The 41214-nt window shown below is 29.1% G+C and carries 34 protein-coding genes and 1 pseudogene; 28 read left to right on the top strand and 7 right to left on the bottom strand.

What is annotated here, in order from left to right:
- Nucleotides 1-35: 35 nt before the first annotated feature.
- Both Q0W06_RS12120 and Q0W06_RS12115 read right to left on the bottom strand, forming a co-directional pair.
- Nucleotides 36-1436: an alanine/glycine:cation symporter family protein gene (locus tag Q0W06_RS12120; RefSeq protein WP_297635810.1), complete on the bottom strand. Its 1401-nt coding sequence runs from the start codon at nt 1434-1436 to the stop codon at nt 36-38.
- Between the two features lie 210 nt (nt 1437-1646).
- Nucleotides 1647-4337, bottom strand: a complete 2691-nt coding sequence (locus Q0W06_RS12115; protein WP_297635807.1) for a transglycosylase domain-containing protein — start codon at nt 4335-4337, stop codon at nt 1647-1649.
- 98 nt (nt 4338-4435) lie between these two features.
- Between Q0W06_RS12115 and yunB the strand changes: the two genes are divergently transcribed.
- On the top strand, nt 4436-5119 hold the full coding sequence (yunB, locus tag Q0W06_RS12110) for a sporulation protein YunB (RefSeq protein WP_297635804.1): 684 nt from the start codon (nt 4436-4438) through the stop codon (nt 5117-5119).
- A gap of 101 nt (nt 5120-5220) precedes the next feature.
- Here the strand turns inward: yunB and hpt are convergent, their stop codons facing one another.
- On the bottom strand, nt 5221-5745 hold the full coding sequence (hpt, locus tag Q0W06_RS12105; RefSeq protein ID WP_297635801.1) for a hypoxanthine phosphoribosyltransferase: 525 nt from the start codon (nt 5743-5745) through the stop codon (nt 5221-5223).
- A gap of 164 nt (nt 5746-5909) precedes the next feature.
- On the opposite strand from hpt, the gene hflX reads away from it, so the two are divergent.
- The 4 genes from hflX (at nt 5910) to Q0W06_RS12085 (ending at nt 10717) form a co-directional block, all read left to right on the top strand.
- Nucleotides 5910-7703, top strand: a complete 1794-nt coding sequence (hflX, locus tag Q0W06_RS12100) for a GTPase HflX (RefSeq protein ID WP_297635798.1) — start codon at nt 5910-5912, stop codon at nt 7701-7703.
- Between the two features lie 126 nt (nt 7704-7829).
- Nucleotides 7830-9248 (top strand): PLP-dependent aminotransferase family protein, encoded by a 1419-nt coding sequence (locus tag Q0W06_RS12095; RefSeq protein WP_297635795.1) that lies wholly within the window; start codon nt 7830-7832, stop codon nt 9246-9248.
- Entirely contained in the window at nt 9223-9870 is a 648-nt protein-coding gene (locus Q0W06_RS12090) for a YigZ family protein (RefSeq protein ID WP_297635792.1), read from the top strand. Before Q0W06_RS12095 ends, Q0W06_RS12090 begins: the two co-directional genes overlap by 26 nt.
- A gap of 109 nt (nt 9871-9979) precedes the next feature.
- Nucleotides 9980-10717, top strand: coding sequence for a YebC/PmpR family DNA-binding transcriptional regulator (locus tag Q0W06_RS12085; RefSeq protein ID WP_297635789.1), 738 nt, complete (start codon nt 9980-9982; stop codon nt 10715-10717).
- Between the two features lie 101 nt (nt 10718-10818).
- Here the strand turns inward: Q0W06_RS12085 and Q0W06_RS12080 are convergent, their stop codons facing one another.
- The 4 genes and pseudogenes from Q0W06_RS12080 to Q0W06_RS19665 form a co-directional block, all read right to left on the bottom strand.
- Nucleotides 10819-12021, bottom strand: coding sequence for a multidrug effflux MFS transporter (locus Q0W06_RS12080; protein WP_297635786.1), 1203 nt, complete (start codon nt 12019-12021; stop codon nt 10819-10821).
- A gap of 408 nt (nt 12022-12429) precedes the next feature.
- On the bottom strand, nt 12430-13164 hold the full coding sequence (locus Q0W06_RS12075) for an amino acid ABC transporter ATP-binding protein (RefSeq protein ID WP_297635783.1): 735 nt from the start codon (nt 13162-13164) through the stop codon (nt 12430-12432).
- Between the two features lie 20 nt (nt 13165-13184).
- On the bottom strand, nt 13185-13832 hold the full coding sequence (locus tag Q0W06_RS19670) for an amino acid ABC transporter permease (protein WP_366516779.1): 648 nt from the start codon (nt 13830-13832) through the stop codon (nt 13185-13187).
- 141 nt (nt 13833-13973) lie between these two features.
- Nucleotides 13974-14528 (bottom strand): annotated as a pseudogene (locus tag Q0W06_RS19665) (transporter substrate-binding domain-containing protein); the annotation flags it as partial.
- A 304-nt stretch (nt 14529-14832) separates the two neighbouring features.
- Between Q0W06_RS19665 and Q0W06_RS12065 the strand changes: the two are divergent.
- The 23 genes from Q0W06_RS12065 to abc-f form a co-directional block, all read left to right on the top strand.
- Nucleotides 14833-15393 carry a hypothetical protein gene (locus Q0W06_RS12065; RefSeq protein ID WP_297635780.1) on the top strand — a complete coding sequence of 187 codons (561 nt, stop codon included), beginning with the start codon at nt 14833-14835 and terminating at the stop codon, nt 15391-15393.
- 157 nt (nt 15394-15550) lie between these two features.
- Nucleotides 15551-16150 (top strand): Holliday junction branch migration protein RuvA, encoded by a 600-nt coding sequence (gene ruvA / locus Q0W06_RS12060; RefSeq protein ID WP_297635777.1) that lies wholly within the window; start codon nt 15551-15553, stop codon nt 16148-16150.
- Nucleotides 16151-16160: 10 nt separating this feature from the next.
- Nucleotides 16161-17201, top strand: a complete 1041-nt coding sequence (gene ruvB, locus Q0W06_RS12055) for a Holliday junction branch migration DNA helicase RuvB (protein ID WP_297635773.1) — start codon at nt 16161-16163, stop codon at nt 17199-17201.
- Nucleotides 17202-17205: 4 nt separating this feature from the next.
- A complete protein-coding gene (queA, locus tag Q0W06_RS12050) occupies nt 17206-18231 on the top strand; it encodes a tRNA preQ1(34) S-adenosylmethionine ribosyltransferase-isomerase QueA (protein WP_297635769.1) in 1026 nt (341 codons plus the stop codon).
- A 16-nt stretch (nt 18232-18247) separates the two neighbouring features.
- A complete protein-coding gene (gene tgt, locus Q0W06_RS12045; RefSeq protein WP_297635766.1) occupies nt 18248-19384 on the top strand; it encodes a tRNA guanosine(34) transglycosylase Tgt in 1137 nt (378 codons plus the stop codon).
- Nucleotides 19385-19456: 72 nt separating this feature from the next.
- Nucleotides 19457-19729, top strand: a complete 273-nt coding sequence (gene yajC, locus Q0W06_RS12040; protein WP_297635763.1) for a preprotein translocase subunit YajC — start codon at nt 19457-19459, stop codon at nt 19727-19729.
- Nucleotides 19730-19972: 243 nt separating this feature from the next.
- Complete coding sequence (secD, locus tag Q0W06_RS12035) at nt 19973-21232, top strand: protein translocase subunit SecD (protein ID WP_297635761.1); 1260 nt, start codon at nt 19973-19975, stop codon at nt 21230-21232.
- Nucleotides 21225-22127 (top strand): protein translocase subunit SecF, encoded by a 903-nt coding sequence (gene secF / locus Q0W06_RS12030; RefSeq protein ID WP_297635759.1) that lies wholly within the window; start codon nt 21225-21227, stop codon nt 22125-22127. The genes secD and secF overlap by 8 nt, the downstream gene beginning before the upstream one ends.
- A gap of 115 nt (nt 22128-22242) precedes the next feature.
- Entirely contained in the window at nt 22243-23106 is an 864-nt protein-coding gene (locus tag Q0W06_RS12025) for a DHH family phosphoesterase (RefSeq protein ID WP_297635757.1), read from the top strand.
- A 19-nt stretch (nt 23107-23125) separates the two neighbouring features.
- The gene (locus Q0W06_RS12020) at nt 23126-23644 is read left to right on the top strand and encodes an adenine phosphoribosyltransferase (protein ID WP_297635755.1); all 519 of its coding nucleotides are present in this window, start codon (nt 23126-23128) and stop codon (nt 23642-23644) included.
- Nucleotides 23645-23768: 124 nt separating this feature from the next.
- On the top strand, nt 23769-25955 hold the full coding sequence (locus Q0W06_RS12015) for a bifunctional (p)ppGpp synthetase/guanosine-3',5'-bis(diphosphate) 3'-pyrophosphohydrolase (protein WP_297635753.1): 2187 nt from the start codon (nt 23769-23771) through the stop codon (nt 25953-25955).
- Between the two features lie 17 nt (nt 25956-25972).
- Complete coding sequence (gene dtd, locus Q0W06_RS12010; RefSeq protein ID WP_297635750.1) at nt 25973-26422, top strand: D-aminoacyl-tRNA deacylase; 450 nt, start codon at nt 25973-25975, stop codon at nt 26420-26422.
- Between the two features lie 13 nt (nt 26423-26435).
- Nucleotides 26436-27035, top strand: a complete 600-nt coding sequence (locus tag Q0W06_RS12005; RefSeq protein ID WP_297635748.1) for an MBL fold metallo-hydrolase — start codon at nt 26436-26438, stop codon at nt 27033-27035.
- A gap of 9 nt (nt 27036-27044) precedes the next feature.
- Nucleotides 27045-28475: a coproporphyrinogen III oxidase gene (locus tag Q0W06_RS12000; protein WP_297635746.1), complete on the top strand. Its 1431-nt coding sequence runs from the start codon at nt 27045-27047 to the stop codon at nt 28473-28475.
- Nucleotides 28476-28477: 2 nt separating this feature from the next.
- Nucleotides 28478-29734 carry a histidine--tRNA ligase gene (hisS, locus tag Q0W06_RS11995; protein ID WP_297635744.1) on the top strand — a complete coding sequence of 419 codons (1257 nt, stop codon included), beginning with the start codon at nt 28478-28480 and terminating at the stop codon, nt 29732-29734.
- Between the two features lie 27 nt (nt 29735-29761).
- Nucleotides 29762-31549, top strand: a complete 1788-nt coding sequence (aspS, locus tag Q0W06_RS11990; protein ID WP_297635741.1) for an aspartate--tRNA ligase — start codon at nt 29762-29764, stop codon at nt 31547-31549.
- A gap of 164 nt (nt 31550-31713) precedes the next feature.
- Nucleotides 31714-32361, top strand: coding sequence for a hypothetical protein (locus tag Q0W06_RS11985; RefSeq protein ID WP_297635739.1), 648 nt, complete (start codon nt 31714-31716; stop codon nt 32359-32361).
- A gap of 215 nt (nt 32362-32576) precedes the next feature.
- A complete protein-coding gene (locus tag Q0W06_RS11980; RefSeq protein ID WP_297635737.1) occupies nt 32577-33236 on the top strand; it encodes a PHP domain-containing protein in 660 nt (219 codons plus the stop codon).
- A 200-nt stretch (nt 33237-33436) separates the two neighbouring features.
- The gene (locus Q0W06_RS11975) at nt 33437-35977 is read left to right on the top strand and encodes an SH3 domain-containing protein (protein ID WP_297635735.1); all 2541 of its coding nucleotides are present in this window, start codon (nt 33437-33439) and stop codon (nt 35975-35977) included.
- A gap of 176 nt (nt 35978-36153) precedes the next feature.
- Entirely contained in the window at nt 36154-37449 is a 1296-nt protein-coding gene (locus Q0W06_RS11970; protein WP_297635733.1) for a homoserine dehydrogenase, read from the top strand.
- A 151-nt stretch (nt 37450-37600) separates the two neighbouring features.
- A complete protein-coding gene (locus Q0W06_RS11965; protein WP_297635731.1) occupies nt 37601-39265 on the top strand; it encodes a cell shape-determining protein in 1665 nt (554 codons plus the stop codon).
- A gap of 173 nt (nt 39266-39438) precedes the next feature.
- The gene (locus Q0W06_RS11960; RefSeq protein WP_297635728.1) at nt 39439-39582 is read left to right on the top strand and encodes a hypothetical protein; all 144 of its coding nucleotides are present in this window, start codon (nt 39439-39441) and stop codon (nt 39580-39582) included.
- Nucleotides 39583-39667: 85 nt separating this feature from the next.
- Nucleotides 39668-41214 (top strand): ribosomal protection-like ABC-F family protein (gene abc-f, locus Q0W06_RS11955; RefSeq protein WP_297635725.1); only part of this gene is annotated, 1547 nt, incomplete at its 3' end.

The following is a 41214-nucleotide window of genomic DNA, read 5'->3' as shown; positions in this document are numbered from 1 at the left end:
AGAGCTTTTCAAAAATGAAAAGCTCTTTTTATATTTTACCATTCAGAAATTTCTTCTAATTCTTCTATAGTTGATTTTTTAAATACAGGATCTTTTATTCCAGCCTTTTTTTGAGCAGAGTAGTCATTTAAAGCTTTAAATGCATATTTACCAAGCATAAATATGGCAATTAAATTTACAATGGCCATAAAGCCCATAAATACATCAGCTAAGGTCCATACTACAGAAACTTTAGATAAAGAACCAGTGAAAATCATAATAATTACTAAAATTCTGTAAATAAATAAGTATTTTTTATTTGACGTTAAGAATTGTATGTTAGATTCTCCATAATAGTAATTACCGATTATTGAACTAAATGCAAATAATAAGATACAAATAGCTATAAAGGTATTACCAAATGGTCCGATTTGAGAACTTAAAGCTCTTTGAGTAAGTTGAATTCCTTCCATATTTCCAGCCGTATAATCAACACCAGAAAGTAAGATGATAAAAGCAGTACAGCTACAAATGATTAAAGTATCTGTAAATACTCCAAGAGTTTGAATAAGACCTTGTTTTACAGGATGTGAAACAGTTGCTGTAGCAGCTGCGTTTGGAGCACTTCCCATTCCGGCTTCATTAGAGAAAAGACCTCTTTTTACTCCAACTAATATGATTCCACCTAAAGTTCCACCTGCAAATTGTTCAAAACCAAAAGCACTTTTGAAAATTAATGATATTGTAGCAGGAACTTCTTTAATGTTTATTAAAATAACAAATAATGAAATTAAAATATAAGCAATAGCCATGACAGGAACTAAGATTTCTGATACTTTAGCGATTCTTTGAACACCACCAAAGATAACAAAGATTGTTAATACAGATAAAATAAGAGCAATTAAAGTTTGATTAACATTAAAAGCTTCATTGAAAGAAGCGGTAATTGTATTTGCTTGTACAGCATTAAAAATTAAACCGAAAGAGATAGTAATTAGGATTGAGAATAAAACTCCCATCCATTTTTTATTAAGTCCCTTTTCCATGTAGTAAGCAGGACCGCCTTTAAAAGAACCATCAGAATTTTTCTCTTTAAAGATTTGAGCTAATGTAGATTCTACAAAACTAGAAGCAGAACCAAGTAAAGCAATAACCCACATCCAGAAAATAGCACCAGGACCACCTAGCGAAATTGCAATAGCTATTCCAGCTAAATTTCCAGTTCCAACTCTAGAAGCTGTACTGATACAAAATGCTTGGAAAGAAGAAATGGTACCCTTAGTTTTTTTAGAACCAATACCATCACCAAGTAATCTAAACATTTCTTTTATATATCTAAATTGTACAAATTTAGTCCTTATAGAAAAGTAAAGACCTAAAGCTAATAAAACAGCTATAAGTATATATGTCCAGATAAAATCATTAAAATTTGAAAGAAAAGTGTTTAAAGTATTCATAAAATATATCCCCCTATACAGTAATTTAATATTAATTATATAGTATTTTTGGAAAAATGCAATATTTAAAAAATAAAAATTCATATTCAAAAGAAAAATAAATATAGAACGAGAAAATGAAGTGTAAAATGCATAATTGTATAAACCTTATTGCAAAAATTGTACTATATTAAATAAAATAAAAAAACCACCTAAGAAGGTGGTTTGCTTTTAAGCTGCAATATTAGTTTTATTAGTATTTCGTGCAGTAGGTTCAACAGGTGGTTCTACTGGTGGATTTATCGGTGGAGTTGGTGGTTTTTCTTCAGGTTTTTCAGTAGTACCAGTATCCGTATTACCATTATTATTATTATTAGGTGGAGTAGTAGTATTGGTACTATTATTATTATTATTATTATTATTTGCAGCATTATTATCTGGAGTATCATTTAATTCTAAGTCATCATCAGCATCAGTCTCTTCTTCCTTTTCTGGTTCAACATAAACAGAAGTATCTTTCTTTGTTGGAAGGACATATTTACTGTCAAGTGCATTTGAATAAGGATATGCCTTTTTAATAAATACTTTTTTTACAATTAAACTAGGATGAGTCGAACCAGTTGCTAATAAATTGTTAGATGAGTTAACATCTGCTTCTACATGAGTTTCACAATATCCAGAAGGTTGAGTTCCACTAATAAACATTTCAGTATAAGATCTATTACCTCTAGGATCTCTTCTACATAAATCAGTAGGTAATTTTCCAGAATCAGCACAAACAGATACTTTAGTTATACCACTTGGCATTTGTATATTAGTTGTACTAAGTCCAACATTTGCAATTTTCATTATTTTTCCCCATAGATTTGCAGCAGTTTGGCCAGAGCCACCACCAACTATAGATCTTTGATCATCATATCCAACCCATACAGCACCACTGTAATGAGGAGTTAATCCTGCAAACCAGTAATCTTTACTTCCATTTTGACGACCAGTTGTAGTACCAGTTTTACCTGCTACTGGCATGTCACTAAATTTAGCATAACTTCCATTGTAGCTTATAGGTCCTTTAAGCATGTCATATAAAATATATGCAGCTTGAGGAGATAAAACTTTCTTAGCTTCTTTATTAGGTTCTAAAATAATATTACCATCTCTATCAAGAACTTTACTATATAAAGTAGGCTCTATAATCATTCCATTATTACCAAAAGCTCCATAAGCAGAAGCTACAGTAAATGGATTTCCACCATCAGGACCATTAGGATCAGCAGCGTTATTTTGGAATTGTCCTAAACCAAGAGTTGGTAAATTTTTAGATGAATCATTAAATTTAAGTCCAAATTTTTCACCATATTTTACACCAGTATCTATACCTGCCATATTAGCAGTAAGAGCAGAACCTATATTACTTGAATACTTTAAGGACTCACGTAATGGAATAAGACCTCTGTAAGTTCCAGGTGAATTTTTTAAAGAACTACCTTTTATAGGATAAATACTATCAATGGCTTTAGTTTGAGCATCATCAATTACAGTAGCAGCAGTTGCAACTTTTTGGTCAATTGCTGGTCCATATGATGTTAATGGTTTTACAGCAGAACCAACAGCACGCATAGCGCTATAAGCTCTATTAGTAGACTTTGCAGGTTGTTTTCCACGACCTCCAATTAAAGCTCTAACTTCACCAGTTTTGTAATCTTCGATAACAGCAGAAGCTTGAAGTTCTGGTGTTCCAAATTTATCTTTAGTATCAGTTCTACCAATATTGAAGTTACTATAATCATCTAAGATTTTTTGAGCACTATCTTGAAGAGCTGTATCTATAGTAGTATGGATTTCTAATCCACCTTTAGCAATTAGGTTATCAACCTCTTCATCAGTAGATTTATACTTAGCTTTTAAATCTCTTTTTACTTGTGATAAAGTTGCATCAAGAGCAGCTTCATATTTTATGTCATGAGTAGTTTCTTTTCTTTTAAAAACAAGTTTTCCAGAATCTAAATCTTTTAATGCTTTAGTATATTGCGCTTCAGTAATAAAGTTATGTTCTTTCATTTTCATAAGAACAGTTTTAGTTCTATCTATATAAACTTTTGGATCTCCTTGAACATAAGCATTATAATAATGTGTTGATTGAGTAACGCCAGCTAAATAAGCGGCTTCTATTAAAGTTAAATCCTTAGCTGATTTTCCGTTAAAGTAATAATTAGCACCAGCTTGAGCACCGTAAGATGTACCACCTACAGGAAAATTATTAAGGTAAGCAGTTAAAATTTCATCTTTAGAGATAGCTTTTTCAAGTTGAAGTGCAAGATACATTTCTTTTATTTTTCTATCTATTTTCTTTTCATTTGTAAGCATTGAATTTTTAATCAGCTGTTGAGTTAAAGTTGAAGCTCCTTGCATTCCTCCAGAACCTGTAATAATCGATTTCACATCATATACAATAGCTCCACCAATTCTTTTTATATCAATTCCTGAGTGACTATAAAATCTTTCATCTTCTATAGCAACTATAGCATTTTTAAGGTTTTCAGGAATTTCCTTTGAATCTAGAGGGAATCTTTGAGTTTCTCCTGAAACCACTCTACCTAAACTTTTATTTTTGTAATCAAAATATTCGGCAGGATCATTACCGTTTTTAATCTTTTCAATATTTAATTCTGGAGATGTTTTTATAACTGCAAAAACATAACCTAAACTAACGACACATACTGAAAGAAAAAGTAATAGTAATCCTAGTAGAGAATATTTTAGTATTTTTTTATTTGATTTTTTAGATTTATTCGATTTTTTTTGTTTTTTAGCCCCTTTTAAAATATCTTTATTTGAATCTGTCCTTTTAATAGTCTGAGCTGTTTTGCTTTTAGAACTATTTGGACGTGGATTTTTATTTTTTGAGATATTGTCCTTCGCCATCTTCCCCTCCTAAAAATTAGTATAAAATTAATATTCTTCATAATTATAACATAATTATAGTATTAGGAAAACAATACAAATCAAATAAAGAGGTTTATATGGAATATTACACCAATAAAAGAGGACGGAAACCCGGTAAAAGAAAAAAATTAAAATCATGGCTGTTTTTAGGGATTATCTTAGCAGTACTAACCAATGCTTTTATTGTTTTTTTTGATAAAAAAGTAATGCCAACAGTCTTAGAAGTTGCTAAGGCCACAATGAAAAACAAGGTTATAAGAGTTATAAATGAAATAAGTATAGAAGCATTTGATGAGTTGTTTAAGGAGGATGATGCAATTCATATAGAAAAGGATCCAGATGGAAATATAAATATGATAAATGCAAATACTATGAAATTAAATAAACTAAATGGAATAATTTCTACTAGATGTAATGAAGCTATTCAAAAGATGGGAACAGAAGGAATAAAGGTTCCAATGGGATGGGTAACAGACAGTAGTATTTATTATGAATTTGGACCAGATATTACAGTAAATGTTGATCCTATAGGAAATGTATCAACAAAGTTTTCGGCTAACTTTGAAAGTGAAGGAATAAATCAAACACGATATACAGTATATTTGCAAGTTGAAGCAAAGCTTAATATTCAAATTCCTTTATATATGGAAGGGATAACAGTAAATACAGAGGTGCCTTTAACAGATATTGTTGTTGTTGGGAAAATTCCTAATACATCAATAGACCTAGGAGGTTTAAATTCAGCGATAGGTAGTGACTAAAGATGAATAAAAAGTAAAAAGTGTAAATTAAAAAAATATAAAATTAAAACCTAGACAAATAGTATATTTGTCTAGGTTTATTAAACTAAAATTTATATATCCTAAGCTTCCCAGTTAAATACGTATGGTACGTTTCTATAGTAGTCACCATAGTTAAGTCCATATCCAACAACGAATAAATCGTCAATTGGGAAACAACAATAATCAGGTGAAATTTTTACTTGTCTTCTAGAAGGTTTATCTAAAAGTACACAAGTCTTAACTGAATTAGCACCTAATTTTTTTACGTGTTCTACAACAAAGTTCATAGTGATACCACTATCAACAATATCATCAACTATTAAAACATCATAGCCTTCAATATTATCAGGAATATCATTTACTATTTTAACTCTACCTGAACTTTCTTCACTATCACCATAACTTGATGTAGTCATAAATCCAATTTTAGCTTTAGTATCTATACATCTAACTAAATCAGCTGCAAAAACAAAGCTTCCTCTAAGTAGAGAAAGTACATAAAGATTTTTATCAGCAAAATCTTTAGTTATTAAAGCTCCAACTTCTTTAGTTCTTTCTTTTATTTGTTCTTCTGAAAATAGTACATTACGTTTTTTATTATCCATGTGAAAACCTCCAATTTTTAAAACCATTGTCCTTATTAAATAAAATACTTTATTATGCCTTAAAAATCAAGGGAAAAATTTAATAGTAATGTTTACAATAAAGAAGAGATAGAGTAAAATTAAAGCAATTCATAAAAAGATTAGATAGTTAAGAGGTGATAGAAGTGATACACGGAAATGTAGATGGAGTTAAAAATTCCATAATAAATGAGTTAGATTCTTTGTATAGTTTGAAAACACAAAAAACAGAATTTTGTTCTGTTGAAATTATAGAAAGAATTGCAAAGGTATCAACTAATATTGAAAGAGAAGTCAGTGTGGCTATTGATAGAAAAGGAAAAGTAACTTCAATTGCAATTGGAGATTCCACATCTGTAGAACTTCCTTTATTAGATATAAATGAAAAAAGATTAGCAGGAGTAAGAATAATTCATACACATCCAAATGGATATAGCAATCTTTCAGCTTTAGATCTAAGTGCACTTGTAAAATTAAAATTAGATGCAATTGTAGCAATTGGGATATCAAAAGGAGAAGTAATAGATTTTTCTTTTGCAAATTTAACATTATACAATAATAACTTAGTATATGAAGAAAAAAACAATCTTTCTTTAGATGGTTTATTAGCAATAGACGTGTTAGATAAAATAAGATATTCAGAAAATTTAATTAAAGAAAATGAAGTTGAAGAAGATTTACAAGAAAAAGCTATTTTAGTTGGTTCTGATACAAGAGAAAGTTTAGAAGAGTTAGAAGAATTAACAAAGGCTTGTGAAATACCAGTATTAAACAAAATGTTCCAAGCAAGAAATAAAATTGATGCAGCATTTTACATAGGAAGAGGAAAAGTTTTAGAAATAGCTCATTTAAGACAGGTGGAAAGAGCAAATCTAATAATTTTTGATGACGAACTATCAGGAGCTCAAGTAAGAAACTTAGAAAATGCAATTGGAGCAAAAGTTATTGATAGAACTACTCTTATTCTTGAAATATTTGCAAGAAGAGCAAAGAGTAAGGAAGCAAAAATTCAAGTAGAACTTGCACAGCTTAAATATAGAAAAAGTAGACTTATGGGACTTGGAACAATCCTTTCTAGAACTGGAGGAGGAATTGGAACAAGAGGACCTGGAGAAAAGAAACTAGAAACAGATAAAAGACATATTAATGAAACTATATATGATTTAAATGCAGAACTTAAAAAAATTAAGAAAACTAGAGAAGTTCAAAGAGAAAAGAGAAATAAAGAAAGTATTCCTAAGGTTTCTTTAGTAGGATATACAAATGCAGGAAAATCTACTCTTAGAAATACATTATGCAAAGTTGCGACTTCTAAGGAAAATAAAGTAAAAGAAGATGTTTTTGAAGCAGATATGCTTTTTGCAACATTAGATATAACAACAAGAGCTATAATATTAAAAAATAAGGGGCTTATAACATTAACTGATACAGTTGGATTTGTTAGAAAGTTACCACATGATTTAGTTGAAGCTTTTAAATCAACATTAGAAGAAGTAATCTATGCAGATCTTTTATGTCACGTAGTAGATGCATCGAGTGTTGAGTCTATTGAGCAAGTGAAAGCTGTTGAAGAAGTATTAAAAGAGTTAGATGCTTTAGGGAAAGAAACGATACTTGTTTTAAATAAGATAGATAAAGCTACAGAAGAGCAAATAGAAGCTTTAAGAGAAGAGTTTTCTAGTTATGATATAGTTGAGATTTCAGCAAAACAAGAACTGAATATAGAAGGACTAATTCATAAAATAGAAGAAAAGCTTCCATATAGCTTAAAGAAAGTAGAACTTATAATTCCTTATGAAAAAGGGGATATAGTATCAATGCTTCATAGAAGTTCTAGAATATTAAAAGAAGACTATGAGGATAGAGGAACGTTAATACAAGCTGAAGTAGATGAAGAAGTTTATAATAAAACTAAAGAGTTTTTAATAAAAGAATTATAAGAAAATAGAGTTTTAGGAGAAAATCCTAAGACTCTATTTTAAATAAAGCTAAATTTAAATATAAATATAAAAGCTAATCTAAAGGTGAGTTGTAAGATATTAATAAGTAAATAAGGGGCAGTCTTTATGTGGATAGATGATATTTGTTTTAAAGAAGAGGAAAGTAAATATATAGAGATTTATTTAAAGATAAAAGAAAATATAGAAAATGGGAATATAGAAGATGGACAGAGACTACCATCTATCAGAGGTTTAAGTTTAAAGTTAAATGTAAATAAAATAACAGTTATAAGTGCATATAATAAATTAAAGCAAGAGGGATATGCATATCAAAAAATAGGAAGCGGAACTTATGCTAAAAGAAAAGAAATTCCATTTAATTTTAGACGTGAATACTCTAAAACTTTTAAAATGATTCAAGGAAAAGATATTGATTTTGTAGATTTTACTGGCGAAACAACTAAAGAAATTTTCTTTCCAATAAAAGATTTTAAAGAAATAATAAATAAAGTTTTAGATAGAGATGGTGAAGAAGTTTTATTAACTCAAGATGCTTTAGGGTATGAGCCTTTACGAAAAACCATTAATAGTGTATTTTGGGGAAATAAAATTGATTATGAAAATATCCTTATTGTTTCTGGAGCACAACAAGGTATAGATATAGCATCAAAAGCCATGCTTAATATAAATGAGAACATTGTAGTGGAAAAGCCTACTTATGGTGGAGCTTTATCAGTTTTTAAATGGAAAAAAGCAAACATAATAGAGATACCTATGGAAAATGACGGGATAAATATAAAAGAGTTTGAAGATGTTCTTAAAAAACATAAAATAAGATTATTGTATGTTATGAGTTATTTTCAAAATCCAACAGGAAGTTCTTATAGTTTAGAAAAGAAAAAAAAGATTCTTGAATTAGCTAACAAATATGATTTCTATATAATAGAAGATGATTATTTATCAGAACTTATATATGAAAAAACTTTAGAATACATACCGTTTAAGAAGTTAGATAAAGATGATAGGGTAGTATATATAAAAAGTTTTTCAAAGATATTTTTACCTGGAATACGTTTAGGATATATAATAACTCCAGCTAAATTTAAAGAAAATTTTTCTAAAACAAAGTTTAATACAGATATATCTACATCAAGTCTTATGCAAAGAGCTTTAGAATATTATATTAAAAATTGTGGTTGGAAAAAGAATATAATAGAGTTATCAAAGGAGTATAAAAGAAGATATACTTTTTTAGAAAATGAGATAAATCTAAAATTAAGTGAATACGTAACTTATAGAAAACCAAAGGGAGGATTAAATTTCTATTTAGAATTAAAAAGTAATAAGATAACTTCTAGAGAATTATTTTTTAGACTTAGAGAAAAAAATGTCTTTATAACTCCAGGAGTATTATTTTTTAAGAATAAAGAAGAAGGGGACAGATCCTTTAGATTAGGTTTTTCACAGACGGATAGAGAGAAGATAGAGATAGGAATAGATATTATAAAGGAGGAGTTAGATGTCATATATAACTATAAGAGATAGAGGCGAAGACAGATTTGAAGAGAAAAAATCCGAATTTATAGGATATGCAAAGCGTGTTGAAACAGAAGAAGAAGCAAAAGCATTTGTTGCAGAAATAAAAGCTATGCATAAGCAAGCGAGACATAACTGTTTTGCATATGTAATTGGAGAGAAAAATAATATTCAAAGATATTCAGATGATGGGGAACCACAAGGAACAGCAGGAATTCCAATTTTAGAAGTAATGAAAAAAAGTGGAGTATGTGATTGTGCTATTGTAGTTACAAGATATTTTGGTGGGATTCTTTTAGGTGCAGGAGGACTTACTAGAGCATATATAAAGGGAGCTAGTATAGCTTTAAAAAGTGCTGGAATAGTAGAAAAAGTAAATGGACTTAAACTCTCTATAGAAACAGAATATGACCTTTTAGGTAAAATACAATATACATGTGGACAAAATGAATGGCATATAGAAGAAACAGAATATACTGATAAAGTTATTATACACATATATGCAGAAGAAAGTTTAAGAGAAAAGATGGAAGAGGAATTTACTCAAATAACTAATGGAAAAGCGAAAATAACCATAAGTGAAGACGGGGTATATTTTAAGGAAGAGGGCAGATTATATAAAAATATATAGATATATGAGATATATAAATAAAATATAAATTATTGGGTGGTTGAACAATAATTGCTACAATGATATAATTTTATAGGAAAAACTTTTATTTAAGACAGGAGGAATCGATATGTCAGGACATTCAAAATGGCATAATATCCAAGCCAAAAAAGGTAAAACGGATGCAAAAAGAGGAAAAATTTTCACAAAAATAGGTAAAGAAATAGTAATGGCTGTAAAGAATGGTGGTTCTAGTCCTGATTCAAATGCAAAACTTAGAGATGTAATTGCAAAAGCTAAGGCAGCAAACATGCCAAATGATACAATAAGTAGAGCTATAAAAAAAGCAGCAGGAGAATTAGCATCAATAAACTATGACCACATTGTATATGAAGGATATGGTCCATCTGGTGTTGCCGTAATAGTAGATACGTTAACAGATAATAAAAATAGATCAGCAGGTAATGTAAGAAGTGCTTTCACTAAAGGTGGAGGAAACATGGGAACACAAGGATGTGTTGGATTCATGTTCCAAGAAAAAGGTGAAATTGTTATAGAAAAAAATGATTTAGATGAAGAAGAAATCATGATGCTTGCATTAGATGCAGGAGCAGAAGATTTCCAATCTGAGGATGAAGTATTTGTAGTATACACTACTCCAGAAGACTTTGGAACAGTTAGAGAAAGTTTAGAAAAAGAAGAAATAGAATTCTTAGATGCTAGCGTTAAAATGATTCCTGATACAATGACAGAAATCAATGAAGACGATGCTAAGAAATTCCAAAAAATGTTAGACTTACTTGATGACGATGAAGATGTACAAGAAGTTTACCATAATGCTGAATTCCCAGAAGGATGGGAAGGCTAATTCTTTAGCTAATTTATAAAATACACTTTTATTATGATATATCCATAATAAAAGTGTATTTTTTATATAGAAAAATAAGGATTAGAGTTTAACTCTAATCCTTATTTTGATAATTTTACAAAATGAGTTTTAGTTACGATTAGCCAAAGGACTAAACTTATAACTGAAACTACAAGGTACATAAACCCAATATCAACTATTTTATTTCCAAAGTTAAATGTAATTACAAACATACCTATACTTCCCATAATTGTGCTAGCAAAGCTTATAAGAGAAGAGGCTGAACCTATATTATGATCTTGCTGTAATAACATAAGATTAGTTCCAGGTGGTCTAAGCATATTACCAAATAACATTGCTGGAATAAGAGTTAATATAAATGTATATTGATTTCTAAAACCAACTACTTGCAGAAGTATTCCGCTTATGATAACAATAATAAAACAAGTGGTTATTATTCCGTAATCTTTGAATTTTTTTGATAATTTAATATAAAGTAATGGACCAATAACTAAGAATAATCCTGTACAAGAATAAAATAAACTATATACTTGATCACTTAATTTAAAGCCGTTTATATATATGTATGAAGACATTGTTATATAAGCCATCATTGGCATACTATTAATTGAAAATACTACTAGTAATGATGAGAACCTTGGGTTCTTACCAACAGTAATTATGTTACTAAATACACTTAATAAGTTTCCAGTATTAAATTCTAGTAAAGTTTCTGTAAGCAGTAAACTTCCGATAACTGCAATAATACCAACTATAGTTAAAACGAGGAATATTCCATGCCATGAAGTAAATTCTAAAATAAAAGAACCAATAATTGGAGCGATAACAGGAGTCGTCATTGCTATAGATTGTACCGTTGCTAACATAGCAACTAATTTTTTACCTACAAAGACATCTTTCATCATTGCTGTAGAAACAGCAACAGCAGAACCACTTCCAATAGCTTGAAGAATTCTTGCAATTATTAAAAAATCAACTGTTTTAGCAAAAAAACATAAAAAGCTTCCGATAGTATATAAAATCATTCCGATGGAAAGTATTTTTCGCCTACCGTGTTTGTCACTTAAAGGACCCCAAAATAACATGCTTATTGCATAAAATAAAAAGAAGAATGTTATAGTAAGGTTCAAAATTTGTACATTTGTGTGAAATTCATTTATCATACTCGGTAGAGCAGGTAAATAAAGATCAGTTGACATAGGAACAAAAGCACTCAAAAATCCAACAAAAATAATAAAGCCTTTATTTTTAAGAATTTTTTGTTCCACTTTATAGTCATTCATTAAAAAACCTCCCTTAATTATAAAGTAAATTAAAACGTAATACTTATATAATAGAGAGTATTTTTAAAGTGTGCAAAGTTTTAAATAACATATATGTATATTAAAGGAAATGTAAATCTATTCATTTTAAAAAATAGCTAATATTTAATAATAATTACTATTATTAAATGAAAATATGGGAAATATTTCTTTTTAAAAAGTGATGAAATATTAAAAAAATAAAAAATAAAAGTATAAAATATAAAAAAAGTTTGAAAAATGAATAGAAATATATTATAATATAAATGAAATTTGAATAAAGTTTATACGCTGTTAAGAAATATGCGTAAAAATAGGGGATTATTAAAATAGGGTAAATAATATTTCGATAAGGTAAAGAGGATATCTAAAATAGATATCCTCTTTCGTTTATATAATGAATTTATTTAAAAATTGACGTGTTCTTTCATGACTTGGGTTTGTAAAAATTTTTTCAGGTGTAGAATCCTCTAAAATAAAACCATCATCCATAAAAATAATTCTATCTGCAACATCTTTTGCAAAAGATATTTCATGAGTTACTATAAGCATTGTTCTATGTTCTTTTGCTAAATTTTTTATAACAGATAGAACTTCAGAAACAAGTTCTGGATCAAGTGCAGAAGTTGGTTCATCAAAGAGAATGACATTTGGATTTAAAGCGATAGCTCTAGCAATAGAGACACGCTGTTTTTGTCCACCTGATAGAAATTTTGGATAAGTATCTTTTTTATCACTCATGCCTACTTTTTCTAAAGCATCCATTCCTATAGCTAAAGCTTCTTTTTTAGGTAACTTTTTTACTATGAGAAGAGCTTCTGTAACATTTTCTAAAACTGTCTTATTATTAAATAAGTTATAGTGTTGAAATACCATAGCAGATTCTGAGCGAAGATTTGAAATTTGCTTTTTTGATACATTAGATGAATCTATATGAGTATTTCCAATACTAATCTTTCCAAAGTCTGGTGTTTCTAAGAAGTTTAAGCATCTTAGAAATGTACTTTTTCCAGATCCAGAAGGACCTAGAATAACTAGGACTTCGCCTCTATCTACAGTTAAATTTATATCTTTTAAAATAGATACATCATTAAAATTTTTCTTTAAATTTTCAATTGTTATCATAATAAAAACCTCCTAGCTATTTAATAAGCTGATAACTTCTTTTCTAATTTTCTTTGTAAGAAATTAAAAATAAGTATTAAAATCCAATATAGTAATGCAACAATTATATAGCTTTCAAAAAACTTATAACTAGAAGCAGCAGCCATTTGAGCTGTAGCAAGTATATCTACTACACCTAAAGTAAAGGCTAAAGAGGATCCTTTTACAGTATCTACAAAAATATTCCCAAGAGGAGGGATGGCTATTCTAAAGGCTTGAGGAAGTATAATTCTATAAAGTCCTTGGAAAGAACTCATCCCTAGTGAAAGAGAAGCCTCCATTTGTCCTTTATCAATAGCTGAGATAGATGAACGTAGTATTTCAGCTATATAAGCAGAAGCATTAAATCCTAATCCTATTAAAGAAGCAGTATATGCATCCATTCCTTTTAACAATGGGAAAATTTGAGGTAATCCAAAATACAGTAGAAATAATTGAACTAATAGTGGTGTACCTCTAAAAAATGAAATATAAATTTCAGCTAATTGTTTTAAAACAGGGATTTTATAAAGCCTTATAAAAGTTAATAAAATACCAACTGCTAATCCTAAAAGCATACCTAAAATTGATAATGATAATGTAATATGTAATGCTTTTAAAAGTAAAGGAATTAATTTAAAAGAATACATAAAATCAAAACTAGTACTTTTCGATGAAGTTGTTACAGTATTTGATATATTACCATCATTATTTGGAACAGTGATATTAGTGTTAAACCATTTTTCAGAAATAGTAGTTAAAGTTCCATTTTGTTTTAACTTAGTAATAGCAGAATTAACCTTGTCCATTAAAGCTTGATTGCTTTTGGTGAAAGGATAAGCATTTTCAATGCTATCAATAGGAGCACCAGCAAGCTTAAGTGGTAAATCTTTTTCTTTTATAGTAGATAGAGCTGAAATTTTATCTATTACAACAGCATCGATTCTACCTAAGATTAGCTGATTAAAAGCAGCATCAGTATTAGGATAAGTAATGATATCTATCGATTTATGGATATCTTTGTCTCGTATAATTTGTTCATAATTACTTCCTAAATCCACACCAACTTTTTTCCCTTTTAAATCACTTAAGTCATGTATTGAGTTATTGTCTTTATTTACGATGATTTGAGCACCACTATATGTAGTGGATTGAGTGAAAGTATATTTATTTTCACGTTCTGGAGTTACAGTTATTTGATTTGCTAGAGTATCGACTTTTCCACTGTCTAGCATACCAAATAATCCACTAAATGATGCAGTTTTAAATTGAATGTTATAGTTTAGTTCTTTTCCAATGGCGTTCCAAACATCAATTTCAAAACCTTGGAGTTTATCCCCATCCATATAGGTAAAAGGATAGTATGTACCAGAAGTACCTACAGTAATTGTTCCTTCAAAATTATTTTTAGGTGCAGTAGCTTTATTCTTTAAAAAGAATCCCCCTATAGCTAAAGCCAAAATAATTAGAAGAAAGCCTAAAATTAAAAATTTTTTATTTTTCTTCATATGTTATCTCCTTGTAAAGTAAGTAAAGTATTAATGAATAAATTATAATAATTCCCATCAGTAAAGTCAACATTAAAATAATTAACAGTGTATAAGAAAGAAAAAAATGGGTATAATTCCTAATACAAGGAGAGTGATAAAGATGAATAAGAAAAGTAAAATCGTTATTTTAGGAACAACTTTAGCATTTATAGCAATTTTTGCAATAACATATAAGATAGTGGTAAACCAAAAAAATAGCAAAAGCTATAGTGAACCATCTGCATCAAGAGATGTAGCAAAGGAACTTAAAGAGGATTTGATGATTGCATTGTATAGTAGTGGAAAAGTAGAAAAAATCATGAATATAGATACTTTTAAAGAATCATATAGTGTAGATAAAAAAATTACAGAAGATATAGTGACAGAAACTTTGACAAAAGATGGGTATGTGTTAGCTGAAAAGACAGATGCTATCTTCAAATATGAAAAACAAAAAGTAAAAGAAAAAACTATAAAGAAATATACAATTGGTGAAAAAGATGGGTATTTAGCTATTTATAAAAATGAAAATGAAAAAATGACTATAATACGTGAGTATGAGACATCTTTAGAGATGATTAGATTAACACCTCAAGAAATGGAAAAAATAAAAAATAAAACATACTTCTCATCTGATAAGTTAGAAGATGTAGAAGAAGAAATGACTGGGTTAAGTTCGTAAAACCTCTTAAATACTTTATATATAAGGCTTAGCAGATAAAATTTGCTAAGCCTTAAGATTTATATGTATTGAAAGATTAAATGTTAAATGTTAAAGTATTAAGTAGATTAAGAATGAGAACATACTTTCATTTTGATGTTAAGGAGAGGATTTACATATGTACGAATATATAAAAGGAAAGTATATGGGGATAGTTAAAGACTATGTAATTATCGAGAATAATAATATAGGATATAAAATATTTACCTCAGGAATAAGTATGGCTGAAATGCCATCAATAAATGAAGAAATTATGGTATATTTAACTCAAATAGTAAGAGAAGATTTTATTGGGTTATATGGATTTATATCAAGAGATGAATTAAACATGTTTAACATGTTATTATCGATAAATGGAGTGGGCGCGAAAGCGGCACTGTCTTTATTGTCTATAAGCAAAATAAACAACTTAAAATATGCTATAATGACAGGAGACGATAAACATTTATGTAAGGCTCCGGGAATAGGTAAAAAGACAGCAGGAAGAATAATATTAGAACTTAGAGATAAACTTAAACCAGATGAATTCTTAAATGATGAAGGTCTTGAAATAGGAAGTAATGCAGAAGAAAACTATGAAAATGTCCAAGAAGTTTTAGGAGCATTACTTGCATTAGGATATTCAGAAAAAGAAGGAAATAATGCTTTAAAAGTTATTAATAAGGAAAATACTGTGGAAATTATGATAAAGGAAGCTTTAAAAGTTTTAATGGGATAGGGGGTTAGAAATGGAGAGAATTATAACACCAAATGAACTAAATGAAGATTATTCTAAAGAACTTAGCTTAAGACCAGAAAAAATATCAGAATATATAGGGCAAGATAAAGTAAAGGAACGTTTGAATATATTTATTAAAGCAGCTATGAAAAGAGGCGAAGCCTTAGATCATGTTCTTTTATATGGACCTCCAGGACTAGGGAAAACAACTCTTGCTAATATAATAGCTAAAGAAATGGGTGGGAATTTAAAGATAACATCAGGACCTGCTATAGAGAGAGCAGGGGATTTAGCGGCGATATTAACAACCCTTAGTGATAACGATGTTTTATTTATAGATGAAATTCATAGATTAAATAGAAATGTTGAAGAAATACTTTATCCAGCTATGGAAGACTATGCACTAGATATTGTTATTGGTAAAGGAGCAGCAGCAAAGTCTATAAGATTAGATTTAGCTAAATTTACTTTAATTGGAGCAACAACTAGAGTAGGAATGTTAACATCTCCTTTAAGAGATAGATTTGGTGTTCTTTGTGCAATGGAATATTATACAGAAGAACAATTAACAAATATTATAATAAGAAGTGCCATGGTTTTTGGTTCTAAAATAACAGAAGAGGGTGCTAGAGAAATTGCAGGAAGGTCTAGAGGAACACCTAGAATAGCAAATAGACTTCTAAAAAGGGTAAGAGATTACTCAGAAGTTGAGGGGGATAATATTATAAGCTATAAAGAAGCTAGAGGTGCATTAGCTTTATTGGAAGTTGATGACAAAGGTTTCGATAGAGTAGATAATAAAATCTTAGAAGCTATAACAGATAACTTTAAAGGTGGCCCAGTTGGAATAGAAACACTATCTTATTTTGTAGGAGAAGAGTTAGGGACTATAGAAGATGTTTATGAACCATATCTTCTTCAGCAAGGATATATAGTTAGAACACCAAGAGGAAGAATGGCAACTGAAAAAGCCTATAAACATTTAGGAAGAAAATTAGGAAATGAGAAAGCTGTAGGAGAACAAAAAAGCTTTTTTAAAGGTGAGGAGTAGAAGGATGAAAGTAAGTGATTTTAATTTTGATTTACCAGAGGAGCTAATAGCACAACATCCATTAGAGAAGAGAGATTCTTCAAGATTAATGGTTTTAGATAGAGAGACTGGAGAAATTGAACATAAAATTTTTAGTGATATAATAGAATACTTAAAAGCAGGAGATACTTTAATTTTAAATAATACAAGAGTAATGCCAGCGAGACTAATAGGTGAAAAAGAAGGGACAGGTGGAAAAATTGAGTTTCTTCTTTTAAAAAGACTAGAAGGTGACAAATGGGAATGCTTAGCTAAACCAGGTAAGACTGCAAGAGTAGGAAGAAAATTCACATTTGGAAATGGACAGTTAAAATGTGAAGTTGTAGAAGTTTTAGAAACTGGAAATAGAGTAATCCAATTTGAGTATGATGGAATCTTTGAAGAGGTTTTAGATTCTTTAGGAGAAATGCCACTTCCTCCATATATTCATGAAAGATTAGAAGATAAGGAAAGATACCAAACAGTTTATTCAAAAGAAAAGGGTTCAGCTGCAGCACCAACAGCAGGGTTACACTTTACAAAAGAATTGTTAGAAGAAATAAAAGAAAAAGGTGTAAATGTTGGATATTTAACATTACACGTTGGATTAGGAACATTTAGACCAGTAAAAGTTGATGATATAAATGAACATGTAATGCATTCAGAATTTTATCAATTATCAAAAGAAACAGCAGATTTAATAAATAACACTAAAGAAAAAGGTGGAAGAATAATTTCTGTTGGAACAACATCAACAAGAACTTTAGAAACTATTGGTGATGAAAATGGTAGAGTAAAAGAATCAAGTGGATGGACTGATATATTTATATATCCAGGATATAAATTTAAAATAGTAGATAATTTAATTACTAATTTTCATTTACCTGAATCAACACTTATAATGTTAGTTGCATCTTTAGCAGGTCAAGAGCATGTATTAAATGCATATAAAGAAGCTGTTAAAGATAAATATAGATTTTTCTCATTTGGAGATGCGATGTTTATAAAGTAGAAATGGAGTGAAGAATTTGAGCAAAAGATACACGTTACTAAAAAAAGATGGAAAAGCTAGAAGAGGAAGATTTGAAACACCTCATGGAACAGTTGAAACACCAGTATTTATGAATGTTGGTACATTAGCTGCTATAAAAGGTGCTGTTTCAAGTATGGATTTAAAAGAAATAGGATGTCAAGTTGAGTTATCTAATACATATCATTTACATTTAAGACCAAGTGATACAACTGTAGCTAAACTTGGAGGACTTCACCAATTTATGAATTGGGATAGACCGATTCTTACAGATTCAGGTGGATTCCAAGTTTTCTCATTAGCAAGTATGAGAAAAATAAAAGAAGAGGGAGTATATTTTAATTCGCATATAGATGGAAGAAAAATATTTATGGGCCCTGAAGAAAGTATGCAAATACAAAGTAATTTAGCATCAACTATAGCTATGGCGTTTGATGAGTGTATTCCAATACCATCTACGAGAGAATATGTTGAAAAGTCAGTAGATAGAACAACTAGATGGCTTAAAAGATGTAAAACAGAAATGGACAGATTAAACTCTTTAGATGATACTATAAATAAGGAACAAATGTTATTTGGTATAAATCAAGGAGCTACATTTAAAGATATAAGAATTGCTCATGCAGAAGAAATCAAAAAGTTAGATCTTGATGGTTATGCAATAGGTGGATTAGCTGTTGGTGAAACACATGAAGAAATGTATGAAACAATTGATGCTGTTGTACCACACTTACCAGAAGATAAACCAATATATCTAATGGGTGTTGGAACACCAGAAAATATTTTAGAAGCTGTTGATAGAGGAGTAGACTTCTTTGATTGTGTTTTACCAGCTAGAAATGGTAGACATGGGCAAGTATTTACTGCTAACGGTAAAATAAACTTAATGAATGCTAAATTTGAGCTTGACCAAAGACCAATAGATGAAGGTTGTCAGTGTCCAACTTGTAAAAATTATACTAGAGCATACATTAGACATCTATTTAAAGCAAAGGAAATGTTAGCTATGAGATTAACAGTTCTTCATAACTTATATTTCTATAATAAATTAATGGAAGAGATTAGAGAAGCCATTGATAATGATTGCTATAAAGAGTTTAAAGAAAGCAAATTAGAGGCATGGAAAAACAATTAATATTTGACAATATATAAATTAAAATGTAAAATATTTTTTAGCACATAATTAAATTTAGAAAGAGGCGTTGTTATGCACGGAATGTTATTAAATATAATCCCAATAGTAGTTATATTAGCTTTATTCGTTTTTATGATCATCATGCCAGAAAAAAAGAGAAAAAAGAGATATTCTGAAATGATGGATACACTTAAAGTTAACGATGAAGTTTGTACTAAAGGTGGAATGGTTGGAACTATAGTTCAAATGGACGATGAGTTCATAATAATAGAAACTACTGCTAAAACAAGAATAAAATTCATGAAAGCAGCTGTTAATAACAAAATTGATAGAACAAGTAAATAAAATTAATTTGGAAATGCTTAAATTTTATATTTAGGCATTTTTTTTTATATTAAGAAAAAATTATAAAATGTGCCATATTCTTTATAAATAAAAATTAATATGTTATAATATGAGATAGTTTTAAATAAAAAACCAAATAATTAAAGAAAATGTATAAGATTAAGAAAAAATATGATTTTATAGAATAATCTTATAATTAATTTGGGAAAATATTAATTATAAATATGATAAAGGGGGATGAAGATGAAGTCCAAAGGCAAAAGTACGGCTATTTTCATAATCTGCACTCTAGCAATTATTCTTTTTGCAATTGTTTGCTTTAGAGGCGTTGAAATAGGCGGATGGCAGGTTAAATCCTTTGACCAAACCATAACTAAAGGACTTGATTTACAAGGTGGAGTTTCTGTTCTTTTAGAAATTACTGAACCAAATGTAAGTCATGCAGATTTAGAAAAAACAAAAGACTTGATAGAACTTAGAGTTAATAAACTTGGAGTTGCAGAAACTGTTGTTACAACAGAAGGTAATAATAGAATAAGGGTAGATATTCCAGGGAAATATGATTCAGAGTCTATAGTAAAAACATTAAGCCAAACAGGAAATCTTACATTCGTAGGACCAGATGGAAAGGTATTATTAACAGGAAAAGATGTAGAAAAAGCATCTGCAGAAGTGGATCAACAAACAAATCAACCAATAGTAACATTAACATTCAATAAGGATGGTTCACAAAAATTTGCAGAAGCAACAAAAGAACTTATAGGACAAAAAATAGCTATAAAAATGGATAATGAAACATTAACAGATCCGACTGTTCAAAGTGAAATTGCAGGAGGAAGCGCACAAATTACTGGGCAATCAAACATTCAAGCAGCTCAGAACTTAGCTGGATTAATCAATTCAGGAGCACTTCCAGTTCCAATTAAAGAAGTGTCAGTACAAACAGTAGGAGCTCAGTTAGGTGCTTCAGCACTTCCAAATGCTATAAAAGCAGGAATTATTGGAGTAGGAATTGTATTCTTATTTATGATATTCTTCTATAGAGTTCCAGGGGTAATTGCAAGTATTGCATTATGTTTCTATATAACATTAGTTTTATTAGGTTTCGTAGAAATAGGTGTAACTCTTACTTTACCAGGAATAGCAGCACTGCTCTTGACCATAGGGATGGCCGCGGATGCGAATATTCTTATATTTGAAAGAACGAAAGAAGAACTTCGTAAAGGAATTACACCAAAGTCAGCCATAAAAAGAGGATATCAAAATGCAATGAGTTCGATTATTGATTCAAATATGACAACTATGATTGCAGCGTTAATTCTTTATTTCTTTGGTACTGGATCAGTAAAAGGATTTGCCATAACATTAATGATAGGTATAATCGTAAGTTTATTTACAGGATTAATTGTAACTAAATTCTTATTAGATTTAGCATATGATATGGGAATTCTAAGAAAGTTAAGTGCTTTTAGAGTTAAAAAGGAGGTAAAGAATAATGCTTAAGATTATTGAAAAATGGAAAATTTGGTTTTCTTTATCTCTAATTGTAATAGTAATTGGAATAGGCTTTATGATTTATAGAGGCGGTTTAAACTTCGGTATAGACTTCAAGGGTGGAACGCAAGTTGTCTTTAATTTAGGAGATAATTTTAGTAAAACAAAAGCAGATGAAATTATTAATGGATATGTAAATGATGCAACAACAAATACTATCGGTAATAATGAATTAGAAATAACATCAGCTAAAATCACACCAGATGAAGTAAATGAAATATTTACTAAGTTTAAAGAAGAGTTTAAAGTTGGAGACAATGCATTAGTCTCTCAAAACAGTATTGGAGCATCTATCGGAAGTGAAATGACGATGAGCTCTATAGAATCTTTAGCTATTGCATTTGTTTGTATGCTTATTTATATAGCTATAAGATTTGAATTTAAATTTGGGTTAGCGGCATTAGTGGCACTTTTCCATGATATGCTGATAACTGTTAGTATTTATGCTATCTTTAATATTACTGTTAACTCACCATTCATTGCAGCTATCTTAACAGTAGTTGGATATTCTATGAATGATAGTATAGTTATATTTGATAGAATAAGGGAAAATTCAAAGTTTATAAAGAGATCTTCTGTTAAGGATGTAGCAAATAGAAGTGTTAGTCAAACAATGACAAGATCAATAAATACATCTTTAACAACACTTATAACAATAGCATGTGTAAATATCTTTGTTCCAAGTGTTAGAGATTTCTCATTACCACTTTTAGTAGGAATCGCAGCAGGAGCATATTCATCAATCTTTATTGCTTCACCAATATGGGTTCTTTTAAAAGATAGATCAATAAGAAAAGGTAAAGTTAAGCCTAAGAAAAAGGATGACTTTGAAATATTACCATAGTGAAAAAATCTTCTAAACTTTGTTTAGAAGATTTTTTTTAAATAAATATTTGTAAAAGTTAAAGTTTTCACTTATAATATTATTGTTTTCTAATTTTGTGAAGGAGATAATTATCATGCGAAAGTTTTGGGAGAGCATATACTGCCCTAATTATATATCGGGATATAATCCCTTTATACTAAAAGATATGAATAAAGCTATAGAAAATGTTAGTGAAGCTATAAATAGCAGGAAAAAGATAGTTATTTATGGAATAAATACTGTAGATAGCATTTGTGCAATTGCTTCCTTAAGCTTAGTATTACAGTACTTAAATGCAGACGTAGAATATCTTATTCATGATAATGAAAATTTAGATAGTAAAATAGATTCAATTAACATAAAAGAAAAAGTTGATTTTTTAGGTGCTGAATTACTTATAACGTTAGGGATAGATATAATATCAGATGAAGTTGCTAGTCTTTGTAAGGACTTAAATATAGATATAGTAGTATTAGAAAATAAAGAAACAGATGAAAAAAAAGAATATATCTATATAAATCCAAATCAAAAAGGCTGCCAATATAGGTACAAGACATTACCATTGTCTTTGCTGAGTTTTAAGCTTATGCAAGCAATTGCAATATATTATAATATGAAGAGTATAAATAAATACTTAGACTTGATATTTTTAGGTACCAGATGGGAACTTTATCCTAAAATAATTTTTAAAGGGGAAAATGGAATTATTTTAAAGGAAGGCAAGGGGATTTTGGAGAATACTAAAAATATAGGATTACGTGCAATTATCGATTATAATAATATAGAGAATATTGAAGATGGAATAGATGAAATAATTAATTTTATTACACCTACCATTAGCACCGTTGGGATGATAAACAATGGGCGAATCATATTAGAGTTACTTACAACAATTGATTCTGATAGAGCAGCTCAAATAGTTAAATATTTACATAATATAAGTAAACAAAAAAATTAATATATGGAGGTATAAAGTTATGGATTTTAAAGAGAAGATAGGAATAGTAGAGAATTTTCCAAAAGAAGGTATAAGTTTTAAGGATATTACAACATTAATAGGTGATGGAGAAGGTCTAAGAGCTTCAGTAGATGCAATAGTAGAATATTTAAAAGATAAAAAAATTGATTTAGTAGTAGGACCTGAAGCAAGAGGATTTATATTTGGAGTGCCTGTTGCGTATGCATTAGGAGCTGGATTTGTACCAGTAAGAAAGCCAGGAAAATTACCAGGAGAAACTGTAAGTGTAGATTATGCTTTAGAATATGGAACTGATTCATTACAAATTCATAAAGGTGCAATTAAAAAAGGACAAAGAGTTGCAATAATTGATGACCTTTTAGCTACAGGGGGAACAATTGAAGCCGTAGCTAAGTTAGTAGAAATATCTGGTGGAGAAGTAATTTCTATGGATTTTGTTATTGAATTAACAGAGTTAAATGGGAAAGCTAAATTAGAGAAGTATGATGTAATGTCATTAGTTAAATATGATATCTAAAACATTGAAAATCTAAGTTTAATAATATATAATGGTAAGTAAGAACACGGCTGGTTTTATAAACCAGCCGTTGATTTTAGAGATTTCTAAATGAAAATTACTTTTAAGGGAGCGAAATTCTACTATGATGGAAACATTAATAAAAGAAATAAATAAAAATTGTCATAATGTAGATATAGATAAGGTAACCCAGGCATATGAACTTGCAGAAAAAGCTCATGAAGGCCAAATGAGAGTTTCCGGTGAACCATACATAACACATCCTATTGAGGTGGCGACTATATTAGCAGGACTAGGTATGGATACAGATACAATAGTTGCAGGACTACTTCACGATGTAATAGAAGATACTGAGTGTACTTATGATGAAATGAAAGGTATATTTGGCGAAGAAATTACAAATCTAGTAGATGGAGTCACAAAGCTTGGAAAAATAACATATAAAACAAAAGAAGAGCAGCAAGCTGATAATGTTAGAAAAATGCTTTTAGCAATGGCAAAAGATATAAGAGTTATTATTATTAAGTTAGCAGATAGACTTCATAATTTAAGAACACTTAAATATATGGCAAAAGAGAAAAGAAAAGTAAAAGCAAAAGAAACATTAGAAATTTATGCTCCATTAGCACATAGGTTAGGTATGTCTAAAATAAAATGGGAACTTGAGGATTTATCTTTTAGATATCTTCATGAAGAAGAATATTATGATTTAGTATCTAAGATTGCTGAAAAAAGAGTTGAAAGAGAACAATATATAGCATCTATAGTAGAGGATTTAGGAAGCAATTTAGAAGATGCAGGAATAGATGCGGATATAGATGGTAGACCAAAACATTTCTATTCTATATATAGAAAAATGGTTAAGAAAAATAAAAATATTGAACAAATCTTTGACTTAACAGCAATAAGGGTATTAGCAAATTCAGTAAAAGATTGTTATGGAGTTCTAGGAATAGTTCATACAATATATAAACCTATTCCAGGAAGATTTAAAGATTACATTGCAATGCCAAAACCTAATATGTATCAATCGTTACATACAACAGTAATTGGACCACAAGGGAAAACATTCGAAATTCAAATTAGAACTTTTGAAATGCATAAAGTTGCTGAGTATGGTATAGCAGCACACTGGAAGTATAAAGAAGGTGCTGAAGAAACTAAAGAAATGAATTTTGAAACTAAACTTGCATGGCTTAGAGATATGTTAGAGTGGCAAAAAGAAACATCAGATGCAGAAGAGTTTATGGAAGGCTTTAAAATAGACCTTTTCTCAGATGAAGTTTTTGTATTTACACCTAAAGGGGTTGTTATAAATCTTCCAAGTGGTTCTACACCAATAGATTTTGCATATAGAATACATACGGATATCGGAAATAAGTGTATAGGTGCTAAAGTTAATGGAAAGATTGTTGCTTTAGATTGTAAGCTGAAAACTGGTGAAATTGTTGAAATTATAACTTCACGTGTTGCAAATGGACCTAAGAGAGATTGGGTTAGCATAGCTAAAAGTAATCAAGCAAAAAGTAAAATAAGACAATGGTTTAAAAGAGCTAAAAGAGAAGAAAATATTTCTTATGGAAGAGAATTACTTGAAAAAGAATTTAAAAAAAGTAAAGTTGCATTTACTTTTGTTAATAAAGCAGTACAGAATGAAAAGATTCAAAAGAAATATAATGTTCATTCAACGGATGAACTATATGGAAATGTAGGAACAGGTATTATAAATGCACATTCTTTTGTTGAAAAAGTAAAAGAAGAACTAGGATTAAATGTAATAGAAAAAATAACTAAAGAAACAGAAGATAAGCAAGTAGAAGAACAATTAAATAAAGGAAATAAGAATGTTCCTAAAGAGAAAGATTATGGTGTTACAGTAAAGGGCTTAAATAATATAATGGTTAGATTTGCTAGATGTTGTAATCCAGTTCCAGGAGATGAGGTTTTAGGATATATAACTAAAGGTAGAGGAGTATCTATTCATAGAAAAGATTGCTCTAATCTTAAGGCTTTAATAGCAGAAGATCCAGAGAAGGTTTTAGAAGCTAGCTTTGGAGAGGATAAAAAGTCTGCATATATAGCAGAAGTTCAAATAAAAGCAGATGATAGATTAGGTATACTATCAGATTTAATGACAATTATAAATGAAGCAGGATTAATGCTAACATCATTAAATGCAAATTCCGCTAAAGGAAATGTTGCAATTGTAAATTTAAAAGTTAAAATTAAATCTATAGATCAATTAAAAGAAATAATAAAGAAAATAAGACATATTTCTGGAGTTATAGATGTCTATAGAATGAATAGTTAAAGAAGAGAGTTGATAAAATGAGGGCAGTAGTTCAAAGAGTTTTAGAATCTAGTGTAGAAGTAGATTCTAAAATAATTGGAAGTATAAATAAAGGGCTAAATGTTTTAGTTGCCTTAAAAGAAGATGATACCATTGAAGATTTAAAATATATAAGAGATAAAGTTTTAAACTTAAGAGTTTTTGAAGATGATAAAGAGAGAATGAATTTATCATTAAAAGATATTGGAGGGGAAATACTTATAATATCACAATTTACTCTTTATGGAGATTGTAGAAAAGGAAGACGTCCTAATTTTATGAAATCTATGGAACCTAAAAAAGCAAAAGAATTATATGAGGAATTCTTAGAAATGATGAAAGAAGAAGGGTTAAAGGTGCAAAGTGGAGAATTTGGTGCTGATATGAAAGTAAATATTCAAAATGATGGACCAGTAACTATACTTTTAGAAAGTTCTAAGGAGTTTTAAGGAGGATATATTTATGTTAGTAAAAACTATCGTAACAGGAATGTATGAAGAAAATTGCTATTTATTAATAAATGAAAAAACAAACTCTTGCGCAATAGTAGATCCAGGAGATGAATTTTCTAAAATAGAAAAAGAGATAGAAGAGTTAAAAGTAACTCCTAAATTTATTCTTTTAACACACGCTCATTTTGATCATGTAGGAGCTGTTAAAGAACTACAAGATAAATATAAAATACCTTTTTATATGAATGAAAATGAAGACGCTTATGTTAAAAACGATAATACTGTATTTGGTAACTTAGAAAAAGCAGATAAATTCCTTTGTGATGGAGATGTTATAAATTTAGATGATATAGAGATTAAAGTTATTCATACTCCAGGACATACAAAAGGTGGAGTATGCTATCTAGGAGATAGAAAATTGATTTCAGGTGATACTTTATTTCAAGGTTCTGTTGGAAGAGCAGATTTCCCAGGTGGAGATATGAATGAATTAATTAAAAGCATAAACTTAAAACTATTAAATATTGGTGATGATGTAGAAGTATACCCAGGACATGGACCAAAAACAACAATAGGATTTGAAAAGAAAATGAATCCATTTTTAAATTAAGGAGAAATTATGAATATAAATTTAAACCAGTTAAAATACAGAATAGATGTATATAACATGTTTAATATTTATTTTCCATTAGACGAAATAAAATTTGTAGATAAAGTAACGGAAGCTGATTATATAGTAAATATAAATGAAGATGAAGTTGTTTTTAAAAATAAAGATTTCATCTTTAAGGAAAAAATTTATGATGATATAAAAATAAGTTTGAAAAAATGTATTTTTATTAGTCTTAAAACTTTAACAGGAAAAGAATATCCTTGGGGAATTTTAGTTGGAATTAGACCTTCTAAAATAGCTTTGAAGTTTTTAAACGAGGGAAAAAGGGAAGAAGAAATTATAGAAATATTAAAAAGAGAAAAATTGATGAGAGAAGATAAATCTAAACTATGTATAGATGTAGCAAAGTCTGAAGCTTCTTTTGTTAATAAAGACTCTAAAAAGATATCTATATATGTAGGAATGGCATTTTGTCCTACAAGATGTGTCTACTGTTCATTTGCATCTAATCCTATAGGTGCAAATAAGAACTTAGTAGAACCTTATTTAAAAGCTTTAAAAAGGGAAATAAAAGAGATTAAGAAATATATAAATATGAGAAACTTAAAAATTCAAACGGTATATTTTGGTGGAGGAACACCAACAGCTGTATCAAATGATGAGTTTAGAAGTTTAATGGAAGATATTTATAAAGCCTTTATAGAAAATAGAGATATAGAAGAATTCACAGTGGAGTGTGGGAGACCAGATTCTATAACTAGAGATAAGCTTATGGCTATGAAAAAATATAATGTAGATAGAATAAGCGTAAATCCTCAAACTATGAATGATAAAACATTAGCATTAATAGGAAGAGGTCATGACTCACAAAGTGTTATAGATGTATTTAAAGAAGCTAGAGAGATAGGTTTTAAAGATATTAATATGGATTTAATCCTAGGTTTACCAGGAGAAGGTCTAGAACAGGTTAAACATACAGTTGGGGAAATAAAAAAATTAAAGCCAGATAGTGTAACTATACATGGATTATCTTTAAAAAGAGGCTCAACACTACATGAAAACTTTATATTAAAAAAAGGTCTTAGAATGCAAGAACAAGATGAGATTTTAGATATGTTTTTAGAAGTTGAAAATTTAGCTAAAGAATTAGAAATAAAACCATATTATATGTATAGACAAAAAAATATGGTTGGAAATATGGAAAACTTGGGGTATTCTAAGAAGGGAAAAGAATGTATATATAACATTCAAATGATAGAAGAAAAGCAAACTATCATAGCACTAGGAGCAGATGGAGTTTCTAAGATTATAGATTTAAAAAATAATAAGATAGAAAGATTTCCAAATGTAAAAGGTGTTATGGAGTATATAAAAAGATTAGATGAAATGGTTGAAAGAAAAATAAAGGTTCTTGATACTGTTTATAAGGAGGGCTAATAGTGGAAATACAAGCACCAAAGGGTACTAAAGATATGCTTCCTGAACAAGCATATAAATGGCACTATGTTGAAAATATATTTAGAGAAATATCTAAAAATTTTGGTATTAAGGAAATAAGAACACCTGTATTTGAACACACTGAATTATTTTTAAGAGGTGTTGGAGAAACTACAGATATAGTTCAAAAAGAGATGTACACTTTTAAAGATAAAGGTGATAGAAGCATCACATTAAAGCCAGAAGGAACTGCACCAGCAGTTAGAGCTTTTATTGAAAGCAGATTATTCAATGAAGCTCAACCAACAAAGTTATACTATATAACACCATGTTTTAGATATGAAAAAGCACAAAAAGGTAGATATAGACAATTCCATCAATTTGGAGTTGAAATGTTTGGTTCTAAAGAGCCTTCTATGGATGCAGAAGTTATGGCTTTAGCTATGGGAGTTCTTAAAAAAGTTGGATTAAGAAGTTTAAAGTTAAACATGAACAACTTAGGATGTCCAGAATGTAGACCTAAATACAATGAAGCATTAAAGAAATTCTTAGAAGAAAATTATGATTCTCTTTGCGATACTTGTAAAACAAGATTTGAAAAAAATCCTATGAGAATATTAGATTGTAAAGAAAAATCATGTAAAGAAATAACTAAAAATGCACCTATAATCTTAGATTATACTTGTGAAAGCTGTAATGACCATTTTGAAAATGTAAAGAAATATTTAGATGTTTTAAATATTCCTTATGCAGTTGATCCAGGAATTGTTAGAGGATTAGATTACTACACAAAAACTATATTTGAAATCTTAAATGATGATTATACAGTTTGTGGTGGTGGAAGATATGATAAGCTAATTGAAGAAATTGGTGGACCAGAAATGCCAGCTGTAGGGTTTGGAATGGGAATAGAAAGACTTATTGCTACAATAGAAGATGAAAATATAGAAGTGCCAAAAGAAGATTATATAGAATTATATATTTCTGCTAGAGGTGATGAAGGAAAAATGTATGCATTTAAATTAGCTCATGAATTAAGAGAACTTGGAGTTAATGCAGAAATAAATCATGCAGGAAGAAGCTTTAAAGCTGAAATGAAATTTGCAAATAAGATTGGAGCTTTATTTAACCTTGTTATTGGTGATGATGAATTAAGTACTAAAAGTGCTAAAATCAAAAGAATGAGCGATAGGCAAGAGTTTGAAATAAACTTAGACAATCTTGAAGAAATAAAAGATATAATAAAAAGCCAAAAATAATTTAATATAGATATGGAGGAACGTCACATGGCAGAAGCGCTAAATGGACTAAAAAGAACAATGATGTGTGGTGAACCTAGAGAAGAACATAAGGGTAAAAAAGTAACTCTTATGGGATGGGTTCAAAGAAATAGAAAGCTTGGAGGCTTACAATTTATTGATTTAAGAGATAGAACAGGTATTATGCAAGTAGTATTTGGTGATGATGTCCCTGAAGATATATTTGAAAAAGCAAAAGGGGTTAGAAGTGAATACTGTATCGCTGTAACTGGTGAAATAGTTTTAAGATCAGCTCCTAATAAAGATTTAAAAACAGGAATGGTAGAGCTTAAATGTGAGGATATAAAAATTCTTTCAGAATCAGAAACTCCACCAATATATATAAAAGAAGACTTAGATGCAGCAGAAAATATAAGACTTAAATATAGATATTTAGACCTTAGAAGACCAGATATGCAAAATATCTTTATGATAAGAAATAGAGCATCTAAAGCAATTAGAGATTATTTAGATAATCATGGATTCTTAGAAGTTGAAACACCAATGCTTACTAAGAGTACTCCAGAAGGTGCAAGAGACTATTTAGTTCCTTCAAGAAACTATCCAGGTATGTTTTATGCATTACCACAATCACCTCAAATATTTAAACAATTATTAATGGTGTCAGGATTTGATAGATACTATCAAATAGTTAAATGTTTCAGAGATGAAGATTTAAGAGCAAATAGACAACCTGAATTTACACAAGTAGACTTAGAAATGAGTTTTGTAGAGCAAGAAGATATTATAGCTTTAAATGAAGGATTAATCTCTCATGTATTTAAAACTGTATTAGGACACGAAGTAAAACTTCCAATTAAAAGAATGACTTTTGCTGAAGCTATGGATAGCTATGGTTCAGATAAACCAGATTTAAGATTTGGAATGAAAATTCAAAACTTAACAGAAGCTGTTAAAGATGTTGAATTTAAAGTATTCTCTGACGCTATAGCAAATGGTGGTTCTGTAAGATGCCTTGTAGTAGAAGGTGGAGCAGAAATGGGAAGAAAAGATATAGATAGATTAGGTGAGTTTGTTAAAACTTACAAAGCTAAAGGATTAGCTTGGATTAAGAACAAAGAAGATGGAATCCAATCACCAATAGCTAAATTCTTCAAAGATGAAGAAATGGAAAAACTTTTAAATGCTTGTTCAGCAAATAAAGGTGATTTAGTTCTAATAGTAGGAGACAAGGACTCTGTAGTTTTACAAAGTTTAGGTGCTTTAAGATTAGAATTAGCTAAAAAGTTAGACTTAATAAAAGATAAAACTGAATTTAACTTTACTTGGATTACTGAATTCCCATTATTTGAGTACAGTGAAGAAGAAGAAAGATATACTGCATGTCACCACCCATTCACAGCACCAATGGATGAAGATTTAGATATGATAGAAACTGAACCAGGAAAAGTAAGATCTAAAGCATATGACTTAGTTCTTAATGGTGAAGAGTTAGGTGGAGGTTCTATAAGAATTCATGATGCTAAATTACAACAAAGAATGTTTAAGGCACTTGGATTTACAGAAGAATCAGCACAAGAAAGATTTGGATTCTTAATAGATGCATTTAAGTTTGGTCCACCACCACATGGAGGATTAGCTTTTGGATTAGATAGAATGATAATGTTCTTAGCTGGAACAGAAAACATTAAAGATGTTATTGCATTCCCTAAAAACCAAAATGCATATTGTTATTTAAGTGAAGCACCAAACGTTGCTGATGCGAAACAATTAGAAGAACTTGGAATAGCTATAAATGTAAAAAAAGAAGATTAATAAATCAGGCACTCTATTATTAGAGTGCCTTTTATATTTTAAAAAGAATAAAGGTCAGAAAAGGTTCAAAGTAGACAGGTATAAATTACCTGAATTAAAAATGAATAAAAATACACTCCTTAAGAGACAATAATTTTTGTATTGATTTATAAGGAGGAATAAGAATGAACAAAAAAATCAAAAGAAGTTTAGTATCATTATTATTATTTTTAGGAGTGTTTGGAGCTACAGCTTTTGCAAACCCACTAAAAGAAACGAGTTTTGTAGGAGAGGTTGTAAAAATTCAAAAATGTGAAGAAACAAAGGAAACAAAACTTTTAGTATGTGGATATTTAAAAGGATGCGAAATAACAAAAACTCAAATGATTATTGTATGTAATAAAGATACAGATGTAAAGGATACTTGCAATAAGAAGATTAAAGATTTAGAAGTAAAAGAAGGGGATATGATTTGTGTAACATTAGATAAGAAAATGACTAAATCTATTCCACCACAAGCAGTTGCTAAAAAATTATTTGTAAGTAAAGGTGCAGAAAATAAATGTAAAAAAGAAGATTCAGTAAAGAAGGAAGCACCAGTAAAGAAAGAAGATTCAAAAAGTAAAGAAACATTAAATGGTGAAAATGAAGTGAAAAAAGAAACTCCAAAAAGTAAAAAAACATCAAAAGATGAAAGTGGAGTAAAAAAAGAAGGTTTAAAAAGTAAAGAAACATCAAAAGATGAAGGTGAAGTAAAAAAAGAAGCAGAAAAAACTACTGAAACTAAAGTAGAAAAGAAAGAAAAAACTGAAGAGAAGTCTAAATTAAAATAAAAGGGGGGCATTAGCCTCTCTTTTCAATTTATAAAAATATAAATTGAAAATTAATTAAAAGTATTATTGGCGGAGAATTTAAAATATGTATTATTAATATTTTAAATTCTTATTTTAGACTATAAATATATTCTGTATAGAATCTAGGATTTTCTATAACAAAATATAAAAAGGCGAATAAAATAGTATTAAAGAAATTTAAAAGGATAAGGAAGATGAAAATTGATTTACACATTCATTCTACAGCTTCTGATGGTAGACTTACACCAAGGGAAGTTGTAAAGTTAGCAAAAGAAAATAATATTAAATGTATTGCAATAACAGACCATAATACAATGGAAGGTGTTAAAGAGGCACAAATAGAAGGAAAAAAGCTTGGAGTTAGAGTTATAGCAGGAGTTGAATTATCTACAAGATACAAAGGAAAGCAAATTCATCTTTTAGGATATTTTAGAAAAGGATATAATGAAGTGTTAGTAAAGGAAATATTGTCAAGAGTAAGAAGACAAAAAGTAGATGAAATAGAAGAAGTGTATAAAGGAAAATTAAATATAAAAAAAGGTGATAAAAGATTAGATGTAAAAGATGGGATAGCTTTATTGAAAAGTTTAGGAGCTAAAATATTTATAGCACATCCAGTAAAAATATTAGAGGAAGACTTAAAGGAAATAGTTAAATTAGGGATTGATGGAATAGAGGCAATTCATCCTAGACATACAGATGAAAAAATAAAATATTTTATAAATTTTGCCATAAAAAATAAAATAAAATATTCAGCAGGAAGTGATTTTCACAAAAAAAATTCTAAAAATCCTAAACATGGAACTATAGGAGAATTTTACTTGGAAGTTTCAAAATTAAGAGAAGTTCTTTAAGATAAAAATGGAATGAGTGAGAAAGATTTCTTTTCTAAACTATTAACAAAATATTACTATATTATAAAGGTTACAAAAAAATTAAAATAAAATCTTTAAGATTACATTAAAATGGTATATTATAGAATAATAAGAGTTAAAGGTTACAAAAGAATAAAAAATTAAAATAAAGAGAAATTTTTAAATTGGAGAGATTACGAATGAAAAACAAAAAAGCAGTTGCTTTAGTATTAGCTGCATCAACAAGTGCAACTTTAGTAATGGCTAAAAGTGCAATTACTGCACATGCTGATACCCTAAGTAAAGGTAATACTAAATCAAAAAACATGAAAACTTATATGAACAAAGGAAAAGTTGTAAATGTTACATCAGGTTTAAGAGTTAGGCAGGGAGCTTCTATAAACAATAGAGTAATTGGCTATTTAAAAAATGGAAATGAATTCAATATAATTTCTAAAGAAGGTAATTGGTATAAGATTGAATTTAACGGTTCATATGGATACGTATATGGTGAATATGTTACTCAACTTAATAAACCTTCTAAAACTTGGAATAATGGAGAATCTATTGGAACTGGTACAGTTATAAATATACAAACAAACTTAAGATTTAGAAGCGGACCTTCAACTAACAATGAAGTGTTAGGATATTTCATAAATGGACAAGCTATAAATGTTATTGGACAAACTAATGGATGGTATCAAGTAAACTATGATGGACAAATAGGATATGTTGATGGACAATATATAAACTATAAGCCAGTAGTTACTAATGCACCAAACAACAATGTAGTAAAAAAATCAGAAGTTGGTGGAGTTGTACATGTACGTACTAACTTAAGAGTAAGAACATCAGCAACTACAAAGAGTAATGTTATTGGAACATTATATGAAGGAAATAAAGTTCATATAATTGGAAGAGATAATGATTGGTATAAAATTGATTTAGGAAATGGAACTAGTGGATATGTTTGTGTTGATTATATTCAAACATTAACGAATACAGCTACAATACCAACAGTAGATGGTAATATGGCTAATTCAAATGTAAATAAGCCTGTAAATAATACAGCAAAAGAAGTAACTAGCACAGTACAAAACACTACAGTACAAAATAAAACAACAGCTAAAGTTAATCCTACAAGTTCTACAGAAATAGTAAATAATAAAGTAGTAAATAACACAGCAAATAACAAAGTAACAAATAGTACAGTTAAGCAAACAACAAATAATACAGTTAAACAAGCAGCAAATAATACAGTAGTGCCAGAAAATACATTTGGTGAAGTTACTGTTCCTGTAGGATTAAGAATAAGAAGTGGAGCAACAGTTAATAGTTCCATTGTAGGTGCATTACAAGATGGTGCAGGATTTAAAATAGTTGCAAAAGTTGGAGATTGGTATAAAATTTCTGCAAATGGTGTAACAGGATATGTATTTGGAGATTATGTTAAATTAGTAAAATCTCTACCTCAAAGTACAGTGAAAACTAATAATAAGACAAATACATCAAAAGAAAATAATACTGTTAAAAATACAAATACAGTAAAAGCTAATAATACTAGTGCAAATACATCAGTAAAGACAAATACAACTACTGCTACAACATCAAATAAAGCTGCAGTACAACAAAATAATAATAGCAATAGTCAAAAGAATACTACTGCTAGTACTCCACAGATTACAACTGAAAATGCAGTAGGACAAGTTGCAAACATAAGTGCAAACTTAAGAGTAAGAACAGCACCTAATACTAATTGTTCTGTAATTGGATACCTTTTAAACGGGCAAAATGTTAATATTACAGGAAAGCAAGGTAACTGGTATAGAATCAAATTAGATAATGGAAATACAGGATATGTATATTCATCATATATCAATATTGTAAATGGTGTTAAACCAAGTGATGTTCATACTGCAATAAAGAATGATCAAAATAATGGAGTAATTACTTACTCAAATAAATTTGGACAAGTAATCAACATTAATTCATCATTAAGAATAAGAAGTGCAGCTGATACTAACTCTTCAGTAGTTGGATATCTTTTAAATGGACAAGGAGTTAAAGTTTTAGCAAAGACCGGAAATTGGTATAAGATTAATAATAACGGACAAATTGGTTATGTATACGGACAATATATAAAATTTACTAATAAGTTAGTAAACGCAAATTTATCTGTAAATACTAATAATGCTACAAATACTTCAAATAACTCAAATAGTAATTCAAACAATAAAACGGCAACTACAAATAATAATAATAGTAATACTTCAAGTGTATCAACAAACAATGCAACATTTGAAACAGTATTCTCTATATTAAAAGAAGAAGTTGGAGCACCTTATGTATGGGGAGGCTCAGGACAATATGTAACAACTTCACTTTTACAACAATTATCAAATGAGTTCCCAGGAGAAGCAAATGCAGGAGACTATAATGTACCAGCACAATATGTTAATCATGGATACAGAGGATTTGATTGTTCAGGACTTATGGATTGGGCATTTAGTCAAGTTGGTATAAATATAGGAAGAACAACATATCAGCAAGCAACTGCTGGTAGAGCTGTATCATTAAATGATGTTAGACCTGGAGATTTATTATTCTTTAAAGGTGATGTACATGTAGGAATGTATATTGGTAATGGACAATGGATTGTATCTCCACATTCACATGCTTATGTTAGAATATGCAATGTGCCATGGAGCTTAATCGGTTCGGCAAGAAGAGTTTTAAATTAAGATTAAAATTAATAGGAAATGTCAATCTCATAAGAGATTGGCATTTTTTTTATACAAAATTATTAAAATGTATAAAAATAAAAGTTTATCCCTTATAATATGGAAAAAATATCCAAAAGGATGTATAATGAGATTATAAATTTAGGGTAAAAATCATATGAGAGGGGAGATACAAAATGAAAAAAGTTAAAATTGCACTTCTTGGACTTGGAAATGTAGGCAGGGGTGTATGGATGATTCTAAATTCTAACAGAGATGAGATAGTTAAACGTTCAGGATATGATATAGAAGTTGCAAAGGTATTAGTTAGAGATAAAGAAAAAGATAGAGGAGTTCATATCAATAAGGACTTACTAACTACAAATTTTAATGAAATATTAGAAGATGAATCTATAAAAATAGTTATTGAAGTTATGGGTGGAGTTTCTCCAGCAAAAGATTATTTAATAAAATGTATAGAAAGAAAAAAACATATAGTAACAGCAAATAAAATGCTTATTGCAACAGAGGGAGATGAACTCTTTAAAAAAGCAGATGAAATGGGAACAATGTTTCAATATGAAGCTTCTGTAGCAGGAGGTATTCCTATAATACAAGGAATAAATGAAAGCCTTACAGCAAATAAAGTAGAAGAAATGTATGGAATCATAAATGGAACTACAAATTACATTTTAACTAAAATGGAAGTTGAAGGCTTAGATTTTAACACGGCATTAAAAGAAGCACAAGAAAAAGGGTATGCAGAAGAAGATCCAACATCAGACATTGAAGGATATGATGCAAAATATAAAATAGCAATACTATCATCATTAGCTTTTGGAACTAAAGTAGATATTGAAAATGTATATAGAGAAGGAATAAGTAATATAAAACCTATAGATATGGAATATGCAAAGGGATTTAATATGGTCATTAAACTGCTAGCTATAGTTAAAGATAAAAAAGGCAAGCTAGAACTTAGAGTTCATCCTGCAATGATACCTAAAAACCATCCTTTAGCAAATGTATACGATTCATTTAATGCAGTTTTAATAAAAGGAAATGCTGTAGGTGATTTAATGTTTTACGGTAGAGGAGCAGGAGATTTACCTACAGGTAGCGCAGTAGTTAGTGATATGATAACAATATTAAAAAATAATATAGATATAGATAATTTAAATTTAGTAGTAAAAAATAATCTATGGAAAAAAAGATTTAGAGATATGAGAGGTGTAGAAAGTAAATACTACATCAGAATGAGAGTATATGATGAGTCAGGAGTTTTAGGAAGAATTACTACAATATTTGGAGACAGCAGTGTAAGCTTAAGATCAGTTATACAAAAGGGAGAAGAGGCAGATGGAGCCGTAACATTAGTATTAGTTACTCACTATACTAAAGAATCTCAAATAATTGAAGCAATAGATGAAATTTATGAATTAAACTCTGTTAAAAAGATAGATAACATTATAAGAATTGAAGATTTTAAATAAAAATATAATCTAATAAATTAAATGATAGAAAAAATATAAAAGGAAAAAGAATTCTTAAAAAAGGATTCTTTTTTAAAGGATATATGTAGTAACGAATATCTCATTATGATATAATGTTAACAATTTATGAAGAGGTAAGGGGGAAATAATTATGGGTAATGATGATTTTAAGGGAGATTTTAATGATATTTTTAGTTTTATAAATAAGGCTAAAGATAAGGGAAGAAATATAACAAAGGATAGAGGAAGTATAGGGGGATTCTTAAAATGGCTTATTATAGGGTATATAGTAGTTGGACTAGCATCTCTGTTAAATAGTGATCTTATTTTAGATGTAACATTAAGCTTTGGAAAAATAGTTCTTACTTTTGCAGGAATAGCTATTATTTATGGAATAACTCATATGGCTAAAAAGTATATAGGCATAGGGGTAATAGTAGGAATGATATTTATAGTTACGAATATTATATTTAGTCCTATATTAAGTTATCAAAAGCATAGAGACTTAATAGGGGGAGTAGAAAATATTAATTTTACAAATGAAATTAAATATATTGATTTAAATCAATTACCAACTATTGATGAAGAATTAGCTATGAAACTTGCAGATAAAAAGCTAGGGGAAATTCCAAGTCTTGGAAGCCAAGTTCAAGTTGGAAAATTAACACTTCAAAGTGTTGGAGGAAAATTATATTATGTAGGACCATTAGAACATTCATCTTTATTTAAATGGTTTGCTAATAGTGATGGAACATCAGGATATATTATGGTTAGTGCAACAAATCAAAATGATGTAAAACTTGTTACTGAAATTGATGGAAAGCCTTTAAGACTTAAATATTTAGAATCATCATATCTATTAAGTGATTTAAAAAGAGCAGCTTTTCTTAGAGATATGAAAGCAGGACATACTGATTATACATTTGAATTAGATGATAATGGTAGACCATACTATGTAATTACAAGATATGATACTGGAATAGGTGTAGTAGAGCAAGAAGCTATAGGTGCATTAATTATAGATGTACAAACAGGTGAAAGCAATATATATAATATAGAAGATATGCCAAAATGGGTAGATAGAATACAACCAACTGAATTTATAAAAAGACATATAGATAAATGGGGAACTTTAGTTCATGGAGTTTTAAACTTTAGTGATAAAGATAAATTAAAAACTACTGATGGAATGAACTTAATTTATAATAATAATGAATGTTTCTATTATACAGGAATAACTTCAGTAGGAAATGATGAAGGATTAGTAGGATTTACTTTAACTAATACAAAGACAGGAAAAACTACTTTATATAAAACAGCTGGAGCTACAGAAGAAGCAGCTATGAAATCAGCAGAAGGAAAAGTACAACAATATAAATATACAGCTACTTTCCCATATCTTATAAATATACAAAATGAACCAACTTACTTTACAACATTAAAAGATGCAAATGGACTTGTAAAGCAATATGCAATGGTTAATGTGAAAAACTACAATACAGTAGCAGTTGGAGATTCTCTTCAATCTACATTAAATAGATATTTGGAAGCATTAACTAATACAAATATCTCTTTAGAAGGAAGTAATACAGGAAAAACAATAGAAGGTGAAATCGAAAGAATCGGGTTAATCGTAAAAGAAGGTACAAGTATTTACGATATAAAACTAAAAGGAAAAGATGAAATCTTCTCAGTATCTACAGAAACAGCTAGAGAAGTGGCATTAAGTTCAACTGGAGATAAAATCAAAATAGAATATATTCCTGTAGGAGAAAGCAAATTTATACTAGTAAATAAATTTACTAAAATAGGATAAATTAAAAAGCTAATCTAAGATAAATTCTTATGGTTAGCTTTTTTCTTATAGATAAAAGAAAGGGAAAATCATTTGAAATTTAAAAAAGAAAATGCTAAAGGTTTATAATAGAACTTGATTTTAATATAAATGATAGTTTAATATATTATATAGAGAAAATAAGGAGAAAAAATATGAGTGAAGAAAAAAGAATTTGTCCAGTTTGTGGAGATATATTAGAAGAATATAAATATGCATATGATAATAATCAATATGGAAAAAAGTATTATAAATGTAAAACATGTGGTCATAAAGAAAACACTATGGGAGAAAATTAAGTAAAACTAGTAATACACTCCTTTACAAAGGATATACAATAATTTAAACTATAAAATGAATATATATATAAACTAGGAGGAAGAAATGAGTATAGTTACAGTAAAAAATGTGAATCATGGATTTGGAGATAGAGCTATCTTTGAAGAAGTATCATTTAGACTTTTAAAAGGTGAACACGTTGGGCTTATTGGAGCAAATGGAGAAGGTAAGTCAACTTTTATGAATATAATAACAGGAAAGCTTATGCCAGATGAAGGAGATGTAATTTGGTCTAACAACGTTAGAGTTGGATACATGGATCAACATGCTGCACTAGAAAAAGGAACAAGCATAAGAGATGCTCTAAGAGATGCATTTAAATATCTTTTCGATTTAGAAACAGAAATGAATGAATTATACGGAAAGATGGGAGAATGCACTGAAGAGGAATTAAATAAAATGTTAGAAAGAACTGCTGTTATTCAAGATATGCTTGATAATAATGGATTCTATCTTATAGATGCAAAAGTAGAAGAAATAGCTAAAGGTTTAGGACTTTTAGACTTAGGATTAGAAAAAGATGTAGATGATTTATCAGGAGGACAAAGAACAAAAATTCTTCTTGGAAAATTACTTCTTCAAAATCCAGATATCCTTCTTTTAGATGAGCCTACTAACTACTTAGATGAAGAACATATAGTATGGCTAAAAAGATACTTACAAAACTTTGAGAATGCATTTATACTTATATCTCATGATATTCCATTCTTAAATGAAGTTGTAAACTTAATTTACCATGTTGAAGAAAGAAAACTTACTCGTTATGTAGGAGACTACTATGAGTTTAAGAGAATATATGACGACAATAAAAAGAGACATGAGCAAGCTTATGAAAAGCAACAAAAAGAAATTGCAAGACTTGAAGACTTCGTTGCTAGAAACAAAGCTAACGTTGCAACTACAGGAATGGCAAAATCAAGACAAAAGAAACTTGATAAAATGGATAGAATAGAGCTTATGGAAGAGAAACCAAAACCAGAGTTTAACTTTAGACAAGGAAGAACAGCTGGAAAGGTAGTATTTGAAACTGAAGGATTAGTTATAGGATACGATAAGCCACTTACAAAACCATTAGATCTTTACTTAGAAAGAGGTCAAAAAGTTGCACTTGTTGGAGCAAATGGTCTTGGAAAATCAACACTTCTAAAAAGCTTACTTGGAAAATTAAAGCCTTTAGAAGGAGTAGTACATCAAGGAGACTATCAAGAAATAGGGTACTTTGAGCAAGAAGATAGAGAAGGGAATAACAATACTTGTATAGAAGAGGTATGGAATGAGTTCCCAAGCAAAACACAATACGAAATAAGAGCAGCTCTTGCAAAATGTGGATTAACAAGTAAACAAATAGAATCAAAAATAAGAGTTCTATCAGGAGGAGAAGCAGCAAAAGTTAGACTATGCAAAATCCTTAATATAGAAACAAACATCTTAATCCTAGATGAGCCTACAAACCATCTAGACCAAGATGCAAAAGACGAACTAAAAAGAGCATTAAAAGAATATAAAGGAACAATACTTTTAGTTTCCCATGAACCTGAATTCTATAGAGACGTAGTAACAGACATATGGAATTGTGAAGAATGGACACTTAA

Origin of the sequence: uncultured Clostridium sp. (assembly GCF_947072515.1) — a bacterium.
Classification (GTDB): domain Bacteria; phylum Bacillota; class Clostridia; order Clostridiales; family Clostridiaceae; genus Clostridium.
This window is presented reverse-complemented; position numbering and strand designations above follow the sequence as displayed.

Coding starts and splice junctions, on each gene's coding strand:
- hpt (WP_297635801.1), bottom strand. CDS start 5,745: ATGGATAATAAAAAACGTAATGTACTATTTTCAGAAGAACAAATAAAA.
- Q0W06_RS12075 (WP_297635783.1), bottom strand. CDS start 13,164: ATGATAACAATTGAAAATTTAAAGAAAAATTTTAATGATGTATCTATT.
- Q0W06_RS12120 (WP_297635810.1), bottom strand. CDS start 1,436: ATGAATACTTTAAACACTTTTCTTTCAAATTTTAATGATTTTATCTGG.
- ruvB (WP_297635773.1), top strand. CDS start 16,161: ATGGAGAGAATTATAACACCAAATGAACTAAATGAAGATTATTCTAAA.
- Q0W06_RS11980 (WP_297635737.1), top strand. CDS start 32,577: ATGAAAATTGATTTACACATTCATTCTACAGCTTCTGATGGTAGACTT.
- Q0W06_RS12025 (WP_297635757.1), top strand. CDS start 22,243: ATGCGAAAGTTTTGGGAGAGCATATACTGCCCTAATTATATATCGGGA.
- Q0W06_RS11960 (WP_297635728.1), top strand. CDS start 39,439: ATGAGTGAAGAAAAAAGAATTTGTCCAGTTTGTGGAGATATATTAGAA.
- Q0W06_RS11975 (WP_297635735.1), top strand. CDS start 33,437: ATGAAAAACAAAAAAGCAGTTGCTTTAGTATTAGCTGCATCAACAAGT.
- Q0W06_RS11970 (WP_297635733.1), top strand. CDS start 36,154: ATGAAAAAAGTTAAAATTGCACTTCTTGGACTTGGAAATGTAGGCAGG.
- Q0W06_RS12015 (WP_297635753.1), top strand. CDS start 23,769: ATGATGGAAACATTAATAAAAGAAATAAATAAAAATTGTCATAATGTA.
- Q0W06_RS19670 (WP_366516779.1), bottom strand. CDS start 13,832: ATGTATTCTTTTAAATTAATTCCTTTACTTTTAAAAGCATTACATATT.
- yajC (WP_297635763.1), top strand. CDS start 19,457: ATGCACGGAATGTTATTAAATATAATCCCAATAGTAGTTATATTAGCT.
- Q0W06_RS12085 (WP_297635789.1), top strand. CDS start 9,980: ATGTCAGGACATTCAAAATGGCATAATATCCAAGCCAAAAAAGGTAAA.
- Q0W06_RS12005 (WP_297635748.1), top strand. CDS start 26,436: ATGTTAGTAAAAACTATCGTAACAGGAATGTATGAAGAAAATTGCTAT.
- queA (WP_297635769.1), top strand. CDS start 17,206: ATGAAAGTAAGTGATTTTAATTTTGATTTACCAGAGGAGCTAATAGCA.
- Q0W06_RS12080 (WP_297635786.1), bottom strand. CDS start 12,021: ATGAATGACTATAAAGTGGAACAAAAAATTCTTAAAAATAAAGGCTTT.
- secF (WP_297635759.1), top strand. CDS start 21,225: ATGCTTAAGATTATTGAAAAATGGAAAATTTGGTTTTCTTTATCTCTA.
- Q0W06_RS11985 (WP_297635739.1), top strand. CDS start 31,714: ATGAACAAAAAAATCAAAAGAAGTTTAGTATCATTATTATTATTTTTA.
- Q0W06_RS12020 (WP_297635755.1), top strand. CDS start 23,126: ATGGATTTTAAAGAGAAGATAGGAATAGTAGAGAATTTTCCAAAAGAA.
- Q0W06_RS12065 (WP_297635780.1), top strand. CDS start 14,833: ATGAATAAGAAAAGTAAAATCGTTATTTTAGGAACAACTTTAGCATTT.
- Q0W06_RS12090 (WP_297635792.1), top strand. CDS start 9,223: ATGTCATATATAACTATAAGAGATAGAGGCGAAGACAGATTTGAAGAG.
- Q0W06_RS11965 (WP_297635731.1), top strand. CDS start 37,601: ATGGGTAATGATGATTTTAAGGGAGATTTTAATGATATTTTTAGTTTT.
- yunB (WP_297635804.1), top strand. CDS start 4,436: ATGGAATATTACACCAATAAAAGAGGACGGAAACCCGGTAAAAGAAAA.
- secD (WP_297635761.1), top strand. CDS start 19,973: ATGAAGTCCAAAGGCAAAAGTACGGCTATTTTCATAATCTGCACTCTA.
- dtd (WP_297635750.1), top strand. CDS start 25,973: ATGAGGGCAGTAGTTCAAAGAGTTTTAGAATCTAGTGTAGAAGTAGAT.
- ruvA (WP_297635777.1), top strand. CDS start 15,551: ATGTACGAATATATAAAAGGAAAGTATATGGGGATAGTTAAAGACTAT.
- Q0W06_RS12095 (WP_297635795.1), top strand. CDS start 7,830: ATGTGGATAGATGATATTTGTTTTAAAGAAGAGGAAAGTAAATATATA.
- Q0W06_RS12115 (WP_297635807.1), bottom strand. CDS start 4,337: ATGGCGAAGGACAATATCTCAAAAAATAAAAATCCACGTCCAAATAGT.
- aspS (WP_297635741.1), top strand. CDS start 29,762: ATGGCAGAAGCGCTAAATGGACTAAAAAGAACAATGATGTGTGGTGAA.
- Q0W06_RS12000 (WP_297635746.1), top strand. CDS start 27,045: ATGAATATAAATTTAAACCAGTTAAAATACAGAATAGATGTATATAAC.